The organism is Corynebacterium sp. HMSC073H12 (genome assembly GCF_001837775.1).
GTDB lineage: Bacteria > Actinomycetota > Actinomycetes > Mycobacteriales > Mycobacteriaceae > Corynebacterium > Corynebacterium amycolatum.
This window is the reverse complement of the sequence record NZ_KV834035.1, coordinates 204130-261440: the sequence shown is the minus strand read 5'-3', so window position 1 is coordinate 261440 and position 57311 is coordinate 204130. Positions and strand designations below refer to the sequence as shown.

Below are 57311 nucleotides of genomic sequence, written 5' to 3'. Positions count from 1 at the left end.
GAGTGGTCACACCGGAGGACTCAATGTAGTCCGTAAACGGTGGTGAGTACTTGCCCAGCAGGAGCAGCGGCACAATCCACCACATGCTGACCGCTGCACACGTAGCCAGCCAACCGCCGAGCATCGCCCACGCACGCCCGCGACGAGGCCCCGTAAAAGCGAAGAAGAGCAGCATCAGACCTGCGGGGATGCAAGCCGCCGCTGTACTGACCGCATTGACCGCGCCAGTGCACAGTACCGCTAGACCGGACAGCAATACGGCACGGGCAGCCGCACGCCAGGGCAGTTCCTCGCGCCGGGCTGCGACCCGCAGGAGCGGAAGCAGGATCCACGGTGCCAGCGCGACGGGCCAGGTCTCGGACGAAATCGCGCCCAACGTCGTAATCACACGCGGCGACAACGCGTACAACAATGCCGCCAATACGCGGGAGGTATGCGTGCCGACGTTTATAGCTTCGGCCACGCGATATGCGCCGGTAAAAGCCACGCAGAGAGTAAGGCTCCACCACAGCGCCTGAATCAGCCAGCCGGGCGCTAGGGCATCGGGCAGCAAACTAAACAGCGCGAAGAATGCGCCCTGTGGAAAGAGATAGCCATATGCCTGGTTTTGGAGCTGTCCCAGCGGCATGGTGTCTGACCACATGTTGAGCGAGGCGGACAAAAACCCGATGGGGTCTTCTGTCAGGTCGTGCTTTGTGTCAGCGACAGTCTTGCCGGGGGACTGGATGAATGCCAGCAGGCACAGCAAAGCCCACCAAGGTACAAGCACGCGCTTACGCGCTCGAACAAAGGTGGGCATAGCTTTAAAGGAGGGTTAGCGTTAAAAACTTAACGCTGACCGTACTCGACACCGCCAAGCAGAGCGTCATCGGTGGAAACAGCCTGTGCTTCCGGAATTCGGTCTTCGGTCAGAGCCTGGCCGATGCCGAAGATAGCGGCACCACCGAGAAGGGCGCCAATGAGCGCCGAGGCCAGGGCAGGGCCAACGCTACGACGCTGCTCGGAATCAGTTTCGTATGCCATGTTGAGGACTCCTCGTGTGCATTAAGTCAATACTGTTGATAAAACTACACTCTGTGACTTCTGTAAACCAGTGGAACAGCTGGGATTCTCTCCCCGCCTTGAATTTTGAGCGGTTTCAGCGGTCATTGAGTTTTCTTAGTTGAGAGATTAACCCATTTTCTATCAGCTAAGTAAGTTTTTAAAAATTTTCTAGAAATTATTCCTTTTCCCCCGGAACAACGAGGACCGGGCGGCCAGCATTCTTCAGCAACGCGTCAGAGGTCGAGGCGGTAAACAGACCACGCAAACCAGTCACACCACGAGTGCCGGAGATAATCACGCCCGCATCGAGGTCGTGAGCTGCATCGACGATGGCCGACCAGATAGTAGTTTCAGTCTCTACCAAGTAGGGCTCCGCGACGAAGCCAGCCTCAGCGGCAATCTGTACACCCTCACGGCAAATGCGGACGGCTTCGTCGTGAGCCGGATCGCCGTCTTCAGTCGTGGCATCCCAGTCGGGCTGCATCATGCCAGAGGCGCCAGCAGTGCGAGCTGCAGCGCGCTGCAGGGGTTCCCAGGCAGTCAGAATGTAGGCCTTCTTAACGCGCAGCAGTTTTCCGGCATAGGCCAGCGCCCGCTTGGCTTCGTCGGAGCCGTCGTAGGCAATGAGCATGGAATCAGAAATCGGTTCAACCATTTATGAGTTCAATCCTTACGTCAGAGATAGCCGAAAGACTGTCAATAGATAAAGAAAAAGAGGTGTCGTTGTAGTCCAGGATAGGACAACAGCGACATTCAGCACGCTAGTTTTTAAAGCTTCCCCGAACCAGCCGGCTTGGGGCGGCTAGAGAGTCATTAACAGGAAGCGGTAACGTCCATGATTGTTCAAGGGCTGGGCATCATCGACGGTCTGCTGATGCCGCCGCTGATTGCACGGCTCCGCACCATGTCCTACGTCGCCTTTGGTCTCGGCTGCCTTTTCTTCCTCGGGTATGCGTTGATGATTCTGGTTGACCAGCGGGGAACGACGGAAACATGGACACCGATTCTGGTCGTACTGCTTGGTACCACGGTCGTGCTTGCAGTGCTTGGGCTGGTTGTCGGTCGGCCAACGTACATTGATGACGAACTGGCCGACCGCGGTATCGGCGAAAAGAAGCCGAGACGTATTCAGCTCGACCGAATTTAGGGGAGTTAGCTCCACTGTATTTGGACACGGGCCAACTTAGCTTTGAAACTATGACAAAGAAAAAGAATTTAATCGCACTGGCCTGGAGTTTTATTCTCGGACTCCTGTTCATTCCGGGATTGATCGTCTCCGCTTTTCTTCTGCCCTGGATTCCGCTCATCGGCCGAGGTGCCGATTGGCTCTCCCGCTGGGCAGCATCGTGGTCCGGCACCCCAATCGCCAACCGCGTGACCAATCGCTGGTTCGACATCCGCAACTTCGTCAACCTGCTCGTCCAGTTGGCCATTGGCTTTGTCACCTTCACAGCGTGGGTCGGCGGCGGGTTCACTGTCGGAGTGCTCTTCGCTGCACCATTCCTGGTTGATGAAGTGCAGTTTTTCAGCTGGACTCTGACTGACCCCACACAGAAAATCGGTGTTGCCTGGGTTTTCGCCATCGTCTTTTTGGTGCTGACCATCGCCATCAACCTCGGTGCCGGCCTGCTGTCCATTTGGCTCTCCCGCGTCATCCTCGCACCATCCAGCGAGGAAGTCAGCCAGTCCCGCGATGTGCTCATCGACTCCTTCTCAGGCGAGCGCCGTCGCATTGAGCGCGAGCTTCACGACGGTCCGCAGCAACACCTGACCGCCTTGAAACTCAACATTGCCGCTGCTCGCATGGGTAAGACTGAAGAAGAAGTAGCCGAGGCACTCTCCGCCGCCGACCGCAATGCAACGCAGGCTCTTGCACAGCTGCGCTCCGTGGTGCTTGGCATTGCCCCGCCAGTGCTTTTCGAAAATGGCCTAGTCGCAGCAGTAGAGGAATTGGCAGCGCACTCTGGCATGGAGGTTTCTGTTCGTGAGGACGGGGTCTCCGACTTCGGCCCGATTGACGAAACCACAGCGTTGCTTGCTTACCACAGCGCAGCGGAGGGGCTGACCAACGCCACCAAGCATGGCCATGCCGATCGAGCAGATATCACTCTCGCGGTTCAGACTCCGAAGAGGGCGCTCGTGTCTCATCCGGGTACGCTTACGGTCACTGTGCGCGACAATGGCGAAGGCCTGGAAAAATCATCGAGTGCGGACGCTGTAGACGTCGTAAAGCATGGCACGGGAACCGGCATTGCGGGCCTGCGCGAACGGGCGGCAGCGCTCGGTGGAACCGTGGAACTCACCAACGCCGACGGTGGAGCCCAATTGCTGCTGGAACTGCCGATTCGCCAAGGAAGGATGCGATGAAAGTACTGTTGGCAGAGGACTCCGTACTCCTGCGCGAGGGGCTGACCGGCCTGCTGCGGGCACTGGGGCACGAGGTCGTCGCCGTCGGCGATGCGGATCAGCTGCTCGCCACCGCCGAAGGGCAGGTGTTCGATGTCATCGTCACCGATGTCCGAATGCCGCCGAACATGCGTGACGACGGACTGCTCGCGGTCTCCACACTGCGCCAGGACAACCCCGACCAGCCGGTTGTGGTGCTCAGTCAATACGTAGCGGCCAGTTATCTGGATCGCCTGCTGCAGCATGGTGGCTTTGGGTACCTGCTTAAGGAACGCGTCTCAGATGTCGAGCACTTCGTTGCGGCGCTGGAAGAGGTCCGCGGCGGCGGTACCGTGGTTGACCCTGAAGTGGTCGCAACGCTGCTGACCGCAAAGCAGGACGGCATCGCCGCGCTGACCCCGCGCGAGCGCGAAGTGCTCGACCTGATGGCGCAGGGGCTCAGTAATAAGGAAATGGAAAAACGCCTGGTGCTAACCGCTGGTGCAGTGAGTAAGCATGTGGCGAATGTGTTTTTAAAGCTCGGCTTCCAGCCGGAGGATAGCAACCGTCGTGTTAAAGCAGTGTTGCGGTGGCTGAGATACACTGCGCCGTCGCCATCCTCGTAAACCGCGACCACGTAAAAGCCCCACGCCAACTCCTCCGAAACGGGAGTCGGCGTGGGGATTATGGGTAATTGGTGCTACTCGGATATAAGAAAGGCGAGGGTGGAAGCCTCGTCATCGACGAGACGCAGGCTCCGACCGTGCGGTTGATCTACCAGCTGTTCCTTGATGGGATAGCGATCAGTGAGATTAAAACCGAGCTCGCTGCCCGCAAGATTCTCACCCCGCGCGGGAAAGAAGTGTGGTCAACCTCGACAGTGTGCTCCATCCTGTCCAACGAAAAATACAAGGACGACGCCCTGCTGCAAAAGACGTTCACCACCGATTTCCTTACTAAGAAGATGAAGGTCAACGAAGGCGAAGTACCCCAATACTATGTATCAGGTAATCATGAGCCGATTACCGAACCGCGTATCTGGGATCAGATGCAATACGAACTCGCCACCAGGCATGGCAACATATAGTCAGCGAAAGTCGGGTTGTTCTCCACCCGGCTGGAATGTGCTCGGTGTGGGGCGTGGTATGGGCGTAAAACGTGGGCGTCGAACACGAAATGCAAAGACGCAGTTTGGCAATGCAACCATAAATACACAGACGAACATCCCTGCAGCAGCGCGACGGTGAAAGACGAGCAGATCGAAGCGCTGATTGCGGAAAACCAGCGGTGTGCGCTCGACCAGGACGCCTGCCAATCCGCGTACGCCGAACTCGATACTACCTACCGTAAGACGCTCGCACGTAGAACAAGCCTGGAAAAAGATATCGCAGCGAACACCGCCAAGCACGCCGCCATCACCACAACCCTGAATGATCTGACAGGGGAACCTGTGAGCGAGTTTCACCCCGCACAATGGAGCGCACTTATCGACCACGCCATTGTCACCGAGGACGCGATCCGGTTCGTGTTCCGCACCGGTGAACAGGTGAGGATTGCCCTGAAAGGGTGATGTTCGTATCAGTTGACGTGCACAGTAGACACACCTCCCAGAAATATAGTAAGGTTAGGCATGCCTAAGAAGGATGGTGCTTACGTGAACGAAAGTGCAACGGATCAGGTTGTTGAAGGCGAGTATGGGTCGGCGAAGGAAAAATCAGTCGCTGGCCAGAACGCGATCCGTCAGCTATCGCAGCCGGTGAAAGGCAAACTGTTTATCGCGCAGGCCTTAACGTTCGCCTCTGGGGTGTTGGCTATCGCACCCTATGTGGCTTTGGTGGAGCTGGGAGCTGCGCTGATGCAAGACCGGGTGGACCCGGCGCGGGTGAACTGGATCGTGATGCTCCTTGTTTCTGCTTACATGGCGCGGTTGACTTTGTATTTTGTTGCGTTGGGCGTGACGCATTTTATTGACCTGTCGTTGCGTAATCAGATGCGTCGGCAAATTGCCGCCCGAATGTCGACTGCTCCGCTGTCGTGGTTTACCCGCGAGGGCGAAGGGAAGATCCGCAAGACCATTCAGGATGATACGGCCACGGTGCACACAGTGATCGCACACGGGCCGATCGAGAAACTGAACGCAATCGTCTCCCCGCTCGCCTTGTTGGCCTATGCGTTCGTGGTGGATTGGCGGCTCGCTCTGCTGTCGATTGCAACGATTCCGGTTTATGTGGGCATGTATGGCATGTCGATGCGAGGGATGAATGAGAAGACCGCGGAAATGGACACCAAGCTCGCTCAGGTTTCGGCAACGATGGCCGAGTTCGTTGCCGGTATCTCAGTGGTGAAAGCGTTCGGCAAGGTCGGCCAAGCACATAAAGCCTATTTAGATGCAGCTAACGAGTTTTCTAAGTTCTACCGGGCGTGGTGTATGCCGCTGGTGTCGATGTCGGTCGCCTCATTTTCGTGGGTGTCGATCCCGGTGCTGTTGATCGTGAACCTTGGCGGTGGCGCGTTGATGATGAACGCCGGTTGGGTGAGCATCTACGAGGTGATAACGACGACGTTGATCGCCTTGGTGCTGCCGGGAGCGTTGATGGCAGTCGCAACCATCGCCTGGTCATATCAGCTCGCAGGTTCAGCGGCAGTACGGCTGGTGAATGTCATGGAGCTACCGGTGTTGAGTCAGCCCGATGCGCCACAGACACCACACGGTCATGATATCGAGATTCGGGGTGTGTCGTATGCCTATGACGACACCCAGGCATTAGACGAGGTGAGCCTGAGCATTCCGGCAGGCACGGTGACCGCGCTGGTTGGCCCGTCGGGTGCGGGGAAGTCGACGTTGGCGAGTTTAATTGCCCGCTTCGATGACCCGGACGCTGGCACGATCACCATCGGCGGGGTTGATCTAAAGAGCATTTCCCAGGATGTGTTGTATTCGACGGTCGCATTCGTCCTGCAAGATGCACAGCTTATTCGCGACACCATCCACAACAACATTGCCCTGGGCGCGCGAGACGCAACCTTGGAGCAGGTGCGGCAGGCAGCGAGAGCAGCGCAGATCGACGAGTTCATCATGAGCCTGCCCGATGGTTACGACACTGTGTTGGGGGAGGACACCCACGTTTCGGGCGGGCAGGCAGCCCGTATCGCGATCGCCCGGGCGCTCATGGTTGATGCCCCAGTGTTGGTGCTGGACGAGGCGACGGCGATGGCGGACCCGGAATCGGAATCGAAAATCCAACAAGCTCTCTCGACTCTTGCCAAAGGCAGAACCGTGATTGTGATCGCCCACCGACTGGCCTCGATCAGAGGGGCAGACCAAATTGTCGTCATGGAACGCGGGGGCATTGCTGTGGTCGGTAAACACGACGAGCTGTTGGGTAATGCGCACTATCAGGCACTTCTTGCCCAAGGTGCATGCGAGGAGATGAAACGATGAATCAACTATTGCTGCCACGCTTTAAGCGTTTGATGGAACCCACCTCGTGGCGAGACCTCTCGGTCGGTCAAGCGTGGGGTGCGGTCTCAGGACTGTGTCACGGCTTTGCCCTGCTCGCGCTACTCCCTGCAGCAAGCGCCTTGGCGACCGGAATGCCGGTGTGGGGGCTGTCGTTTTGGGGCTGGCTCATCGCCTTGGCGGTGTTCGCGGTGCTGGGCGTGGGCACGGAGTTTTATGGCATGCGCACCGGCTATATCGGCGCGCTTGGATTCATTCACGACGTCCACCAGGCAGTAGGTAACAAAGTAGCCCGCCTACCACTGGGAGTGTTCGATTCGGGTAGCTCTGGCCGACTGTCGCGCATGGTCACCAAGGAAATGATGGACTTGGGCGAGTCGGCGGCACATTTCATTTTCTCCCTCGTCCAAAAACTCTCAGCCGTGCTCGTAGTCACTGTGGGAACCTGGTTCTGGGATTGGCGGCTGGGACTGACCTTGACGATCGCGTTCCCGATCATGCTTGCCTTCCTCCATATCTCCCGTGTGCTTCTCGATAAGGGCAAGAAGGTTTCCGAACCAGCCGAGTCAGAGTTGGCGGCTCGCATGGTCGAATTCGCCACCTGCCAAGGTGCATTGCGTTCCTGTCACGTCGCCGACGACTACCCGGCCCTTGATCAGGCTTTCGACCAGGCTGACCGCAAGGGCCGCAAAGCATTGTGGTTCGAAACACTAGCGAACCTGATTAATGGGATGTTCGTCCAAGCGCTCATTGTGGTGATGATCTGGCTCACCGCCCAACTCACCCTCGGCGGGCAGATGAATGCGCTGAACGCCTTGGTGACAATCGGCATGTGCCTGCGGTTCACCACCATGCTCCAAGACATTGGCGGAAATATATCTGGGCTGGAAGAACGCCGCCAGCAGATGAACCACGTCGACAAGGTCATGGACGCTCCCGAACTGTCCGAACCTGTCACCTCCACACCGGTGAGCGCTCCTGGTGATGTTCGCTTCGATGATGTGACCTTCGGCTACGATCCGGACACCCCGGTTCTCCGTGATTTTTCCTTCCATGTCCCGCAAGGCGGCATGTGTGCCCTGGTTGGTCCATCTGGGTGCGGGAAGACGACGATCGCCCGGTTGGTTGCACGTTTCTGGGATGTGCAGTCCGGCAGCGTGCGCGTTGGCGGGGTTGATGTGCGTGAGCAGACCACCGAAGATTTGATGCGCCAGATATCCCTGGTCTTCCAAGACGTCTACTTATTCAATGACACGCTTGAGGCCAACATTCGCCTTGGCAACCCAGAAGCTACCGATGAAGAAATCAGGTGGGCCGCTGACCTGTCGGGCGTGACGGAAATCGTCAACCGCCTCCCAGATGGCTGGAATTCATTGGCGGGCGCTGGCGGGCGTGCACTGTCAGGTGGGGAACGCCAACGAGTGTCCATCGCTCGCGCCTTGGTGAAGAAGGCCCCGATCGTGCTGTTCGATGAGGCCACCAGCGCATTGGACGCGGAAAATGAAGCCAACATTGTTGCGGCGATGAACGAGCTACGCAAGCACTCCACGCTGATCGTGATCGCCCACAAACTGGAAACCATTCGCCAAGCTGACCAAATTATTGTGCTCTCCCACGGTGGGCGTATCGCCCAGCGCGGGCCTCACGACGAGCTGGTCAACCAGCCGGGTCAATACCGCGATTTCTGGCAAGAGCGCATCAACGCAGGCGGATGGCAACTCGTCTAAACACAGCGCATATCAGCACATAAAAGGAAAAACTATGTCCACACGCACATCCTCGCGCCTCAACACGCGCGACTTCATCAACATCGGCGTCTTCACTGCCTTGATGTTCGTCATCGTGTTTGCATTCGGAATGCTCGGGTTCATCCCCGTCGCCATGTATGCCGGCTTCTTGCTTTCTATCCTCGTTAACGGCATCGTCTTTGCGCTGTTCACAGCACGCACTCCGAAGATGGGGGCATTGACCATCATGCTGATCCTCATCGAAATCCTCTTCTTCGTGACCGGCCACTGGGTGGGCGGCATCGCGATCGCCGCTGTATTCGGCCTGCTCGCCGACCTAGTCATCACCAAGGGGCCGAAGAGCGTGAAGGTTCGCGTTCCGCTGGCATACGCACTGTTTATTCTGCCGATCTACGTGTCACCGTGGATGCCGCTATTTATGAACCAAGAGGCATATATGTCGCAGATCGCCGAACAAATGGGCGCCGAGTATGCCGCGAAGATGGCCCAGGTTGTCACTATCCCGATTCTGTTGGGCTTCTTCGTCGTGATGCTCATCGTTGGCTGGCTTGCTGGTCTGTTGGGAACCAGGGTCGCGCGCAAACACTTTGAACGGGCCGGTCTTGTCTAAACTTCCCGACCCGCGCACGATTATCGTAGCGCTCGTCATCGTCTCCACCACGATCTACAGTTCCTACTCGCCGTGGTTCGTGTGTGCTCTGGGCGGATTCGCTGCCGTGATGCTGGCGAGCGCCTCGATCAACCCCAACACGCTCGTGCGCCCGAGCTGGGTGGCCGTCTACCTGGCCACGTTTGCGGTCCTCGGTGGGCTCGTTTATGTGATACCCCTGGTCTGGAAATCAACAGCCAGCGCATTCCTCGTGCTGTTTCTGCAGTGGATGTGGCGATTCAGCGTCAGCGCAGGCATGGGCGCATACGCGATCGGTGTAATCCGACCTGCCACCTTGCAAAAAGCACTAGCCAGCTCACGAATCCCGACTTGTTTGACGATCCCTATCTCAGTCGCGTTACGGGTGCTGCCCGTGATCGGCCACGAGGTTAAAGCGATCTCAGATGCGATGAAGCTTCGCGGGATGTCCGCGCTTTCCCTGCGCGCGGCCCAGTACTTCACGATCCCGCTGCTATCGACCGTGGTGCGAAGCGGGGACGAACTGGCATCTGCTGCCCTTGTACGCGGACTGGGCGGAACCGCAAAGCCTACCTCAGTCACGGTCGTGAAATTCCGGGTGGTCGACGCGGTCATTCTGCTCATCGTTATCGGCTTCGCGATATGGAGAATCACCCTATGACAACAGCCCAAGCCACCGGCGTCACCTTCACCTATCGGGGAGCAGACCACCCCTCAATCACAGACGCAACCATCACCATCACACCTGGAACCGTCACCTTGCTGTGCGGCGCGTCTGGGTCAGGGAAAACTACCGCGCTACGGCTGTTTAACGGGCTGATCCCGCACTTCCACGACGGCGACCTTACCGGAAGCGTCACAGTCGACGACATTGACGTGGCACGAGTAGATCTATCAGAGCTTGCCCACCACTGTTCGACAGTGTTTCAAAACCCGCGCACCCAGTTCTACACCACTCACGTGCGCCAAGAACTCGCCTTCGGCCCAGAAAATCTCGGCCGCGACCCGCAGGAGATTAGTGCCCGCATTGACGAGGTTGCCGCCGAGTTAGGTATCGCCGACCAGTTGGAATCCCGCGTCACACAACTGTCGGGTGGGCAGATGCAACGCGTGGCCTGCGCCATCGCCATGTGCAACAACACGTCGCTGATCGTCTTTGACGAGCCGACCGCGAACTTGTCCGCTGACGTTATCGACCAACTCGCCACGCTCATCGCCCGGCTCAAAAAAGACGGGCACACCATCATCATCGCTGAACACCGGCTGAGTTTCCTCGCCGGGATTGTCGACCGCGTCTACTGCTTCGACAAAGGCAATATCGCCCTCACCGCAACCGGCGAAGAGTTCTACGCTACCTCGGATGAGGAGCGCAAACAGCTTGGACTGCGATCCCTTGTGCCCGTGCCCATGCCGCAGCTACCGCAACCGGCAGGAGATGGGCTCACGATTGACAACCTCACCTTCGCCTACCGCCACGGAAACACAGTCCTCAACATCGACCATGTGCTCTTCCCGGAAGGGAAAATCACTGCACTGTTGGGCCCGTGCGGGTCGGGCAAATCAACACTGGCACGGATCGTCTGCGGACTTGAAAAGGCCAAGCATACATCCATCACACTCAATGGACAGAAATTCACCAGCCGTGACTCCTACCTTGTGATGCAAGACCCTACCCGACAGTTGTTCTCGGACACAGTCATTGACGAAGTCACGCTCGGCACGACCAAAGCCGAAAAGCAACGCATCGATGCCCACGCGATCCTTGAAGAACTCGACCTTGCCGACCACGAGGCTGATCATCCCCAAGCACTCTCTGGCGGGCAACGCCAACGCCTGGTTATTGCTACAGCGCTTGCTGCGAACAAGAAAGTTTACATCTTCGACGAGCCCACGTCCGGTGTTGGCTACAAGCACCTTGTCGCGATTTCCCGGGTAATGCGTAAACTCGCTGACACTGGTGCCGTCGTCATTGTCATCACCCACGACGCTGAACTCGTTACCGAGGTCGCCGACCATAGCGTCCGCCTCGACCAAATCAACGCCTGCTAACGCAAACGCCTACTTATCATTTTCGACGTCATAGTGGAGCCGATGACGGGAATCGAACCCGCGCCGCCTGCTTGGGAAGCAGGAGTTCTACCATTGAACTACATCGGCACACAGTAGGCGGAATGATTAAAAGCACGCCACGAGATTGGCACAGTAGATGTGACATGCAGGCAATCAGTCGCCCTCTGTAACTTCAATGTAGCACTCTCGATTCGCGTCGAAAAAATTGGTTGGCAGCCGTTCCACTGAATTTAGTGGGGTTTATCCTGCAACCGACACACGCTGTGCATTACAGAGCGGTTAAGCTGGTCTATGTGTTGCTCTCAGATCGTGATATTCGTGCCGCTATCGATGCCGAAGGCTCCGACCACCTCGGCATTGATCCTTTCGACCCGAAGATGATTCAGCCTTCGTCTATCGACGTGCGTCTGGATAAGTTTTTCCGAGTTTTTAATAACTCGCAGTACACGCATATCGATCCGAAGTTGCCGCAGGAAGAGCTGACATCCCCGCACGAGGTTCCGGAAGGGCAGCCCTTCATTCTTCACCCGGGTGAGTTCGTCCTGGCATCGACTTTGGAATACTTCACTATTCCGCCAAACTTGGCAGGCCGCCTGGAAGGTAAGTCTTCGCTGGGGCGTCTGGGCCTGGCAACGCACTCGACCGCCGGCTTTATTGACCCAGGCTTTTCAGGCCACATCACGCTGGAGCTATCCAATGTGGCGAATTTGCCCATCGCATTGTGGCCGAATATGAAGGTCGGTCAGCTGGCACTGTTCAAGATGTCCTCGCCGGCAGAGGTGCCTTACGGTTCTGGCAAGCTCGGTTCGAAGTATCAAGGGCAGCGAGGCCCGACGCCTTCGCGTGCATACCTCAACTTCCGCGATGAGGAATAAGGCATTGGGAACTCGGGGCATAAATGAATTGTGAATAGCCTCGAGTGAATTCTCGGTGAAGAAACGTAAACAAGTGTTCAATAAAGAGTTTCTGCAGGTCAAAGCTTTAAATATGGGCCTTTAGTTTACACCATTTAAGGGTTAAATCGGCTTGAAGGCCTTTTATCTTTCGATAAATAATAGCCCTTATGCGTATTACGGTTATTGGTACGGGCTACCTTGGTGCCACTCATGCTGCGGCGATGGCGGAGTTGGGTCACGAGGTTCTCGGCGTAGATGTTGATCCCGCCAAGATTGAGGCATTGTCCGCAGGTCAAGTTCCTTTCTTTGAACCCGGCTTGCCCGAACTGCTAAAGAAGCACGTTGAGTCGGGGCGGCTACGTTTCACCACTAACTATGACGAGGCCGTTGAATTTGCGAATGTCCATTTCGTAGGAGTTGGAACTCCGCAGGTTAAGGGCTCTTACGCCGCTGACGTTCGCTATGTGGACGCCGCTATTACCGAATTGGCTAAGCGCGTCGTCGGCAAGCATTTAGTGTTTGGTAAGTCCACTGTGCCCGTCGGTACTGCACCGCGTCTGCAGGCGCTGACTGCGAAGATGATTGGTGAGCGCGCCGCATCTGGTGATGAGCAGTTGAAGGATACCAGCCTCGAGATTGCCTGGAACCCGGAGTTCCTGCGCGAGGGCTTCGCGGTAAAGGACACTCTCGAGCCGGACCGTGTGGTGCTGGGCACCCAGAAGCCGGGCATGATCCTCAATGGTGCAGGTCAGGAAGTCGAATCGATCGCTGAGGAAAGTCTGCGCGAGTGCTTCGGCCCTATCTTTGAGCGTGAGACGCCGTTTATCGTCGCGGACACCGCCACCGCAGAGCTGGTGAAGGTGTCGGCGAACGCATTCCTCGCCACCAAGATTTCCTTCATCAACGCGGTCTCTGAAATCTGTGAGGTCACAGGTGCGGATATCACCACGCTTGCCGACGCCATCGGTATGGACGCTCGAATTGGCCGCCGCTTCCTCAATGCGGGGCTGGGCTTCGGCGGCGGTTGCCTGCCGAAGGATATCCGCGCATTCATGGCCCGCGCTGGTGAGCTGGGCGTTGACCAGGCGCTGACCTTCCTGCGCGAGGTCGATGCAATCAACATGCGTCGCCGTGAAAAGACCGTTGACCTGGTACGCGGCAGCTTCGGTGGCTCGTTGCTCGGTCATACCGTGACCGTGCTGGGTGCGGCTTTCAAGCCGAACTCTGACGATGTGCGTGACTCCCCGGCGCTGTCGATTGCCGGTTCGCTGTCGTTGGCAGGCGCTTCGGTAAGCGTTTACGACCCACAGGCCATGGAGAACGCCAAGAAGAATTTCCCGACCTTGGAGTACGCACCGAGCATCGAAGCAGCTCTGGAAGGCTCGGAGATGGTTGTAGTTGCCACCGAGTGGCAGCAGTTCCGCGACATCGACCCGGTGGCTGCGAAGAAACTGGTCAAGCGCGCAGCGGTGCTCGACGGCCGCAACTGCCTGCCAACCGATCAGTGGCGTGCCGCAGGCTGGGATGTCACCTGCCTCGGCCGCGGCTAAATGCTAGCTGCCCTCGAGCGCTTCGGAAACTTCATACCCTCCGGGGCCACGGTATAGGCGGCGATGAGGGTGGTAATCGGCACCGCGAGTACCAAAGCGACCGCACCGATGGTGGAACGCAGCAGCTCTGTGGCCACTACATCGGAGGTCAACGACTGCATCAGCGGCCGGTCGGAGACGCTTAACAAAATCGACAGCGGCAATGCGGTGCCGAGATACGCCAGTACCAGCGTGTAGACCATCGACGCGATGTGGTCGCGACCAACGCGCATTGCCGAGCGGAAGACCTCCATAGGCCGCGACCGCGGAGCTGCTTCGTAGAGCTCCTGGACGGTAGAGGCCTGGGCGATGGTGACGTCGTTAAGCACACCCAACGCGCCGATGATGAATCCCGCCAGAAGCAGACCTGTGACGGAGACGTCAGGCAGGTAAAGCTGAATAAGTAGGTTGTTCTCGTTGCCGAGACCACGTAGCTGCGACGTGGAGATTGCGAGGTTGGCCAGGCCCGCCGCCAGCACCATCGTGGTGAGTGTTCCCGCCAGTGCGGAAGCTGACTTCCAGTTGATGCCGTGAACGAGGAAGAGCACTGGGAAGAGAATCGCCGCGCCCGCCGTGATGGCCAAGGCCACAGGATCGCCGCCGCGTAGCAGTGCCGGAACCAGAAATCCCATCACTGCGGCCAGCGTGATGCCAAGACCAATGAGGCTCAAGACCCCGCGAGTCATGCCGACGAGGATGATGAGAAGTACTGCCGCGCCGAGCCACAACCAGATCGTCGTGGTGCGATCCATGTCCAGGAAGGTGTAGGTGTTCCCGATGCTAGCGGTGTCGACAACCTGATGAGGTGCGAGGTCGACGACGTTAGCGTCGGCGGCAGGAGCCGCGGGGGCAGGTGGTGCGGGGGCAGGTGGTGCGGGTGGAGCAGGAGCAGCAGGAGCTTCTGCGCCGGATTCCGGTGCTGGTTCCTGCTCCGGGGCCGGAGCTGGTGCCGGGGCCTCTGCATCAGGAGCAGGCTCACCCTCTATGCCCTCAGGGGCAGGCGCGGGAACAACGCCGGGAGCCGTTGTCATCAACCCCGAATCTGGCACGGCACCATTGTCGACAGCTCCGGTACCGGCCGCGTTCGGACGGTGAATTGCCAGGACGACCTTGTTGCCCTCGGCCAGCTCAATCTCGCCGGGCAGACCGGATGCTTCCAGCAGAGTCTTCTTGCCCTCGTCTGGGCCCGAAGTCAGTTCAATGACCGAGAGCTGGCACTTCGGCGCCGCGGGGTCGTTGAGGGAAGCCGTCAGTCCTGGCCGCGGCTGGTCATCGAAGACGCGTCCGTTGTCAGGCGAATTGCACGCGCCGACGCTGTGCTTTACGACGGTTCCCTTGACCGTCTCTGCAGCTGATGTCTGTGACTGCAGGAATCCCGGCCCCGGACTTGGAGCTTCACCCGATGGCCAGAGCCCAATCACCGCGAGGAAAGTGGCAATGCCAGCAACTGTAAGAACTGTGGCCAGCAAGCGACGTGCTCTTGTGGGGTTGTGCCGCGGTTTTGTCGGTTTTGGTTTGGCTTGTGCAGGTTCGGTTTGCCGCGCCGGTGCTGGTTTTGAATGTGCAACAGGTTCTGCATGTCGTGCTGGGGCAGCCGAGGTTTCAGAGTTGGGTTGATTCGCGGCGTTGACAGCCCGGAACCGGCCGGTAGGGGAGCTGCTGTTCGAGTTTTTCAGTACGTCGAGATGCGCCCCTATGTCGGAACCCGGAGCAACGCGAAAAGGTTGCTGGTTGTCAGAGTTCATTGAATCTTTTGAATGCCTGCCCACCCTTAATAACCTAATCGCTGCACCAGCACCGGAAGGCGTACCGCCATTCCGGCGCGCCGAGCCGTGGTCATCAACACTGTGCCCACTTTTCGATGCAATACTCACTTATCGATGCGCTCCAGCGTGTCTATAAGTGAATAGCGCATCGATATGTGAGAGGGGTAGAACCCGCAGCAACGCGAAAAGCCTGCTGATTCCCGGAATCCACTGAACTTTTTGAGCGCCTGCCCACCGTTAACAGCCCAATCCCTGCTACTGCTTGTAGCTGGCCAGGAAGTTGCCCAGGCGCTCGATGGCTTCCTTCAGGTCGCGCGCCCACGGCAGGGTGACAATTCGGAAGTGATCCGGCGTCGGGTAGTTGAAGCCAGAGCCGCCGACCATCAGGATCTTCTCTTCACGCAAAATGTCGAGCATCAGCTTTTCGTCATCGTGAATTTCGTAGACGTTCGGATCCAGCTTCGGGAATGCGTACATTGCTCCCATCGGCTTCACGCAGCTCACGCCCGGAATTGAGGTCAGTCCCTCGTAGGTGACATTGCGCTGCTCCAGGAGGCGACCGCCTGGCAAGATCAGGTCCTCGATGGACTGGTAACCGCCAAGTGCCACCTGAATGCCGTGTTGAGCAGGGACATTCGGGCACAGGCGGGTGCTGGCCAGCAGGTTGATGCCCTCGATAAAGCCCTCTGCGTGGCGCTTCGGGCCAGTCAGCACCATCCAGCCCGCGCGGTAGCCGGCCACACGGTAGGTCTTAGACAGGCCGTTGAAGGTGATACAGAGCAAATCCGGGGCCAAGGAGGCAGTGGAAATGTGCTCTGCATCGTCGTAGAGGATGCGGTCGTAGATTTCGTCGGAAAGCAGCAGGAGTGAGTGCTCACGAGCGATATCGACGATGGCTTCGAGTGTCTGGCGTGTGTAGACCGCGCCGGTCGGGTTGTTCGGGTTGATGATGACAATCGCCTTCGTGCGATCCGTCACCTTCGAGCGAATGTCTTCGACATCCGGAGCCCAGTTATTTTCCTCATCACACGTGTAGTGGACGGCCTTGCCGCCGGCGAGGGTGGTTGCTGCCGTCCAGAGCGGGTAATCCGGAGCTGGAATGAGGACCTCATCGCCCTCGTTGAGCAGCGCCTGCGTGGTAATGGAAATTAGCTCGGAGACGCCATTGCCCAGCCAGACGTCGTTGACGTCGAAACGGGGAAAACCCGGGTCCATCTCATAGCGCGTGACGACGGCACGGCGTGCGGAGTAAATACCCTTGGACTCGGAGTAGCCCTGTGCGTGGGGGAGGGCCCGGACCATGTCCTGCACGATGGTGTCAGGTGCATCAAAGCCGAACTTTGCCGGATTGCCGGTGTTGAGCATCATGATGCGGTGGCCGTCGGCTTCCATCTGCTCGGCGAGAGTAGTCACCGGACCGCGAATGTCATAGAGGACGTTCTGCAGCTTGGAGGATTGGTCCAGTGTCTTCAGCGGAGTGCGGCGAGGTGCCCTGATGTTTCCACGGCGGGCGGCAACTCTGGCGGCACGGGACTGCTCGGCCTGAGCGGCCTGTGCAGTCTGAGCGTCCTGCGTTGTCTCGTTGGTGGTTTCGGTGCCCTGGGAAGTGTCTTTACTGGAACTCACCTGTCTAAGCATGCCACTTTTTTGCTCCCGCACCATGCTTTTCACATAGTGGGGGCAGATTAATTGCACATTGATTGCGCAAAAGCGTCCTGCATGAGGATGCAGGACGCGAGTCTTAATAGGAGCGTTGTAATCGATGCCGAAATCGGTGCGGGCCTGCGTGAAGAGTTCGAGTGCCGCCGTCCGGCGCACGTGCCTTCCGACCCGCCGACGCATGCCTCGCTGGCTGCCGAGGGTGCAGATTCCCCGCATCTTCTCGTCCGCCCGGCTGAAAGGAATCAGCAGTGAAAAACCTCGTCGTCGTAAGCGCTGGTGTTTCCGCCCCATCAACCACGCCCATCCTTGCTGACCGTATCGCGGAGGCTGTCGAGGCGCAGGTCTCCAAGCGCGGCGAGGGACTCCATATTGGGTACGTCGAGCTGCGCGAACTCGCTGTCAGCCTCGGCGCTGCGATGTCCACAGGGCTTTACGACGAAAAATTGCGCGCCGCCCTCGATACTGTCAGCAGTGCTGATGGATTGATTGCCGCGACCCCGGTGTTCGCAGCGTCCTACTCGGGGCTGTTCAAGATGTTTTTCGACGCCCTGGGTACGGATGCGTTGACCTCCATACCGGTCATCGTTGCTGCGACTGCTGGCACGGCGCGGAATTCTTTGGTGCTGGGTATGCGATGCGTCCGCTCTTTAGCGGCACCACGGAAGGTTGTAGTAGTCGCAAGAGAAGGTATCGGAAAGAGCGTATTCCTTGACCTGTAGTTCATCGCTGCTGGTCGCGGTTGCCGGCGCAGCGGTAGCGGTGGCAGCCGGGGCGCCGGTCAGCGCGCTCAGGGAAAGGGCTGCGGATGTAATGGTGGTAGCAAGAACAGAAGTGCGTCCAAACATTAGGTGGTACTCCGAAAGATTTCTGCCTCGGCAAAGTGTCAGGGCTTTGTTGACTGTTGAGGCTCGTCGGTAATTGATAAAGAAATCATAACTATTCAGTCAAGGGTGTGAAGTGCGGAGGCCCTCCCCCGTGCCCGCTCCTAGGGGTGGCCAAACGGCTACCTGATGGTGTCTTTATGTAGGTGGGTCAGTGGCCGAAATGTTGATTGCCCAATACCAAGTGGCTGACAGAGGAATTTTTGAATTGGTTCAAAAGGCGTAGTTCTAATGCGATTAAATTAATCGCTGAAATCTTATTGTGGCGCTCATAATCACTGGTCACACGCTGTTATATATCGTATTTTCGCAAGGCAGAAATCGGTGGGATTCCATTTTTACTATGTGGATAATCGCTGTGGCCGTCGTAAAGCGAGTCGAAAATTTTCCATTACAAAAGGCTGAATTTCGACTTACCTTAGCAGGTGTTAGTTCAAGTATTTCCTTACGAGTTGCTCGTCACGCCCTGAAAGGATTTCGCCGTGAAGAAGACCCTGCTCTCCGGCTCCATTGCAGCCCTGGTTACCATGTCCTCGCTGGCTGTCGCCCCGATGGCCGAAGCTGCCCCAGCCCCCACCCCGGGCACCGTCGGTGGCACCTGCTCCGTTGAAGGCCAGTCCGGCCAGTCCCTGAAGATCACCGGCTCGAAGTTCGAGGTCGAAGGTACCGCCACCGTCGCTAACTACGGCGATACCGACCTGCCGCTGACCCAGACCCTCAAGGAGGGCAAGACCAAGTCCTGGAACGTCGGCGGTTCGGTCGACTTCGACCTGCTCAAGCTCTTCCACGTCACCTTCAGCGCCGGCTACCAGTCCACTCAGACCTGGGAAGTTGGCCAGACCCTCGGCCCGTACCCGGTCAAGCCTGGCTACACCGGTGTTCTGGAGTATGGCTTCCTGAACCAGTCCTTCGAAGGTACTCACCTGACCTGCAAGGGCGGAAAGTGGATTGACGCAGGTCGTCCGTACTGGGGCACCATCCCGAAGGAGCGTCACATTCGCGTTTCCATGCGCGCCAACGAAGCTGATCGCTCCGTGGACGGTGCTGCTCCGCAGGTCAAGGAGTACGCCGTCTAAGACGGGCTGAGCCTCTTTAAGACCTCGAAGCAGAAGGAAGTTTCTCCATGTTGAGCCTGAAAAAGAAGGCCCTGGCCTGCGCGGTGATGGGTGCAAGTCTTCTTGCACCAGGCATCGTCGGACAGGTCGCGGCGACTCCGCTGACTCAGACCCCTGACCAAGATGAGCACCACACCGGTTTCACCAATACGGATAAATGTGACCCGGTCAAGGATGCCAAGCGTCACCCCTGGGAACAGTGGATTACCGACGAATGGGACCGCTACAACGGCACTAACTCATTCACCAACCGCACTGACCGCCCGATTCAGTACACCCTCGAGGTGACAGAGGGGGTCAACGAGTCCGTGAAGGCCATGAGCTCCGGAAATATGTGGGACGTGTTCCTCCACGGGGTGAAGAACAAGTACGGCATCGTCGAGGTCAGTCAGTGGTCTGTTGGCGACAAGCTGGGTCCGGTGACCGTCAACCCTGGTGAGACCGTTCGCGCAGACTACGGCGTGCACATGAAGTCCTTCATTGGCCGTGTTCGCACCTGTGACCAGAAGACCGGCCTGTGGCGCGGTGAGCCCTACTTCGGTGAGTACAACGGCAAGGGGCCGTCGACTCGCTTCGTGGTCTGGCACAAGACCACCAAGGAGGGTGAGCACCGTCAGCAGTGGGCGCCTGTCAGTGGTAACTCCGGTGACGGCGGCCCGGCATCCGCCACGATTAACGACTAGGAGCAGTTATGAAAAAGCGTGTTGTCGCCATGTGCTTGACGACGGTCTTTGCGCTCGGACTCGGCGCTCCGACAGCAGTGGCCGCCCCGAATCCAGGAGCCGGTGAACCGTTCGCGCCGGAGGAGTGGGTGCCAGTGCCCAAGCCAGCGGCAGTTGACCGCGGTCCGGCACCGGGAACCACTTGTGAAGCTCCGGGTTCGGTGGCTGAGTTCGTGGAAATCACCGGCTCTCGCTACGACGTTGAGGGCGTTGTTTCTACGAAGAATGACATCGGTGATGAGCCGATTCCGCTGACGCAGACCATTAAGGAGTCCAAGACCAAGAAGTGGTGGACCAATATCTCTGTCAGCGTGAAGGTCAGCAAGGAGCTCAACCGCAAGTACTCCTGGGAATACTCCCGAGAGATGGTTTGGAGCCTCGGGCAGAAGATTGGACCATACGAAGTACGCAAGGGTGAAACTGGTCGTCTGAGCTGGGGGTTCCTGGTTGACGAGTTCGCCGGACAGACAGTCCGCTGCAACGCCAACTCGAAGACGTGGCAGCCTATTGGGCGCAGCTACTTCGGCGTGGCTCCGCGTGAGCGACATGTCGAGGTGACCATTCAGTAGTTACACAGTTCTCTCTCCACACTCAGCACGGGTAAAAGGGGCCTATTCACGAAAGTGAATAGGCCCCTTTTGCTACTCCGGTGTTTTGCTATTCCGCTGTTGCTACTCTGCGGTAGCGGATGCCGGAGGCTGGAAGCCTGCGTCTATTGCTTTCAGAGCCAAGTCCAGGCGTGAGGTAGCCCCGAACTTATTGAACATGCTGGAGAGGTGCTTCTTGATAGTGCCCGGTGACTTGCCGAGTTCCTTGGCGATGTCGTGGTTCGACTTACCGCGACAGATCAGGCCGAGAACCTCTCGCTCGGCATGAGTGATCTTGTACGAGGAAATGTTGCGGGACGGCAGCGTTTTAATCAGCCGAGTCGCAGAAATCGGGGAGATGACGGTGCCGCCCTGGAAGACATCTTCAACGGTGCCAATGACGGATTCCGGGCGGGCGGTTTTGAGAATGTAACCGTTTCCGCCGAGACTCAGGATTTTCAGCATTGTTTCATCGGTATCGAATGAGGTGATAGCGATGAATTTCGGTGGATTCTCCACCTTCTTAATCCGCTCGAGCAGTTCAACGCCGTCCATGTTGGGCATGTGAATATCGGTCAAAACTACGTCAATGCCACCGCGGGCAATGATGTTGAGAGCCTCGTGTCCGTCGCTGGCTTCATCGACCACGGTGATATGCGGTGCCTTCTTGAAATAGGTTCGCAGCGTCGAGAGTACGAGTGGGTCGTCGTCGACAATGAGAACCTTAATGTCAGACATCCGCGAACCTTTCATAGAAGTTATAAAAACCGAACAATATCTGTCATCGTGTGATATTACTACGCTAACCAGGACTTTTCGAGAGATATCTTCGTCACAGGCGGCTACTACGCCAATCTTACGCTAGCGTAACCTACTGGTTGGTAGGTGGCATGTGGAGTTTGGTATTCCACACATTTCCTTCTCGTTCCGACGTGATGGAACCGTCCCACGGTCGCACTCGCCGATGCAGTGAGGAAAGCCCCAAACCGCTCGAGAGCATCGCCCGCGGCAGAAAATGCGGTAGCGCCTTCGATATCTGATTGCTGATGTCGAGCGTGAAGCCATCCTCCTCATTGCCCAGCGCCAGAATGTGGACGTTCGTTTGCGGCTCGCCGTACTTCTGAATATTCGTGCAGAACTCCGACAGCGCCGGCGAGATAACTTCTGAAATCTGCGTCAAAGAGGGCTCGGTCTCAATCCTCGTGGCCAGCGAAACGTTAAACCCAGCCTCCTGCAGTTCATCCTTGGCCTGTTGGAGCACCCTGTTCATGCTAGGAACTCGCTCATCTTGGCCAATGGCCGAGGTCAAAGAGCTTTCTTCGTCAGCGGATTTCAGTAGTGAAAGCAACTGGCGAAGCTGTAGTAGACCTTCTCGGGAGGTTTCTGCGATGTCCTCCAGGGATTCTTCAAGCTTTTCATCTGTCCCTTCTCGCTCGATGGCGAGCGCCTGCGCCAGCATGGTTACGCGAGTAAAGGACTTGGCGGTGGAGTCGTGCAGTACGGTCGCTAACTCAAGGCGTTGTTCTTCCAGGGCACGGTTAGATTCAATCGTTGCCTGCCGGCGTTGCTCTTTGTAGCGACTGCGCATCATGCCGATGGCGTAGGCAATTACAAAAAGCAGCGTTGTCACAAAGGTCGCGACGTGGTCGCGCGCGAAAGTACTTGTGTTTACGTCGTAGTTTGAAATCACCAACAAGAGCAACGCAGTGATTCTCGCCGGCATCTTGTTGTTGTTAGCACGCATCACTTCCACGATGAGAAGCGCGCAGAAAATCTGCATTGGAGCCTGCTCTGTAGGAAGGAAAGTCAACGCCAAGAAATTCGCTGGGACAACCACCATGGCAAAGAGCGGCAAATACGTCGCCACTGCAACAAGAATGACCTGAAGGCCACCGATAATGGTTGGCAACAATAGATCAGAGTTGCTCTCGCGGAAAATTAGCGCATCGAGAGCAGTGAGGATCAGCGCAATGACCATCTCCACTGACCCCGGAGTCCTCAGAAAGTCTCTTATCTGTGACAGCGATTTCTTAATCACTACGCCAAGACCTCTTTCCACACCACAACGCGGTCATCTCTAACGGGATGCAGTAATAAATATATTGTCAGTGCGGTTGAGAGTGCCATCTGCATGATTAATGCCGTGGCGCACGGGCGTCGTAAAGCACAAAAAATCCGCCCGGGATGAATAACCTCTCGGGCGGATTCTGGCTTACTTAGCGAGCGTTACTTACGTCGCGCCGATCCTGGCAGCGGAACTCCGTGCTGGTTGCGCGGAAGGTTCTTAGCGCTTGCCGACGGTGCCTGCGTCTCCTCGGCAGGGGTCTCAGCGGCCTGCTCGGTGGAAGTAGCATCTTCCGCCGACTGCTGTTCGGTAACCTCTGGCTGAGCAGAAGCCTCCTCTGCCTCTGGCTGCGCCGGAGCCTCCTGAGCTTCGGTTTCCTCGACTGCCGGGGCAGGGGCGCTAGCGACTGGCTTGGCCTTGCGTGCGCCACCCGGAATCGGAGCGCCCTTGCGTGCGCCGCCCGGAACCGGAGCACCGGATGCGGTCTTCGGCTGCTCAGCTGCTGGCTGCTCGGACTTGGTGGCCGTAACCTCAGCAGCGGTGTCCTCAGAAGGAGCGGTTTCCTCGGCCTTCGGCTTGGCGGCTGGAGCTGCCTTCTTAGCGCCACCTGGGACAGGGGCGCCCTTGCGTGCGCCACCCGGAATCGGTGCGCCCTTGGTTGCCTTCGGGGTCTCAGCCGGAGCTTCGGTTTCCGCAGCTGCTGGCTCTGCCTGCGCGGCCGGCTTAGCAGCCTTGGCGCCACCCGGAACTGGAGCGCCCTTCTTGGCACCACCTGGAACCGGTGCGCCGGCCTTAGCGCCGCCAGGCTTCGGTGCGCCACCTGGAGCTGGAGCGCCCTTCTTGGCGCCACCTGGGGTCGGTGCGCCGGCCTTAGCGCCGCCAGGCTTTGGAGCGCCACCTGGGGTCGGAGCGCCGCCCTTGGCACCACCCGGAGTCGGTGCGCCACCTGGAGCTGGAGCACCCTTCTTGGCGCCACCCGGAGTCGGTGCGCCGCTCTTAGCGCCGCCAGGCTTTGGAGCGCCACCTGGAGCTGGAGCACCCTTCTTGGCACCACCCGGGGTCGGAGCGCCGCCCTTGGCGGCAGCGCCTGCAGCAGCACCAGCAGCTGCGGCACCAGCGCCGGCAGCAGCAGCCTTTTCTGCCTTCTTCTTCTCGGCAGCCTCGGCCTTCTTGCGCTTAGCTTCCTCTGCCTCGAGGCGCTGACGCTCTTCCTCTTCAGCCTTCTTCGGATCGACCCAGCCACGCTCTGGCTGCTCAATCCACTCCGGCTCACGTGCCTGTGGCAGCTCGCCGTCGACCTTCACAGAGTCGCGGAGCATCTGGGCGATGTCCAGGACTTCCGGCTTCTTCTCGTCGTCCTCGATGACGTTGTTGACACCGTCATTCATCATCGTCTTACAGAACGGGCAGCCGATGGCAATTGCCTCAGCGCCAGTGCCGACAGCCTCTTCGGTGCGGTTGACGTTGATGCGCTGACCGATGGTTTCTTCCATCCACATACGCGCGCCACCAGCACCACAGCAGAAGCCGGTGTTCTTGTTGCGCGGCATTTCGACGAGGTTAGCGCCGGACGCACCAATCAGCTCACGCGGAGCCTCGAAGACCTTGTTGTGGCGGCCCAGGAAGCATGGGTCGTGGTAGGTGACCTGGCGGCCCTGGCCGGAAGCAACCGGCTGCAGGCGGTTAGCGCGGACCAGCTTGTTCAGCAGCTGGGTGTGGTGGACAACTTCGTACTGTCCGCCCAGCTCTGGGTACTCGTTCTTGAAGGTGTTGAAGCAGTGCGCACAGGTGACGACAATCTTGCGCTGCTTCGGCGGGACACCGTCGAAGACCTCATCGAGCTGTTCGATGTTCTGCTCTGCCAGCATCTGGAACAGGAACTCGTTGCCAGCACGGCGAGCGGAGTCACCAGTACAACCCTCAGCCTGGGAGAGCACAGCGAACTTCACACCAGCGGTGTAGAGCATCTCTGCAACAGCCTTGGTGGTCTTCTTCGCATTGTCGTCGTAAGCACCGGCGCAACCGACCCAGAACAGGTATTCGGTGTCGTCGAAGCTCTCGACATCTTCGCCCCAAATCGGGACGACGACGCCTTCCTTGCGGACCTCGTTAATCCAGTCGGCACGAGTGGAAGCGTTCTGACCCCACGGGTTGCCCTTGGTCTCGAGGTTCTTGAACAGGCCAGCCAATTCGGTCGGGAAGTCCGACTCGACCAGAACCTGGTAGCGGCGCATATCGACGATGTGGTCGATGTGCTCAATATCAACCGGGCACTGCTCGACACAGGCACCACAGTTGGTGCAAGACCACAGGACATCCTGATCGATGACGCCTTCGTCACCGTCGCCAACCAGCGGCTTGGTCAGGAGTGCTGCGCCAGCGCCTTCGCCCTCGCGAGCGGTTTCGATGGTCTCGCCAGCCAGCAGGTACGGGGCAGAAGCGTAAGCGTGGTCACGCAGCTGGTTAACCAGCAGCTTCGGGGACAGTGGCTTGGAAGTGTTCCATGCCGGGCACTGCTCCTGGCAGCGACCACACTCAGTACAAGAGGTGAAGTCCAGCAGAGCCTTCCAGGAGTGGTCGGTGACCACACCGGTACCCATGGAGTCAACTTCTGGGTCAGCCTCTTCCAGATTCAAAATCTCGCCGTTAGAGGTCATCGGCTTAGCACTAGCGAGGGCGTTGTAGCCATCAGCGTTGCGCTTGAGCAGGATGTTGGCGAATGCCAGGAAGCGGTGCCATGCGACACCCCAAGTCAGGTTGCGGCCAACAACGAAGAGCCAGACCATACCGGACAGCAGCTTAATCAGCGCGAAGATGGACACCATGACTTCGGAGGCCGGCAGAATCTGTGCGATACCGCCGGTGACGAAGTTCGCCCAGTTCCAGACCTCGGCGTGATGGGAGTCGCCGTAGGTAGCCAGCTTGGCAGCCTTGACGAACATCATGCCCAGGCCCTCGATGAGGACGACAGCCTCGACGAAGTAGGCTGCACCAGCGTTGGAGCCGTAGAAGCGGCTCAGGCGTTCCTTGCCCAGGTTGGTCTGGCGGACGAGAATCAGTGCCAGGATACCCAGGGTGGTGCCCAGGCCGAGCAGTTCGTCGATGAAGTGCCAGGCTGTCAGATTCCTGAGGATTGGCCAACCACCGGCTGGCCAAAAGGTCTGAATGTAAGCCTCGAACCACACCAGGGAGCCGAGGAGGAAGCCCACCATGACGAACCAGTGAGCCACAGCAACGCCGGGCTTCTTGGCCATCTTGGTGTGACCGACGATCTCTCGGATCATGGTCCAAATACGGGTTCCCCATTCACCGGTGTGACCGTATGTCTTTTGGCCCACCATGATGGTCTTCACCATATGGGTGAATCCCTTGATAAAGATGAACCAGCAGGGCAGGGACAACAGGACGCCAATAACGCCGACTGCGACGGTGAATCCGGTAGATTCCGGAATCGCCGTGTCAGCCGTCGCTGCGGCGAGGTTGAGCACGCTCATAATGTTCCTTCTAGGCTGGCTCAGCCAGGGTGATGGCTGAGTGAAAATAGTTCTCTTGTGAGTTCTATCACGAGCCGCGGACGCTTACCTAACTAATGTGCAAAATAGTGCTGAATTCATCGATACATGGTGTAACCAGCGGTTATTTGGTGAATTACGCAAAAAAATCGTTGTTTTATTCGGGAAGGATTCGAGGGGCAACGTCTTCGCTTGACGACGGCGCGAGGCACTTTCGTCGTCACGCTTTTATGGGCGGAAGTGGTAGCGGTGTTGCGTGTGGGCAGTTGTCGAGTGTTGTCGATTCGATGTTTTGCGGACACATTGTGGGGGTAGCGCCGGAGCGCAGGGGCGGGGCTGTGTTTCGAGGCGGAGAGGGGGGCCGGTGGCGTGTTGGTCTTTGAAAATAGATTGAAGCAGACATGTATTCACGTGCGTTACATTCTTAACATAAATAACAATAGTTACTTCTGAACCTGTGTTTTGGTAGATAGTTCGCTATTGGGGCCCAGGATTTGCTGGCAGTTAACGAAAAAGTCATTAAATGTAACCGACTTTTATGAATCCCAAGTGGATTTAAAAGCCTCTATGTCCGCAATTGGCCTGGTAGGAAGCGTGCTAATTTGGTGGCGAGGAGAGTTCCTGGCCACCCCCGGCGTAACTCTTATGTAGGCGCCATTTTGTGTAGTACCTAGTATTAGTAGCGTGATATTGCGGATTTATCCGCCTGATTTTAAATGGCATGTGGGGTATGGATTTCTCCGTGCCACTTTTCCTTGAGAGGGACTTTAATGGTGCGATCTTTCCGTGCAATCGCTATGGCTGGAGCAGGCCTTATTCTTACTGCGAGTGCGGTCTTTGGTTCGGGCGCAGTGGCAAACGCCAATCCGGTCAGTGCGGTCGCAGTCAAGGCGTTCAATAGCTCGCTTGTGACTCCAGTGGTGGTTTCCCCGGTCGGACGTGCAGCTGCGGAGACTGCGCTACTTGACCCTCAGGTGCCGATTATTGTGCTCGGAGCCCGTCTCAATCCCGACTGCAGTGCTCCTGCTGTATTGACGTCCCGATTGGAAACTGCACGTTCGCTGGCGCTGCGTCATCCGCTTAACCCGGTCGTCGTCACGGGTGGTCGTACTCAGCCGGATTGTCAGACTGAGGCTGAGTACATGCGTGATGCGCTTGCGTCCATGGGGGTATGGAAGCGGCGAATCACGATGGAAACAAACTCAGACTCCACTGTTGAAAATGCGGCTGGCACTGCATACCTTGCGGAATCGGGAACCAGCGGCGTTCGTGCCGCTGTCATTGTGACTTCTCCAACGCACACACCACGCGCACGCGACACCTATTCTGCTGCCGACGACTCTGCTCTGTGGCTGGCTGTCCCGTCGACTGTGAACTAGCAGTTTCTAGGAATTGGTGAAGTTTGCCTCACGCTTTTCGGTGAAAGCGGCCATGCCTTCCTTCTGGTCATTGGAGGAGAACAGGGAGTGGAAGGTGCGACGCTCAAAGAGCAGTCCCTGCGACAGCGTCATTTCGTAGGCCTGGTTGATTTGTTCCTTAATCTGGGTAGTGGCAACCAGCGACTTCGACGCAATGGTGTCGGCGACTTTCAAGGCCTCGTCGAGAAGCGCCTCCGGCTCGACGACGCGGGCGACCAGACCTGCACACTCAGCTTCTTCGGCGCCCATCATACGGCCGGTGAGGCACATCTCCATTGCCTTAGCCTTGCCAATTGCGCGGGTGAGACGCTGCGAGCCGCCCATACCCGGAGAGATGCCGAGGTTAACCTCAGGCTGGCCGAACTTGGCTTTAGCGCCAGCGATGATGAAGTCCGCCATCATGGCGACCTCGCAGCCACCGCCCAGTGCGTAGCCGTTGACGGCGGCGATAACTGGAGTGCGGACGGAAGTCAGGACATCCCAACGTGCGAACCAGTCAGAGACGTACATCTCGGTGCCGGACTTGTCCGCCATCTCCTTAATGTCCGCACCTGCAGCAAACGCCTTCTCCGAGCCGGTGATGATAATCGCGCCAATGCCTGCATCGTTGTCGAAAGCGGTGGCTGCTGCGCCGATCTCTTCCATAGTCTTGTGGTTCAGGGCGTTCAGCGCCTTCGGACGGTTCAGGGTAATAATACCGACGCGACCTCGGGTTTCGGTGAGGATGTTTTCGTAATCGGACATATTCGTGTCTCCAAAGCGGTAATAGAAATCAGGTTGTAAGCGAGGTTACCCGTGAGACCAGATTCGGGTGGAGCTTTACGGCGATTACATCGGTGTTTTCCTGGATGGGACAGCGGCGGCAGGATAGGTCAGCGTGGTCGGGAATCTTTTTGTGGCGTCTTATGGGCGGAGCTGGAGTAACGACGTTATAAGAGAGTGCTGAAAACTTATTTACCTTTTGATGCCAAATGGAAGGTTTCTTCTTATACTTACGACGAAGCTAACAGTCCAATCGCGACAAAAGCTCATCAGATGACCGAAAACCTACGCAAAAGTTTGCATCCGCGGGCATATGTGGGGTCCATCGAGTGAAATGACTAAGCGCCACAGGAGTATTGATATGAATCCGGAAATGGAGACACGCTCGCTTACATCATCGAGTGTCGGTTTGGTTACCGAGGGAAACGGTAAGAGGGTCAAGTCATTCAAGCAACGAGTTTGGGCTTCAACAATTGCGGCTTTGCTGGCAGTGGGGCTGACTGCATGTGATGCAGATTCTTTGAAAAACGCTTTGGGGGGCGGAGAAAGCTCTTCAACATCAACTTCGCAGGAAGAAAGTGCAGGGCAATCTCAGGGTGATGACAGCCAATCTTCGACTAGTGCGCCCAGTTCGGGGATGGAAAAACCCGATGATAGTTCCGATAAATCGGACACCGGTTCAGCGGAATCGGGCACCGATGTTGAGGGGATGGGTGATGGTTCGACCAAGCTGAAGCCTAGTAATCCAGAGAATGAGAAAATCTACCGCAATAGTCAAGGATGGGAGTTCCTCGAAAACTCAGCGCTTATTGCGCCGGGAGCTCGTTTTCTTGTGAAGGGTGCTGATGATTCGACTTCATCTTGTTCCTTTGCGTGGTGGGTATACAACAAGGATGAACCTCGGCGGCACTACATTACAAGTGCTGGGCACTGCGGGAACAAGGGAGACAACGTATACGTAGAGGATGAAAAAGGGAAGTTCTATAAAGTCGGACAATTTGTCTGGAGGTCGTATGACCCGGAGGCTAAGAACAACCGGACAGATCATGCATTGATTGAGTTGACTGTTAACCCTAAGAATGTTTACGGCACTCCCATGCTCAAGGGGGCGGAGTTAGCTGGCTGGGCAAGTCCTCAATGGCTCGAGCAAGAACAACCTCGTATTTGCCGTCTTGGGTACCGTAGTGGGCTTTCATGCGGCCCCTACAAAGAGACTGTGGGGAGTTACATGTTCGGCTTCGGAAATATTTCGGACCATGGCGATTCTGGCGGGGCAGTTTGGGCTGTGGATCCAGAAAACCCAAACCGGATTTATGCAGTGGGGATGACAAGTTACGGCTTCTCTCATGACGCAATTTCAAATGGTGCTGCAGCTCTATCTCCGTTGATTAAGCAGTTTAATTTGACCATTCTCCAGTGACTCGCCCGCTAGGTTGAGCTGCTCCTCATGGGTTGGACCGGAGAGCCGGCAGCTTTCTAGCGGAGGGTGTTTGGTCGCCGAATGACGAAAGGGCCTGGTTCCAATTAACTATCGGAAACCAGGTCCTTGAATCCTTATTGGCTTAGAAAACCGTTTCAAAACTTCAATGGTTCGTCCGTGCCGGGTGAAGGCGGGAAAACTGTTCAAGAAATGTCAAAGCGATTTAAACTCGCTTGCGCAGTGAAATTACCAATGCAGCAATGCCAGTCAGCGCGCCCACTAGGCCGAATCCCAGGCCCCAGCTGCCAAGCGTGCTGCTCGAATCCTCGCTGGTAGCAGCTGCGGAATGTTCGATGTCACCCGAGTGGTTATCGCTGTGCTCTGTCTCGCTGGTGCCGTGATTATTGCCGTGGTCATGACTGTGACTGTGGTCGTGACCGTGGCTATGTTCATCGTCTTCCGACTTCTCAATCAGCTCCACGGTTGGGACCGGGTAATCGCTATCGTGGTCCTTTTCAGCCCAGTTCATCGACCCTTTTTCACAGGTCTGCAGTGTCGGCACCTCAACCGTCGACGGTTTTGCGTCATTAGTCACTTTCACGCTGAGTGTCAGCGAATCCTTCAGGTCGGACGGCAGTGGCGTCTTTGCGGTGTAGATGACCTTCTGCACCTTTTCATTTTCACCGGAACCAGTCGACTCCTTCGTGATATCCCAGTTCGCGTTCACGTTCGGCGTAACCTTTTCGAACTCCTCCGGGACGGTGAACTCTATCTTCGTCGTTGGCGAACCGTCGCAGCCATGGCCGACCCCGAAAGCTAGATCCACGTAGCCGCCAATCGGGGCAGACGATGGGGTTGCATGCACATGTGCGGATGCAATGGCAGGGAAGGCGACGGTTAGTGCGGCGCTTGCCGACGCTACTGCGAGCCCACGGAAAAAGGGGAAATGGTGTCGTTGTGCATTCTGAGGCACGAAAAACTCCTTGTATACGAAAAATATGGAACGAGTACGTGGCTCGACCTGCCTAAGGCATGTCGGAAATGCATTTTCGGAGTTTCCAAAAGCTGATTGACGCTGGCTCAGAGCAACGACGAAACTAATTAATTACGGTAAATGCGGGTTAGTCGTTGCAGGGGCTGGCATGGATGAGCTGGTAACCGCGGAAGCACTCACAAATTTAGCTTGTTACCTCTGCTTGGTTTTCAATTCTCTGCTTTAACCTTTTGGCTACCCCAGGGGAGAAAATTTCAAATTTTTGAACCTTTTGGCCTCCTGCGGACTCTAAGTCAGTGAAATGCAAAGCGCCCATGCGGAATGCAAAGCGCCTACTGAGCAGCAGGAGATAAAAATGGCTAAGCGTCTGTCTGGTAATTTCACCGAATCTGAAAATTTCGGTACCTCCTTTGACACGGCTGATCGAAACAGCGGCAATAAATCTCGTAGCAACGGCAATGCTCGCCGAAAGCTGCGCGCTAGTGTGTTGGCTGCTGTAGGTGCTGCGTTGGTGTCGCTGACCGCGTGTGGTGAGGTAGTTGATTCAGCGCAGGATGTCGCTAGCGCGGCTGACCACTCAACCCACTCAACGGGGGCTGCTGAAATGGGCGAGAGTGGCATCGCAACGCAGGCACCGTCGTCAAACGTGGCCGACGCATTGGATGCCTCAGCTATCGGCGGCAATCGTGATGCTCAGCGCAGTGTCGCGTCCAACCCTCTCAATCAGAATGACAACTCTCAGCGCCAGATTATGCACAGCAGTGAAGGCTGGGAGTTCCTGGAAAATGTGGGCAGCATCATGCCCGGCGGAAAGTACTCCGTTCTTCATGGAGATGGCACTGCCTCGGAGTGTTCCTTTGGCTGGTGGGTGTTCAACGAAGCTGAACCAAATCGGCATTATATGGCCACTGCAGGGCACTGCGGTGACGAAGGGGATTTGGTGTACATCGAAGATTCCGAGGGCGAGACGTACCAGGTCGGAGAATTTGTCTGGAGTCAGTTTGACAATGTTGTAGCAGGTGTTGATCACGCGTTAATCGAACTGACCGTTAACCCCGAATTTGTCACCGGTACTCCGCCGATTGAAGGGGTGCAAGTGGTTGGATCGGCTGACCTCGACTGGCTTACTGCGACGCAGCCGATGATTTGTCGACTTGGTTACCGCACCGGTATTTCCTGCGGTCAATTCCGTTCGGTGGAAAGTGGTGTGGCCTTTTCCTATGACGGCATCGTTGATCATGGTGATTCCGGTGGTGCAATCTGGGCCGTGGATCCATCGGATTCAACCAAGATTTATGCGGTGGGGATTACCGCGTACATGTTTACGGAAGATGCCACGAACTCGGGAGCGACTGCGTTGCAGCCGCTGTTGGCTCAGTTTGGTCTCACGGTGGTGGGCTAAAGGAGAGCCTGAAAACGGGAAGAGCTACCTATGTGTGGCGGGGAAGACTGGCAAAAGGGTGCCGTCGTTAAGCAAATTGAAAAATCTTTTATTGCGTTGACCTGCGTTGATGGTAAATCTTCTAGAAAAGTTGAGTCGGGTGGGAATAACTTTGCTGTACAGTCCGTTGCACAGCATGACAAACATTGAGTCGGACACACTCAAGTTTGCTTGACAGATTTTCTACGGCAATGCAGACTTGAGCGCGTAAGACTTAAGGGCAATTCTTTTACTCTTCTAGAAAGGTGTTCATCATGGGACGCGCTGTTGGTATTGACTTGGGTACGACGAACTCCTGTGTCTCCGTCCTCGAGGGCGGCGAGGCTCAGGTGATTGCGAACGCTGAGGGTTCGCGCACCACTCCGTCGGTGGTTGCATTTGCAAAGAATGGTGAGGTTCTGGTTGGCCAGTCCGCTAAGAACCAGGCTGTCACCAACGTTGATCGCACTATTCGTTCGGTCAAGCGCCACATGGGTACTGACTGGAGCATCGAGATCGATGACAAGAAGTACACCCCGCAGGAGATTTCCGCTCGTACGCTGATGAAGCTGAAGCGCGACGCTGAGTCTTACCTGGGCGACGACGTCACTGATGCGGTTATTACCGTTCCGGCTTACTTCAACGACGCCGAGCGTCAGGCAACCAAGGAAGCAGGTCAGATTGCTGGCCTGAACGTTCTGCGCATTGTTAATGAGCCGACTGCTGCTGCACTTGCTTACGGCCTGGAGAAGTCCGACAAGGAGCAGACCATTCTGGTCTTCGACCTCGGTGGCGGTACCTTCGATGTCTCCCTGCTGGAGATTGGCGATGGTGTTGTTGAGGTTCGCGCAACCGCTGGTGACAACAAGCTCGGTGGCGATGACTGGGATCAGCGCATCGTTGACTGGTTGGTTGAGAAGTTCCAGTCCAGCAACGGAATTGACCTGACCAAGGACAAGATGGCTCTGCAGCGTCTGCGTGAGGCTGCTGAGAAGGCCAAGATTGAGCTGTCCTCCTCGCAGCAGGCATCTATCAACCTGCCGTACATCACCGTTGATGCTGACAAGAACCCGCTGTTCCTGGACGAGACCCTGTCTCGTACTGAGTTCCAGCGCATCACCTCCGATCTGCTTGACCGCACTCGTAAGCCTTTCCAGCAGGTTATTTCTGACGCTGATGTTCCGGTTTCCGACATTGACCACGTCGTGCTGGTCGGTGGTTCCACCCGTATGCCGGCAGTCTCTGAGCTGGTCAAGGAACTGACCGGTGGTCGTGAGCCGAACAAGGGCGTTAACCCGGATGAGGTTGTCGCAGTTGGTGCTGCTCTGCAGGCCGGCGTTCTGCGCGGTGAGGTCAAGGACGTGCTGCTGCTCGACGTCACCCCGCTGTCGCTGGGTATTGAGACCAAGGGCGGTGTCATGACCAAGCTGATTGAGCGCAACACCACTATCCCGACCAAGCGTTCGGAGACCTTCACCACTGCTGAAGACAACCAGCCGAGCGTTCAGATTCAGGTCTTCCAGGGTGAGCGTGAGATGGCTGCTGCCAACAAGCTGCTGGGCTCCTTCGAGCTGGGCGGAATCGCTCCGGCACCGCGTGGTGTCCCGCAGATTGAGGTCACCTTCGACATCGACGCCAACGGCATTGTCCACGTCACCGCTAAGGACAAGGGCACTGGTAAGGAAAACACGATCACCATCCAGGACGGCTCCGGCCTCTCCAAGGAGGAGATCGACCAGATGATTAAGGATGCTGAGAAGCACGCTGACGAGGACAAGAAGCGCCGCGAGGAGCAGGAAGTCCGCAACTCGGCTGAGTCCATGGCTTACCAGACCCGCAAGTTCGCATCGGAGAACGAGGACAAGGTCTCCCAGGACATCCGCGACCGCGTTGAAGAGGCTGCCAAGGAAGTCGACGAGGCTCTGAAGGGCTCCGACATCGAGGCCATCAAGTCCGCCGTCGAGAAGCTGTCTACCGAGAGCCAGGAGATGGGTAAGGCTATCTACGAGGCTCAGGCAGCTGAGGGTGCAACCGCAGCCGAGGGTGCTGAGGCCGCTGACGCTGACGACAACGTCGTTGACGCTGAGGTCGTCGACGAGGATGAGAAGGACAAGTAAGAATGACTGACCAGGATCAGGGAAACCAGCCCACCCCGGAGGAGCCGGCCAACCTGGCCGATCAGGTCAACGAGGTCTTCGAGCAGGCCAAGCTTGACGACGACGTGGAGCCGGCGACCGAAAATGCCGCCGGCGACACCGCCGCGGAGGAAGCTGCAGACCCAGTTGCAGCCATCCAGCGTGAGTTGGATGAGCGTACGGACGACCTGCAGCGCCTGTCGGCGGAGTTCGCAAACTACCGTCGTCGAGTTGACCGAGACCGTGAGGCCGAGCGTGTACAGGCAAAGGCAAAGCTGGCCGGAGAACTGCTGGTTTTGGCTGATGACCTCGACCGGGCTGAAGAGCACGGTGACTTGGCAGACGGCACCCCGCTGAAGGCTTTCGCGGATAAGTTCCGCGGTGTGCTGACCGCACAGGGTGTTGAGGAGTTTGGTGCTGCAGGAGAGGAATTCGACCCGGACATCCACGAGGCTGTCCAGGATCTCTCCGAAGGGGATGACAAGGTTCTAGCCAATGTGCTGCGCAAGGGCTACCGCATTAATGACCGTGTCATCCGTACGGCGATGGTAATCATCGGCGATCCGCAGTAGCGGAGACACAAGTGACGCAGATTTCTTTGAATTAGTTTTTTGAAAGGAGGAGATGCACCATGACGCAACGGGAATGGGCAGATAAGGACTATTACGCTGACTTGGGCGTCTCTAAGTCTGCGTCACTCGACGAGATTAAAAAGGCCTACCGCAAGTTAGCCCGGGAGAACCACCCGGATAAGAACCCGGGCAACAAGGCTGCTGAAGATAAGTTCAAGCGAATCTCCGAGGCTTACTCGGTGGTCGGTGACGAGGACAAGCGCCGCGAATACGATGAGCTGCGTGCAGCGCTCGCAGGTGGTTTCCGATTCCCCGGTGCCGCAGGTGCCGGCGGAGCCGGTGCTGCCGGTGGACGTGGATTCGACTTCGACGTGTCGGATCTCTTCGGCGGAGGTGCCGGATTCGGTGGCAATGCTGGTGGTGCAGGTGGCCTAGGTGATTTCCTGGGCGGCTTCGTAAACCGCAATGGTGGTGCTGGTGCTGCCGGGCGGCAGAAGGCCCGCCGTGGTGCGGATGTGGAGACAGAGATTACGCTCGATTTCCGCGAGGCTGCCCAAGGTGTCACCATCCCGCTGCAGCTCACCAACCCGTCGCCATGCACGAACTGCAATGGTTCGGGTGCAGCGCCGGGAACCTCACCGGTGACGTGTACCACCTGTCACGGTTCGGGGTATGTCAAGGAGCAAAAGGGGGCCTTCGGCTTCTCCAGCCCGTGTGCGGACTGTGGTGGCCAGGGAACTCGCATTGAGAATCCCTGCTCGCAGTGTAACGGCACCGGTGTGACCACCCGCCGTCGTACCATCACCGTTCGTGTCCCCGCAGGTGTGGTGGACGGCCAGAAGGTTCGTCTTGCTGGGCAAGGTGAAGCGGGACTGCGGGGGCGTCCGGCCGGTGACCTCTTTGTCACCGTTCATGTTCGCCCGGATGAAGTCTTCACCCGCAGCGGCAATGACCTTGAGGTCACGGTGCCGGTGAGCTTCGGCGAACTCGCACTCGGCGGCACCATTACTGTGCCGACGTTGGGTGACAAGATTCGCGTGCGTGTGCCGGCTGGCACAGCCGATGGCCGAACATTGCGTGTGCGCGGTCGGGGTATCCCAAAGCGCAATGGCACTCCGGGTGATCTGCTAGTGACCGTGCGCGTGAAGGTACCGACCAATTTGGATGACAATGCCACTTCGGCATTGCGCTCCTACGTCGAAGCGGAGCGTGCTAGCGGGTTCAATCCTCGTGAGGGTTGGGCAGGTGCGAAGTAATGTCCGACAACACTGAGGTCTATGTCATATCCGTAGCCGCGAATCTCGCCGGCATGCATGCGCAGACGCTACGTAATTATGACCGACTCGGGTTGGTAACTCCGCAGCGCACCTCCGGCGGAGGTCGGCGCTACACCAAACGCGATGTGGCGCTGCTGCGTGAGATTCAGCGTCTGAGTCAGGAAGACGGCGTCAACCTGGCCGGTATTAAGGCCATCATCGACCTGACTGAGCGGGTGGATTCGCTCGAGCAGGAAAATGCAGAACTGCGAGAGCAGCTCTACCAGGCAAAGGCACAGGCTCGCCGCTCGCGTGGCGAACTGGTTCATGTTCCGCGCTCTACGGCCGTAGTGATGTGGGAGCCACGCACGCGGCGCAGGCACAGAGATGACCGTAGAGGGGAAGGATAACCCACACGGCTGATTGAACGGACTAAGCAGCGTTGGCTGGTTAGTCCGTTTTCTCTTGGACTATTAATTTGGGCCGTGGATTCGTGCTCGTTGAGCTGGGTCAACCGGTCAGCTATCAGTTAGCCACCGGTTGGTCTCGCGGGTGAAAACTTCATCGTCAAAGTAGTGTTCGATGTGTGGGTTGCCCTGGACGTGCCGATACTTTTGAGGAATATCCTGCACGGGGGTGACCATGAATTCAGTCAAGTCCCGCATGGACAGGCCACGCTCACTCAGGTTGAGTGTGTACGCGCCGAAGTCTTTATCCGCCGGGTTTTTCCCATGAATCCCCAGTTCGGCAGGAATACGAATGGGGTCCATCGGGGACGTCGCCACCGCCACACGGTGGCTATTTTCATATTCGGGTCGGGCTGTACCGTCCGGCCTGAGCAGTTTCATGTCGTTTGCACGCTCCAGTCCAGGGCCAACACCTGGCGGAGCTATGAGCAGCACCCTATCCGCGTAGAGGCCACTACCAAGGGAAGCCTGCGAGACCACCGTCGCCCCATAGCTATAGCCGGCGACAATATGCCGCTGAGTAGGAGGCTGGGTTTGGGAATGGGTAGCGGCTTGAGCAGCGGCGTTGCTTGGATTACCGGAGACCTCCTGATTCGAAGTCGTGCCGTGGCTAGTAACACCGCCGGCAATCGCAGTGTCGCCACTATCGACACCACCGGAACGCTCAATCAAACCGGCCTGCAAGTGCTGCAGCCGCTCTGCGGCAAAATTGTGATACTCGGTGCGCATGGCCTTATGGAGGTCGGGTGGTGCGTCGTAGGAAAACAACACCACTGCCACGTCTTCCGGATCTTCACCGGTGGCGTGGATGATCGCAGCTACGCGCTCGAACTGTCTGTTAGCGTCCTCCGCGCTAGAACTGGTGCCAGGGACGAGGGTAATCACAGTCGATGCTCGCTCAACGTCACCGAACGCAATCGCAGAATGTCCAGGCGAGGACTCCAATAGTTGTCCGGGAGGCAGCCCCAAAGCCCGGGCGCGAGCGGACATGGCGGCATCTACCTCAGATAGCGGGCTACTCGAATACGCCCCAGCCAAATCGCTCTCAAATTCCAAGTCCCAACGACTGTCAATCCCTTTGTCGCTAGTGATGCCAGTACCACTGCCAGCTTGCGATGGCTGCAATCTACCCGAGCCGTTAGCTCCGCTTGCCACCATTGGTGAAAGAGCTGAGATTGCGCCCGCCGCCTTCTCATCGAGTCGGTTGAGCTCAGCCAAGGCCGACTGAATCCGAAGCTGCGAGGTTGCACGCCATTCGGCCATGGTGAAAGGCCCGGAAGGAATTTTGGGATGAACGAGGCTGCGCGCAATCGTAGACAGCATGCCCTCCGGCGGAGTCACCGCACCAGAAACCAGATTCACCTGAAACCCCAGGTTGGTTGCCTGGTTTACCGCGTCGGTAAGTTCGCGGATGACGTCGCTAAGCATGGCGGCGGTATCGCTGCAGCAGGCGGCGAGACGTTCGAGCGCGACGCTGCTCCGGCGCAGACGCGTGGAGCTGTCGGTGACGGAAGCCTCGGCGGCGCTGCGGTTGTCGCCGGCGAAGTCATCCTCTGAAAGTACCTCGAGTGCGCCCTGGGAACTGTCGGCGGAATCGGCGAGGGCGCGCGCCCCGGAACGCAGCACCCGGGCGAGAATCTCCAGCGAATCCACACGCCACAGCAGCGCTTCGCCTACCGTGACCATGACGGCTTTTCCAAGGCGGCGGACTGGTCATGCTCATGCGCGAGAGCGCTGACCGCGAGGGCATCGGCAGCCTGCGCAATAACGTCGACGCTTGTGCACGCGGCAAGTAATGATTCTGACCACTTCCCACAAGTAGTGGAGGCAGCGGGGACGATCCGTGAGCCGGGCAGGGCAGAGGTGAGGTCGGCACTTCCCGGGGCAGCTGCGACGATGGTGGAAAGACCATCAATACGAGTGGAAATCTGCTGGTAGGAGCGGCTTAAGGCGGATAGTTGAGCTGGGTTGACTGTGATGTGTTCGGCCATGTTTTTGATTCTGCTGGGTGGCGAAAGGCAGCGGAAGAGCATCTTCAGCGAACTGTGGATAACTCTGAGCGATAGCAACGCAGGACGCCGCGCTGTGGATAACTTCAGGGCGGTCAATCCGGGGTAGTCGGTAGCATTTAGGCATGCGTATTGCATTGGCTCAGTTGGAATTGTCAGCATCGGTTGAAGAGAATCTGGACGCGGTGAAGGTGACTATCGCGCGAGCAGCGCAGGACAACGCCGATTTGGTGGTCTTCCCCGAGGCCACGATGAAGGCGTTCAATTCCGGTCGTCTGGATATCGTGGCGGAGTCCAGCAGCGATAAGTTTGTAGCAGAGGTCTCACAGGCCGCTCACGATGCCGGAATCAGCGTGGTAGTCGGCATGTTCCGCCCGGCAGATGAAGTGGAGCGCGACGGTAAGACGATGCACCGCGTCTTCAATTCGCTGCTCCTGGCTTGGCGTGATGAGGACGGCCCCGGTGTCGAGTTCTACGACAAGCTCCACCTCTTCGACGCTTTCGGGTTTCGCGAATCCGATACCGTCGCGCCGGGCAACGCGCACGTGGTGTGTGATGTCCCGCTTGCCGACGGATCGTCGGTCGCCCTCGGCCTTGCGACATGCTTTGACATCAGGTTTCCGGAGCAATTCATTCAACTGGCCAACCTGGGCGCGGAGGTCATCGCGCTGCCTGCATCGTGGAATGATGGTCCGGGCAAGGTGACGCAGTGGCAGACTCTGGTCTCGGCGCGTGCGCTGGATAGCACTTGTGCGATTGCGGCAGTTGATGCGGCCCGGCCTGGCGGGGCTAAGGCAGCGGGGAAGGATGAGGGGCCAACTGGCGCGGGGCACTCCATGCTGGTCAATGCGGACGGCGGGGTTATTGCCTCGGCGGGCTACAGCCCGCAGTTGCTTGTCGCCGATGTTGATATAGCGGAGGTGGAGCGGATTCGCCGCTCGATTCCGGTGCTGGAGATTCGCGATCAGGGCTAGCTGGGAAGCAATGAAGAGGGCCGAGCCGAGGGGGCGAAGATTGCGGGATATTAGCCTATAGTTCTACCGATTCGGGCGAAGTCCTTTATATTTCTTATCATGCTGCTCCACATCCTCTGGGTCATTGGAATTACGGCCGAAGGCGTCACCGGCGCACTAGCGGCCGGTCGAATGCGCATGGATCTCTTTGGAGTTTCAACAATTGCGTGCATGACTGCTATCGGCGGCGGTACCCTGCGCGATGTCATTCTCGGCCACTATCCGTTGGTGTGGGTTGCAAGCCCGCAATATTTGCTGGTTATCGTCGGTGCAGCACTGATCACGGTGCTGTTGGCCGACTTCCTGATGAAGCACTTCCGAGTCGTGTTCTTGGTCGCTGACGCGATCGGTTTGTCGGCGTTTTCCATCATTGGCGCCCGCGTGGCCATGGAGATGGGGCACGGCGTCATCATCGCTATTGTCGGCGCCGTTCTTACCGGTGCGTTTGGAGGTGTGCTCCGCGACCTGATGTGTGACCGCGTCCCGCTGGTGTTCCAAAAGGAGCTCTATGCCTCCATCGCAGTCGTCGCGGCGACGCTTTACTACGTGCTCGACATGGTTGGCCTGCACGAGAGCATCAACATTATCTGCGCTGTGCTGTCGGCGCTGTTCATTCGACTAGCGGCGCTGTGGCGTGGCTGGTCGCTGCCGGTATTTGACTACCAGGGGCGCGATTAAAAAACTCCCGCACCAAGAAAACCTGGTGCGGGAGTTTTTAGTTGCGCTAGCGGCTACCTAGAGACACCCACAAGCGCAGATGCACAGCGAAGTGCAGATGCACAGCGGACGATTAGGAAATCGAAGCCTCGTAGATGCCCTTGACGGACTCAGCCATGGTTGCGTTGAACTCTTCATCGGACTGCTGAGCGGACAGGCCCTCAGACAGTGCACGGGAGAAGGAAGCAATCATGCCGTGGTTGCGGGACAGGCGCTCGTTGGCGTCCTCGCGCTCGTAGCCACCGGACAGTGCGACAACGCGCATGACCTTCGGGTGCTCAATCAGCGGCTTGTACAGGTCGTCCTTGGTCGGGATGGAAACCTTAATCATGACCTTCTGATCATCCGCCAGGTCATCCAGGCCGGCGAGCAGTTCGCGCAGGACGATGTCCTCAGCCTCTGCCTTGTCAGCGGCGTTGATGTCGACCTCCGGCTCCAGGATCGGAACCAGACCGTGGGACAGAACCTGCTTGCCGAACTCGAACTGCTGAGCAATGTTGGCCTTGATGCCCTCTTCGTTTGCCTCAGCAATGAAGGAACGCATCTTGGTACCGAAGATGCCCTTAGCGACACCGCGCTCCAGCAGCTCATCCAGACCCGGGCACGGCTTCATAAGCTGAACGCCGTTTTCCTTGTCTGCCAGGCCCTTGTCAGTCTTCAGGAACGGGACGATGCCCTTCTTTTCCCACAGGTACTGAGCGGTCGGGATTCCCTCAATGTCGCGATCCATGGTCTGCTCGAAGAGGATGGCGCCAATAATCTGGTCCGAGCTGAAAGACGGGGAGGTGATGATACGAGTACGCATCTGGTGAACCAGGTCGAACATTTCATCTTCGTTCGAGTACTGATCCTCGTTGATGCCGTACAGGCGCAGAGCCTTCGGGGTGGATCCACCGGACTGGTCGAGAGCGGCGATGAAGCCCTTGCCCTCAGTCATCTGACGTGCCTGCTCGATGTTCATTCGAGTCCTTTCGTGAGAATGAAGGAATGTCACCTACTAGGGTAACCAAAACAGTATGAGTGCGCTGCCCGCCCATCACTCACATGGGGGAAGTCGAATCAGGCGGGAGTGTGCTGGTGAGGGCGTCGGGCGGTGTGTTGGAGTGCCTCCGCGCGTGGTTTCTGGAGTTCTCCAACGTTTTCTAGTGCTTTCCGGTGCGCTACTACGCTTAACGACGCTGCCGAGCTCAATCCTTTTTGCTATGGATGTGGTGTGAATCACAGTACGAAATTGTAAAATTTGAAGTTGAGTGGAACAGACTCAAGGCTGAATGCGTTATGGGTAGTGAATGACAAAGTTGAGTCAAAGGGGCGCAAGTTATGAGTTTTACACCAACAACTAAGACTGGAGAAGTTCTCCAGGAAGCTATGAAGGCCGCGACCAGCGCGGGTAACCCAGATATTCGGCCTGGGCACATTCTGGTAGCACTGCTGGAGCAAAAGGAGGGTATTGCGGCTCCGCTGCTTGAGGCAGCGGGCGTTAATCCTTCTGGGGTTTTGACCCGCGCTAAGGAGCTGGTCGCGGGGTACCCGTCGGCAAGCGGGGCGAATATGGCGAACCCGCAGTTTAATAGGGACGCTGTTAATGCGCTGAACGCTGCGGAGGAGCTGGCGGGTGAGCTGGGAGACGAGTATGTCTCCACAGAAATTCTGCTTATCGGTGTAGCAACTGGCCAGTCGGAGGCGGCAAATGTACTGCAATCGGCGGGCGCTACTGCCGAGGCGTTAAAGGGTGCGCTGACTAGCGTGCGTGGATCGAGGAAGGTAACAACGGAGAATCCGGAAGAGCAGTATCAGGCTCTGGAAAAATATGCGACGGATTTAACCGCGCGGGCACGTGAGGGCAAGATTGACCCAGTTATTGGCCGCGATGCAGAGATTCGTCGCGTGGTACAGGTCTTGAGTCGTCGTACCAAGAACAATCCTGTGCTCATTGGTGAGCCGGGCGTTGGTAAGACGGCCATTGTCGAGGGGCTGGCACGACGCATTGTTGCAGGTGATGTGCCGGAATCTCTGAAGGGCAAGACGCTGATGAGCCTGGATCTAGGCTCCATGGTCGCCGGTGCGAAGTACCGCGGTGAGTTCGAGGAGCGCCTGAAGGCGGTTCTGGACGAGATTAAGGAATCCGACGGTCAGATTATTACCTTCATCGATGAGATTCACACCATCGTTGGCGCTGGCGCCACGGGTGATGGCTCGATGGATGCGGGCAACATGATTAAGCCGATGCTGGCTCGTGGTGAGCTCCGCCTGGTCGGTGCGACGACCTTGGATGAGTACCGCAAGTACATCGAGAAGGATGCTGCGCTGGAGCGTCGTTTCCAGCAGGTCTTTGTCGGTGAGCCGAGCGTAGAGGACGCCATTGGTATTCTGCGTGGCCTGAAGGAACGCTATGAGGTCCACCACGGTGTTCGTATCCAGGACTCCGCGCTGGTGGCGGCGGCAACGCTGTCGGATCGCTACATCACATCCCGCTTCCTGCCGGATAAGGCTATCGACCTGGTGGATGAGGCCGCATCGCGTTTGCGTATGGAGATTGACTCCTCGCCGGAGGAAATCGACTCCGCGGAACGTATTGTGCGCCGCCTCGAAATCGAGGAGATGGCCCTGGAGAAGGAAACTGACATCGCGTCGAAGGAGCGTCTGGACAAGCTCCGTGAGGAACTTGCAGATGAGCGCGAGAAGCTCAACGCTCTGAAGACTCGCTGGCAGAACGAGAAGTCCTCGATTGATGATGTTCGCTCCGTTCGCGAAGAACTCGATGCCCTGCGCACTGAGTCCGAAAAGGCCGAGCGCGAAGGTGACTACGGGCGCGTCGCAGAGCTGCGTTACGGGCGTATTCCTGAGTTGGAGAAGAAGCTGGAGGCCGCCGAGGAATCGGTCGCTGACGCAGAGGAAAACTCCATGCTCAAGGAGGAGGTCACGCCTCAGGAAGTCGCTGAGGTTGTCTCCGCCTGGACAGGTATCCCGGCTGGCAAGATGATGCAGGGCGAAACCGAGAAGCTACTGGAAATGGAGCTCAACCTCGGCCGTCGTGTCGTTGGTCAGAATGCCGCTGTGGAGGCTGTCTCCGATGCCGTTCGCCGTTCGCGTGCGGGTGTTGCCGATCCGAACCGTCCGACTGGTTCCTTCCTGTTCCTCGGTCCAACTGGCGTTGGTAAGACGGAGCTGGCTAAGGCGCTGGCGGAGTTCCTCTTCGACGATGAGCGTGCGATGGTTCGCATCGATATGTCCGAGTACGGCGAGAAGCACTCTGTCGCTCGTCTGATTGGTGCCCCTCCCGGATACGTCGGCTACGACGCTGGCGGTCAGCTCACCGAGGCTGTTCGTCGCCGTCCGTACACCGTCGTACTTTTCGACGAGGTTGAGAAGGCTCACCCGGACGTGTTCGATGTGCTCCTGCAGGTGCTCGATGAGGGGCGCCTGACTGATGGTCAGGGTCGAACCGTGGACTTCCGAAACACGATTCTGATTCTGACTTCCAACCTCGGTGCTGGTGGTACGCATGAACAGATCATGGATGCGGTCAAGATGGCCTTCAAGCCGGAGTTCATCAACCGTCTCGACGATGTAGTGATCTTCGATCCGCTGACCTCCGAGCAGCTGCGCGGCATTGTGGACATTCAGGTTCGCAACCTGGCGGAGCGTTTGGCTGCACGTCGTCTGGTGCTGGATGTCTCCGATGGGGCACTGGATTGGCTGGCGGAGCGCGGCTACGATCCGGCCTATGGTGCCCGTCCGCTGCGTCGCCTGGTGCAGAAGGCAATCGGCGATGAGCTGGCACGTCGACTGCTCGCCGGTGACGTTCGCGATGGTGACCGAGTAGAGGTTACGGTTGCTGACGATGGCGAGTCGCTGAAGGTTGTCGGCTATGACGAGGATGGCGCCGCTCGGGTCTAGGGTGCCCAATCTACAGGGCGATACCTGCTCGGCAGGCTGTCTGTTTGTTGGGGCGGTTTGGGAGAGTTTTCTCCTGAACTGTCCCTTTTTTGTGCTTTTGTTGTCCGGGCTTATGTTCCTTGCGACCGATCGTGTGGGCTTGTTGCATTCCGGTCGGTCTGGAGTGCGCCGGTATAGTGCGCAAATATGACTAACTTTCAGTGGCGACCAGCGACAGACTCCGACCGCCCCTTCATTGCCTGGATGGACGAACTAACGGAAACGTTCGGAGATGAAAGTCAGCCACTGCCGGAAGATTATGTAGTGACGAGGCGTAAATACGTCGACCAGTGGGACGCGAGTCAGGGCGGGGTTATCCTTTTCGCCACTTCGCTTGACGACGCTGACGTCGAGTTGCTCAGTGGCGACATGACCCGCACTGACCCTTTTGAACCGAGAGTTTCTCGCGAGGTTACTTACAGTGCAGCCGCCATTAAGGCGGAACGGTTGGAGTGTGGGGATTCGTCGTCAAGCGAAGAGCACGAGGGCTATGAAGTGCCGGTGGGGGCGGCCTGGCTGCGTACGTTTACGAAGGACGATCCGGGGTACGGTTTCGTGGAAAATGGGATTCCTGAGGTAGCGATTGCGCTGCGTCCGGGTGTGGTCGGACGCAGGCTGTCGCAGCCGATGATTGCGGGGCTTCTTGAGTACGCGCGTGAGCTGGGGTACCCGGGGGTTAGTCTGGCTGTCCATGATGCCAACCCGCGGGCGGCGAAAGCTTATGTGAAGGCGGGGTTTGAGCTAGTGGGGCGCTCGAGCTTCCCGGACCACGATGTGATGGTGGTGCGGTTTTAGGCTTTCGGCGTGCAGTTTTTGGTGGGGGACTGCGCGGGTCGGTGGGGTGTTCAGGGCGGATGGTGGGGTATTCAAGGACTGGAAGCGTGGCAGTATTTCGGAAAAAGATTCGAAAAAGTTGGCTGAGGGGTTGTGGTGTGTCGAATGGGTGTGCGATAATGTAGGGGAGGGAAATTAGTTAGTCCATTTGGGGATTCGGATTGCTAGCGTTTTAAAAGGGGGTGGGGAGAAATGTCTACACCATCGGCGCCAAACGGCAGTGGACCGCTTTCGACATCGCAGGTTTTAGATGCGGTTGCACAGTTTGAAGCTCTGTCGACAGTCATCGTGGAGAGCTTCGAAGTACTTGCGCCGGACCATGCGCACGATGCATATAAGTCGATTGAGAAAGCGCGAAAACGACTCGCAGTAATTGATGCGACTTATGTGGAGACCATGAAGGGGCGGATGCCCAGCGCGGAGCATCGAAAGATTGCGTGGCTAGCGCAGGAGATGCGAATCGCGCGAGCAGAAGCGAGGCAGCGTATCAACGTCGTCGGGCGTCTGAGTAGGAATGTTGATCCGTTTGCTCCGGCGAATGAGGATGTGCGAATGCCGAACCTTCGTCAGAAAGTTGAGGAAGGTGTTGTCGGTGCGGATGCTGTTTCAAAGATTGACAAAGCCGTTCGTGAGCTGCCGGCAACGGAGCATGCACAGCTGTCTAAGCTGCTGGACAAGCACATTGCAGATTTAGTGGACAAAATCCGTGTTGATGATCTCAATAAATTGCCGAACCGCCTGCGGGCGATGTTGGGGGTTGATGACCCGTATACGGATGAGGACCGCGCTCGGAAACGAAGCTTAAAAATCGGTGCTCAGGGGCCGGACGGCATGAGCCGGTTGAGCGGTGTGGTTACGCCTTCGTTCGCAGCGGTGCTCAAAAGGCTGCAGGCAGATCATGCGCGCCCTGGCGGGTTGCTCGAGGAAGGTGCTGATGACGAGCGGAATCCGGAGCAGCGTTTCCATGATGCAGTGGAAGCTGCAGTAAACGGGGGTTTTCAACCAGGCGGTGAGCTTCAGCCGGCACGGGGTACGACATCGGTGGTCACCGTCGCGCATATCGCAGATGTGGCAGCGCTAGCTGGAGTCTCCTTGCCTGATGGGAAAGATTTTGTACTTCCTGGATCGGGCAAAGCGGTCTCTGATGCGGGAGTGCGAATTTCCATTAGTCAGGCCGTGCAACAGATGGTTGATAGAAATTCGTTCCTCCAAGTCTTGGGGAATGAGGGGCAGACCTTGTACTTTGGTCGGTCGCGCAGGCTGGGGACTTTGCCGCAGTATCTGGCCCTTCTTGGAGAGGAAGGGTGTTCCTCCGCGCCGGGCATGGGCACACCAGGAGCCATGTGCGATGTTCACCATGTGCAGTCATGGGCATCCGGTGGTGGCACTGACCTGGATAATCTCACGTTGGTGGATCCGGGTACACATCGAAAGATCGATGATGCTCGATGTGATGAAAATGCTTGGTGGACGCTCCGGCCAGATGAGGTGCCGGGGATTCTAGGAACTGACGAAGGAGGCGGGGTTAGCGGGGAGTGCGAGCTGGCCTCTACTGATCGTGTGGTCTGGGTGCCCCCGAAAGACAAAGAAGGGAACCGGAAAGCGGAATCCAATGAGGACCCCGATGCATTCGATAACCCGGGGCGCTGGTTACGTCGTAAAGCGCGAGAGAAACGGGCGGGAGACACAGCGGATGGCAACGGCGAAACGGGGCAGGATCCCGGTGGATAGCCGGATGGGAGGGTGGGGCGCCCTGGCTTAGAGGCCGATTTTCCGCTTCGTAGTCAGCTTTGCGTTAATGAAGCGGTTGAGGAAAGGAGTACCGATACTGGCGGCATAGTACAGCAGTTTCGTCTGCAGGCCGACAGGGAAGTGAACCTTAGTAATCTTGCCCTGTTTGTGGCCGATGCAGTCGACGATTGCGTTGGCGACATCATCTGGTGTGATGCGAATGCCCATGCGCTTGGTGCCGTCAGTGCTGACATTTTTGAGCATAGGGGTGTTGACGTAAAGCGGCCAGACTGCCTTGACATCGATGCCATGGGGTTCCCACTCGACCTCGAGTGCCTCCGTGATGCCGCGAACGGCGAACTTGGTGGCGGAGTAGGTGGCCATGTCTGGGGTGCCGTAGATTGCTGACGCCGAGCAGAGATTGATTACCTGCCCGCGTGAGCCCTTGAGATAAGGGAGAGCTGCGCGGCAGCCGAAGTGGACGCCCTTCACGTTGACATCAATTAGCGCGTTGTCTTGCTCGTAGGATCCCTCCTCGAATGGAGTGCCGTAGAGGATACCGGCGTTGTTGATTAACACATCCAGGCGTCCTGCCCTATCCACGAACTGCTTCAGCGCGTCCTCCCACTGCTGCGGATTGGTGACATCGAGAGTGCCAACGACCGCGTTCTGGTGGTCCGCTGCCCATTCCTGGTCACCAGAGATGTCAAAGACGCCTACGGTGTAGCCACGGGAAAGCAGTTTTTCTGCGGTGGCACGGCCGATTCCACGTCCTGCGCCAGAGATGAAAACGGTCAGTTGTGCAGCAGTTTCAGACATATTCTCAGTTTAGCCGGGCTTGACTGTGCATTATTGTCGGTTTGCAGAACCCGAGCCCCCAAGAGTGTGAGGAATAATCTGAGACCTTCCCAAGCTCCTAGTTTTAATAACGTACATATCGCGCTACCAAGTCAACCGATTTAGAATCCGGGATTATGACAACATCCATCTCGGTACAAGAGCTTCGTGACAAGATTGCCGGCGGCGGTCGCATCGTCGTCGTTGACGCACGCTGGTCGCGCGCTAAAAAACCATATGACTCCTACGCTACGGCTCACATCCCTCTGGCCGTGTTTTGTGATCCCGAGTTGGACCTAGCGGGTGTTCCCAGCCGAGAAGCTGGTCGCAACCCGCTGCCGGATATCGAGCGTGTGCGCGATGCCGTCCGTCGTTGGGGAGTCCGCTCGGAGCATCTGGTGATCGTTTACGACGCGGGCGATGGGCTGTTCGCGTCACGTGCTTGGTGGATTCTGCGCTGGGCGGGTCTGGAGAATGTGCGTGTCCTCACAGGCGGGTTAGCTGCTTGGGAAGCAGATGGAAATGAGACTGCCTTCGGTCCTGGCAATCTGCCGCAGCCTGGAACGATTGCGGTGAGCGAGGGCAATATGCCTGTTGCCAGCCTCGACGACGTACGCACCTGGTCTGAACGCGGAGTTTTGGTGGATGCGCGTGAGCTCAGCCGCTTTGAAGGCCGCAGTGAGCGCGTCGATCTGCAGGCAGGTCACATCCCGGGGGCCGTGAACCTGGCGGCTCGCAGTCTGCAAAATGCCGACGGCTCCTTCCTGCCTGTTGAGCAGCTCCGTGAGCGCTTTGCCTCCGTCGGTATCGAAGCTGGTCGTAATGTAGCGGTCTACTCCGGTTCCGGTCTTCATTCCTCACTGTTCATTCAGGCCATGGAAGAAGCAGGCATTACTGGCGCCTCGCTGTATGTCGGAGGCTGGTCCCAGTGGGCTGGCGATCCGAGCCTGCCTATCGTCCGTTTCTAAGCGGTGCCGGACTCGCATGTGTCCGGGGCGGGGCGACCGCCCCAGGGAACCCCTGATGTGTCGTCCATGTGGCTATTTCCCCTCGCCCTTACGGTCCTAGAGAGTCCTGTACGCTCTCGCCTCGGGCATTGACATTGCGCCAGACGGGGGACGGCATCTTGTCGCTGACCAAATAGAACGGCTTCTGGCTTAAGCTAGGAGATTAATGATTCCCCTAGTATTCACCCTCGCAGCGATCCTCATCATCGCCGCAGTCGCGCTGTTCGTTGTCGACCGCCGCCGTCGCAGCACAAGTGAGACTGCTGTGGCGTCTCCTTCGTCGCCATCGCTTTACGACGAGCCCTCGGACTCCACCGGCGAAGTAACCGGTGTGGCGGCAGAAGATGTTGTGTCCGAACAACCGGATTCTTCAGGGCAAGGCAGCTCTGAGACAGCTTCTGTGGTGAGACCGAATGTCGCAACTGGCGCTGACTCTGAGGTTGTCGCTGAGACTGATGGTGCCGCTGAAGTTGACTCTGAAACTGAGTTTTCGACGACAGAACTGGGGGCTTCAGCTGGGCAAATGACGCCGGCGGAGCCTGAATCTGTCTCGGGGATCGAACCGGCGGCCGCTGCTGAAATGTCCGAAGCAACAGAAAACGCGGGAGCTTCCGAAACATCGGGAACAGCAGCTGACCTGAATGCGGGAACGGACGGGACTCTCCGAAGTGACGCGGAGTCCGGCGCGGAGTTTGGCACAGGGTCTGGCGCGGAGCCAGCCGAGTCAGTGACTGCTGAAGATACTGATACCGTGGATGAGCCCGAGACAGGTTTAGTGGGCGACACCAGTGCCACAGAGGCCAACAGCACCAGCGCTGCTGACGCTCGCACTGGAACTGTTGACGGTACAGAATTCCAGGCTGCGTCGGTCGAAAATACCGAGACCGGCGAAGTGCCGCAATCATCCGATTTTGCGGCGCACGCCCAGGCCGCTCAGGCCACCCAGCCCGCCCAGCCCACAGAGCCCACCCAGCTCGTGCAACCGCAGCGCGCCCAGCAGAAGTCAGTGGCTCCTGTCCGTCGACGTATCAGCGGTCGCCGGGTGCGTCACTTGCGGAAGGCCTGGGCGCAGGAACGTAATTCTGTCTACAACCGTGTGGACCATGAGCTGCCGTCGTACTGGCAGCGCACGCCGGACGGCGATGCCAAAGCCGTGGTCTCCGGATTCGCCTTTGGCCGGGAAATGCACCTCGCCGATGTTGGTGGCATCACCACCATCGCCATCCGCCGCTCTGTATCCAGCGATGAGGTTTTCGAGCTGCGCCGCAGCGGCGGCACGACGCTGCCTCACGTAGCCACCGAAGCCGGCCTGGTAGTCGCAGCTACCGACCCAGAGCTCATTCATCGCATCTTCGACGACCGTGCAACCCGTATGCTTGCCGACGTGCACCCGGCCATTACCCGCATGTGGTCCGAAAACTCCTGGTCCTTGGCTCAGCTGATTGATAATTCAGTGCCAGAGGACTGGGACGGTGCACTGGCATCGCTGTCGGACTTCTCCGACATTGCGCGCAGGTTGCCACCTGCGCAGGGCGAAACTGTCGCTCCGGACACAAATCAGTGGGATCCCACTCGTCTTCAGCTCACCGAGCAGTCCGTCGACTCTGGTTCTTTAATTTCTGATGGAACCGGGCGTGGGCACTTGCAGGCGGTACCAGACCAGCGTCGCAATGGTTCTGCTACCCACGAATCGCAGGATCACACCGCACAGAACGGGCATGCCCAGAGTCACAGCGCTCAGAATAGCAAGGGCGAAGAGCCGCTGGACGTTGAGGAAATTGTTTACGCAGATTCTCCTTCGTCCTCGTCCGCTGCAACCGTGGATGCCACCACGGATGATTCGCAGCGGTCGTCGCAAAGCAATGCACAACCCACGGTGGTGCAGGCGATTGACGGCTCGTCGTGGCGCCCTACGCGGGATATACCGCTTGATCCGACGGCGCTGCCTTCGCGGTCAACGGCACGAAAGATGGGTGCAAACGTTGGTGAGTCGGAGGACTTTGGGGATTCTGGCCAGCAGATTCCTGCGCTTGGCGAGGATCCCGAACATAGCCGGATGCGCTCGAGCCGGGGACGTGTAGTGCGATCAAATGTGAAGCCCGCCAGTATTTTTACCGACGCCGCCCCAGACCTCGACAGCAGCGACGACCCCACCGAATCTGTATCCGGGGACAAAGGCGCAACCCCTGATTCCGCGGACGAGTAGAACCAGACATATCCTTGAGCACACAGTCGTTTATTTAGGAGACAACCTCAGATGAGCACCCACACGAGCAATGTCAATCAGGAGAAGCTGCAGCGTTTGGCCGAGCTGGTCAAGGAGCTGGCGGTTGTCCATGGCAAGGTCACGCTGTCGTCTGGACGTGAGGCTGACTACTACGTTGACCTGCGCCGCGCCACTCTACATCATGAGGCCTCGCGCCTGATTGGTTCCCTGCTACGGGAGCTCACTGCCGACTGGGACTACGCGCACGTCGGTGGTCTGACGCTTGGCGCGGACCCGGTGGCCGCCTCTGTCATGCATGCCGAAGGACGTCCGATTGATGCCTTCGTAGTACGCAAGGAAGCCAAGAAGCACGGCATGCAGCGCCGCATTGAGGGGCCGGACATTGTGGGCAAGAAGGTTCTGGTTGTTGAGGACACCACCACGACGGGCAACTCGCCGCTGACCGCCGTAGCTGCCCTACGCGAGGCCGGTGCCGAGGTTGTCGGTGTAGCCACTGTGGTTGACCGCGCGACGGGTGCCGACGAGGTCATCAAGGCTGAAGGCCTGGAATACCGTTACCTGCTCGGTTTGGATGACTTGGGTCTGGCCTAAGAATCTGAGCGCTAGAGCTTTTACCGAGCCTCACCCAGCTCACCCGCCCCAACGCAGCTCCACGAAAGAGGAACATCCCCATGACCACCAAGCGCGCAGGACTCTTGTCCAAGCTCACTACGACGAAACGTCCCGGTACCAAGGAAACCGTCGCTGACATGTTTGTGCGTCGCACGGGCGAGGGCCTCGGCGCACTCGTCGGTATCGCCAGCGCGAGCGCCGACACCCGCCGTGCCCCAGAACGTGCCGGCTACATCGCCGCCAGTGCGGTCAACGTTGTCTCCAGCGCCTTCGGTTGGGAGACTCCCCGTCGAGTTTCCAAGACTGTCCTCATGCCACTGTTGGCGGCCAATGTTTGGCGCCGTCGCCATGAGACGTCTCGCTTTACGACGACCACCCTGCTCATCGGCCTCGCCGGCGGTTGGTTGGGCGACTTGATTCTCATGCCGAACAAGCCGAACCTGAACCGCGGTTCTGTGCCGTTCGCAGTTAACCAGGTTGCCTACCACGTGCTGCTGTGGCGTGCCGGAGCTCGCATTAGCGCGCTGCGTGCTGCCATTCGCTTCCCACTGTGGGCTGGTTCGGTACCGCTGGTCGGTGCTGTAAAGCCAGAGGCGCTACCCGCTGCTGTTGGCTACGGTCCGCTGCTGGCCGTGACTTCTACACTGGCCGATGACCCGGTACTGCTGGAGGGGGCCGGTGCTGTCGGAACTGATGGGCAGACCGGCCTGCCGATTGCCGATGCCACCTACGGCCTAGGTCACGGTGGCAACCTGTTCCTCATCTCCGACACTCTACTGATGGCTCGAAAGATGTTTGCGGAGGAGGGCGTCGTCGGCAAGCTTCTGAATGCGGCAGTGATGGACACCTACACCGTGGCGCAGTTGTTCCTGGTCGAGGGGCTGTTGGCTCTTGACCGCGCCTGAGCCCGGGAAGGGGCCGACGGAGTGGTTTGAGGCTCGTGTCGGGGTGGGGCCGTGGGAGCAGGAGCACCCGAACGAACCCCGGCCGACCGGCCCAGAATACGATGAGCAGCTTCTGGATGAGGGCGACCGACGCAATGTCGTCGATGCCTACCGCTACTGGACGATGGAGGCTATCGTCGCGGAGCTGGATAAGCGTCGTCATCCGTTGCACATCGCCATCGAGAATTTTGAGAATGACTCCAACATCGGCACCGTGGTACGCACCGCAAATGCCTTCCTGGTAGAGGCCGTGCACATCGTGGGGCGCAAGCGTTGGAATCGTCGCGGCGCGATGGTGACTGACCGCTACCAGCACTTGCTGCACCACGAGACGGTGTCGGAGGTCATTAGCTGGGCGCGCGAGCATGATCTGGCTGTGGTGGCCGTGGACAACGTGCCGGGCTCCGTACCCATCGAAACCGTTGAGTTGCCCGAGCGTTGTCTTTTGCTCTTCGGCCAGGAGGGGCCGGGAGTGACTGAAGAAGCACAGCAGGCGGCGGATTTGACGGTGTCGATTGCCCAATTTGGATCGACGCGTTCGATAAATGCGGGGGTAGCGGCGGGTATTGCCATGCACTCTTGGATTCGTACTCATGCAGATATCACCGCGGCCTGGTAATTGTCTGCTTAGGTGTTTTATTTCGAAAGGCTGTTTTAGAGCTGTTTCGCAGCCGTTTTAAGGAGAGCCAGTGGTTCTAAAAATGTCGCGTCCGGAGGCCGAAACGTGGGCCTATCGCGCGGACGTGGCTGAGCAGGCGATTCGCAACCGTCATGCGGCGAAGCTGTGGGGTCTTCCGGGCACGAATCTGGCAATGGCTTCCTGGCCCGCGCCGCTGCGACATAAGGTCTTCCTCAACTGGCATTACTGGTGGCAGGCGCAGTATCTCGACTGCCTGGTAGACGCAGCCAAGCGCGTGCCCTCTAAGGAGAAGTACCGCGCTATCCGCCAGACCACTCGGGGTATCCGCATTCGCAACCTCACGCTGCTGACCAAGAACAAGTACTACGACGATCGCGCGTGGATGGCACTGGCGCTCGGGCGTGCCGACGCTGTCCTCGGCGCATCGGTGCCCAAGAAGACGACAGCGCGGCTGATTTCATGCTTGGGCGATGGTCGGCAGGAGTCTACGGGTGTGCTGCCGTGGCGTGAGCAGGACCTCTTTTTCAACGTCCCCTCGAACGGTCCTGCAGCCATCGCTCTGGCCCGGGCTGGTCGTATCAAGGAGGCAGAGGAACTTATCGACTGGGTTTACGCCAACCTTTTGGCGGACTCAGGTCTGCTCTACGACGGCATTCGCTTGTCCATGGCAGGTGCCGTGGTGCAGAAGGGCATGTTTACGTACAACCAGGGTGTCATGATTGGCGCTTGCCTCGAAGTGGGGCTTGCGCTTCGGGCGCACGGCCAACGTGAACAGGCGACGAAGTATTTCACGCGCGTGCAAAACCTCATCCACGCGGTGGCAAAGGATTTGGCGACCACCGACAATGTCATCACCGGTGCCGGTGGCGGCGATGGCGGTCTGTTCAACGGCATCCTCGTGCGATATCTCGCCGATGCGGCGGTGCGTTTGCCTGGAGACAATCGCATGAATCGCGCGGCGGCCCGCATTGCTCGCCGACTGGTTCTGGCGTCGGGGGAGAAGTGCTGGTACCACCGCCTCGAGGTCGATGGCCTGCCGCTTTTCCCCGCAGATTGGAACGACAATGCTCAGTTCCCACAGGGCGGTTCGGTTGCGCAATCAGTCGGTGGCGCGGTTCGCGGTTCGGCGATCAAGGAGCGTGACCTCTCTGTCCAGCTGTCGGGTTGGATGCTGATGGAAGCGTGTGCCCGAGTGGCCGATTTTGTTGCGACCAAGCTAGAAAACGGTCAGTCGCTGGACTCGCCAAAACCGAGCTGCCCTGAGTAGCCGCGAGGCCGTAGTTGGTCGCCATCTGGCGCTTGCCGACGCCCGCGCCACCGAGCTGTGGCCAGTCTCGCCAACAGAGAGTCGCATGCCTAGATTCTGCCATCGGCACGTGATGCCTGGCACAATAGGACGCATGAAACTCAATGACATGATGGCTCCTGCGCCCGTGAAGCTCCCCGTTCTTGACGAGGCCGTTGCTGCCCGCAACGGTGGCGCAAGCCCGGAGGCTGTGGTTCGCGCATGCCCGCGCGATTCCCAGGCTTGGGCAGACTTGGCTGAAAGTGCCTTGTCCGAAGGTCAGGAGATTCAGGCCTATGCCTTCGCCCGCACTGGTTACCACCGTGGTCTGGACCTGCTGCGCGGAAACGGCTGGAAGGGGTTCGGAGCGATTCCATGGGAGCACGAGCCTAATCGTGGTGTGCTCCGCGCCTTCGCGGCGTTGGCTAAGGCTGCTAAGGCTATCGGTGAGGATGATGAATTCGATCGCATGATGGCGTTGCTGTGTGACAGTGATGAATCCGCGCTGCCAGAGTTGGGTCTTTAATCGCGCACAGAGATTCAGCGATCACAGAAAAGTGCACAACAGCACACCGGGTACATAAAAAGCGCACAGTTTTTCACATGAGGATGGTGACTTCGGCATGGCTGGCATCGCTGGTGGGGAAGATAAGGATGCCACAGCTGCCAGGAATCTTGAGGACATTGCTCCCGCGCATGTCGGCGACCTCGTCGAAGCTAAGGAAACGCAATTCGTCGAGGATAATCCGCGTCCGGATTTCCAAGATTTTCGCAATACGTACCTACATCCGGCCTCCCGCGCAGCAAACAAGCTGCGTCAGAAAGTGAGGCCCCGCACGCGTTTCCTCCATGCCGTTGCCCGTGTGCGCTCCCGCTGGATGCTTATTGTCCAAGCCACGCTAGCCGCCGGGTTGGCCTACTGGTTCGCGCTTGAGGTACTGGGGCACCCCAACCCATTCTTCGCGCCGATGGCCGCTTTCATCAGCCTCAATGTGATGACCGCAGGTCCTCGCCTGAAGCACTCTGTTGAGTTGGTGCTCGGTGCCTCGCTGGGAGTCGGCATTGGTGATGTGATTATCTCCATCCTCGGCTCGGGTATCTGGCAGCTGACCGTCGGTGTGTTCGTCGCTATGGTCATCGGCGTGTTTGTCGGTCGAGGCCCGCTTGTGGTGAACCAAGCGGCATCTTCAGCCGTGCTCATCGCCACCATTATTCCGCCGGGCACCGCTGGTTCTTATTACCGAATGATCGATGCTCTCGTCGGTGGTGTGGTGGGCATTATTGTGCTCATGGTATTGCCGCGAAGCCCGCTGGCGGGTGCTCGCCGCAAGGTGGCCAAGGTCCTCGACATGGGGGCAGACGTACTTTATGACATCGGCATCGGCATGAAAGAGGGCGACATCGATCGCATCCGCACCGCACTGAGCGTGGTGCGCTCCATGCAGGCGCAGGTCTCGCTGATGGACCGCACCGTTGCCGACGCGGGCGAGCAGGTCCGCATCTCCCCGTTGCTCTGGCGGTCCCGGGATCGAATCCACTCGCTGTCACGCATGGTTCATCCTGTCGACAACGCCATGCGCAACATCCGTGTGCTCGCGCGTCGCGCTATCACAGCCCGCGAAGACCACATCGACTTTTCGCCCGAACTGTGTGGGCTTGTTCTCGGCGTATCTGAAGGCACGCGCCTGGTCAGTCATGTGCTTGACGACGAAGCCGCCGTGCGCCGAATCCCAGAGTGGGGCGAGTTGCCTTTCGAATCCGGCGACAGCGCTATCGCCCAGCTTTCCGAGCAATCCGGAGAGGTCAAGCTTGAAGACGCGGTTCGATACTTGCGTCGTCTAGCGGCGAAAATGCACCCGCGCGTGATCGACGACACAACGTTGTCAGAGCAGGTCGTGTTTGCGCAGTGCCGATCATTGGTGGTGGACCTGTTGCAGGTGTGTGGCCTGTCCAGGCGTTCGGCTGTGGCAACGCTGCCGCCGACGACGCCGTTCCCAGCGATGCCGCCGGAGGTATGGGACGAGTAGCCGGTGAGGAGTGGGCGAGTAGCGGCTCGCTAGGCGTCAGTCGGTTACTGCGGCATGCTCTACTGCCCCGTGCTACTGCAACATGCTCTACTGCGGTACTCGCTTGACCTCGACGCCACCGAAAGCGACAAAGCCGCGCACAATAATCTTCGGAGCCTGTCCGGCGCCAGGAGCGGGTAGGTTGCGTCCCGGCTTTCCAGTAACATCCGTGCCGCCAAAGATGGGAAGCACGTCGACATCAACCTGGTAGTGGTCGGGGACAATGACGTCGACTCCACCGAAGGCGCAGCCAATGTTGACGACAGTGGTTTCCGCGGTCAGGATGGCCTCGCGGAAATCCAAGCCAGTCCCACCGAAGGTCGCCACCGTGGTGTGCGTGGGAGCGCACGTCCAAGGGCCTCTCTTGTCGGTGCCGCCGAAGATACCGATGGAGAGCTTCGAACCAGTTGCCGCGGCGGAGCTATCAATCCGGGCTGGCTGATGATTGTTGGCTGCATTCGGTGCCACTGAATGATGCTCGTCCGGGACGCTGTGCAGGTTCGGGTACAGGTTAGGGTTTGGGTGCGCATGTGGAGTCGGCTCGGCCAGGTTCGCGGGCAGCGACAAGTCCTGTGTCAATGCGGGCAACTCATCAATGTACGTTGCCTTTTGGGCTTTCTCGGTGCGCTCCTGCAGTTCCGCAAAGTCAATCTGACCATCGCGGAATGCCCATTCCAAGCGTTCCAGCGCAGTGTGGCGGGCTTGGTCGCCAGCGCGTAGCCGTGGGGTGTTGTCAGTCATGATGCTGTCCTAACGAGGCAGTGGCGGGCAGTGGCTTTAACACCCAAATGTTATCTGTACTCGAACTATCGCGCAGGCCACTTTCATGCAGGCCACTTTCTCACAGGCAGACCGTGGCTATTGCCCCCCCCCCCC

Annotated in this window: 51 protein-coding genes, 1 tRNA gene and 1 pseudogene (1 of these 53 running past the window's edge); 37 read left to right on the top strand and 16 right to left on the bottom strand. The window is 58.1% G+C overall.

The features are described 5' to 3' along the window. The 3 genes from HMPREF2708_RS06240 to HMPREF2708_RS06230 all read right to left on the bottom strand — a co-directional run. Positions 1–799 carry the 5' portion of an alpha-(1->3)-arabinofuranosyltransferase domain-containing protein gene (locus tag HMPREF2708_RS06240; RefSeq protein WP_070833516.1) on the bottom strand. 2813 nt of this gene lie to the left of the window's left edge, so only the first 799 of its 3612 coding nucleotides appear in the window; its start codon is at positions 797–799; its stop codon lies beyond the left edge, outside the window. Between the two features lie 29 nt (positions 800–828). Further along, positions 829–1023, bottom strand: a complete 195-nt coding sequence (locus tag HMPREF2708_RS06235; protein WP_005510537.1) for a DUF2613 domain-containing protein — start codon at positions 1021–1023, stop codon at positions 829–831. A gap of 196 nt (positions 1024–1219) precedes the next feature. Continuing rightward, positions 1220–1699 carry a universal stress protein gene (locus HMPREF2708_RS06230; protein ID WP_005510532.1) on the bottom strand — a complete coding sequence of 160 codons (480 nt, stop codon included), beginning with the start codon at positions 1697–1699 and terminating at the stop codon, positions 1220–1222. A 180-nt stretch (positions 1700–1879) separates the two neighbouring features. Between HMPREF2708_RS06230 and HMPREF2708_RS06225 the strand changes: the two genes are divergently transcribed. The 10 genes from HMPREF2708_RS06225 to HMPREF2708_RS06180 all read left to right on the top strand — a co-directional run bounded on the left by HMPREF2708_RS06225 (position 1880) and on the right by HMPREF2708_RS06180 (position 11314). After that, positions 1880–2191 (top strand): hypothetical protein, encoded by a 312-nt coding sequence (locus HMPREF2708_RS06225; protein WP_070833515.1) that lies wholly within the window; start codon positions 1880–1882, stop codon positions 2189–2191. Positions 2192–2241: 50 nt separating this feature from the next. Further along, positions 2242–3411: a sensor histidine kinase gene (locus tag HMPREF2708_RS06220; protein ID WP_070833514.1), complete on the top strand. Its 1170-nt coding sequence runs from the start codon at positions 2242–2244 to the stop codon at positions 3409–3411. After that, positions 3408–4055, top strand: coding sequence for a response regulator transcription factor (locus HMPREF2708_RS06215; RefSeq protein ID WP_070833513.1), 648 nt, complete (start codon positions 3408–3410; stop codon positions 4053–4055). The genes HMPREF2708_RS06220 and HMPREF2708_RS06215 overlap by 4 nt, the downstream gene beginning before the upstream one ends. A 71-nt stretch (positions 4056–4126) precedes the next feature. After that, positions 4127–4516: a recombinase family protein gene (locus HMPREF2708_RS11275; protein WP_070429408.1), complete on the top strand. Its 390-nt coding sequence runs from the start codon at positions 4127–4129 to the stop codon at positions 4514–4516. A 15-nt stretch (positions 4517–4531) separates the two neighbouring features. Continuing rightward, on the top strand, positions 4532–4999 hold the full coding sequence (locus HMPREF2708_RS11265; RefSeq protein WP_224433374.1) for a recombinase zinc ribbon domain-containing protein: 468 nt from the start codon (positions 4532–4534) through the stop codon (positions 4997–4999). Between the two features lie 84 nt (positions 5000–5083). Further along, the gene (locus tag HMPREF2708_RS06200) at positions 5084–6871 is read left to right on the top strand and encodes an ABC transporter ATP-binding protein (protein ID WP_070833601.1); all 1788 of its coding nucleotides are present in this window, start codon (positions 5084–5086) and stop codon (positions 6869–6871) included. Continuing rightward, the gene (locus tag HMPREF2708_RS06195) at positions 6868–8616 is read left to right on the top strand and encodes an ABC transporter ATP-binding protein (RefSeq protein ID WP_016421586.1); all 1749 of its coding nucleotides are present in this window, start codon (positions 6868–6870) and stop codon (positions 8614–8616) included. Before HMPREF2708_RS06200 ends, HMPREF2708_RS06195 begins: the two co-directional genes overlap by 4 nt. 34 nt (positions 8617–8650) lie before the next feature. After that, positions 8651–9247 carry an MptD family putative ECF transporter S component gene (locus HMPREF2708_RS06190; RefSeq protein WP_016421585.1) on the top strand — a complete coding sequence of 199 codons (597 nt, stop codon included), beginning with the start codon at positions 8651–8653 and terminating at the stop codon, positions 9245–9247. Next, positions 9240–9926 (top strand): energy-coupling factor transporter transmembrane component T family protein, encoded by a 687-nt coding sequence (locus tag HMPREF2708_RS06185; RefSeq protein ID WP_070429406.1) that lies wholly within the window; start codon positions 9240–9242, stop codon positions 9924–9926. The genes HMPREF2708_RS06190 and HMPREF2708_RS06185 overlap by 8 nt, the downstream gene beginning before the upstream one ends. Beyond that, on the top strand, positions 9923–11314 hold the full coding sequence (locus tag HMPREF2708_RS06180) for an ABC transporter ATP-binding protein (protein ID WP_070833512.1): 1392 nt from the start codon (positions 9923–9925) through the stop codon (positions 11312–11314). Before HMPREF2708_RS06185 ends, HMPREF2708_RS06180 begins: the two co-directional genes overlap by 4 nt. A 34-nt stretch (positions 11315–11348) precedes the next feature. Here the strand turns inward: HMPREF2708_RS06180 and HMPREF2708_RS06175 are convergent. Beyond that, positions 11349–11422, bottom strand: a tRNA-Gly gene (locus HMPREF2708_RS06175). Positions 11423–11628: 206 nt separating this feature from the next. Here HMPREF2708_RS06175 and dcd point away from each other — a divergent pair. Together dcd and HMPREF2708_RS06165 are read left to right on the top strand one after the other, a co-directional pair. Beyond that, positions 11629–12210, top strand: a complete 582-nt coding sequence (gene dcd, locus HMPREF2708_RS06170; protein ID WP_042388964.1) for a dCTP deaminase — start codon at positions 11629–11631, stop codon at positions 12208–12210. A gap of 188 nt (positions 12211–12398) precedes the next feature. Beyond that, positions 12399–13781 (top strand): UDP-glucose dehydrogenase family protein, encoded by a 1383-nt coding sequence (locus tag HMPREF2708_RS06165; RefSeq protein ID WP_070833511.1) that lies wholly within the window; start codon positions 12399–12401, stop codon positions 13779–13781. Here the strand turns inward: HMPREF2708_RS06165 and HMPREF2708_RS06160 are convergent. Then, positions 13778–15289 (bottom strand): YibE/F family protein, encoded by a 1512-nt coding sequence (locus HMPREF2708_RS06160; protein ID WP_070833510.1) that lies wholly within the window; start codon positions 15287–15289, stop codon positions 13778–13780. The genes HMPREF2708_RS06165 and HMPREF2708_RS06160 overlap by 4 nt on opposite strands. A gap of 552 nt (positions 15290–15841) precedes the next feature. Beyond that, positions 15842–17224: a pyridoxal phosphate-dependent aminotransferase gene (locus HMPREF2708_RS06155; protein ID WP_305764133.1), complete on the bottom strand. Its 1383-nt coding sequence runs from the start codon at positions 17222–17224 to the stop codon at positions 15842–15844. Positions 17225–17368: 144 nt separating this feature from the next. On the opposite strand from HMPREF2708_RS06155, the pseudogene HMPREF2708_RS06150 reads away from it, so the two are divergent. From HMPREF2708_RS06150 to HMPREF2708_RS06130, 5 genes and pseudogenes are all read left to right on the top strand, one after another. After that, positions 17369–17500 (top strand): annotated as a pseudogene (locus HMPREF2708_RS06150) (5,10-methylene tetrahydromethanopterin reductase); the annotation flags it as partial. Then, positions 17497–17967 carry an NAD(P)H-dependent oxidoreductase gene (locus HMPREF2708_RS06145; protein WP_070833508.1) on the top strand — a complete coding sequence of 157 codons (471 nt, stop codon included), beginning with the start codon at positions 17497–17499 and terminating at the stop codon, positions 17965–17967. The pseudogene HMPREF2708_RS06150 and the gene HMPREF2708_RS06145, both read left to right, overlap by 4 nt. Positions 17968–18611: 644 nt before the next feature. Then, a complete protein-coding gene (locus HMPREF2708_RS06140) occupies positions 18612–19205 on the top strand; it encodes a hypothetical protein (RefSeq protein WP_016421574.1) in 594 nt (197 codons plus the stop codon). 47 nt (positions 19206–19252) lie between these two features. Next, positions 19253–19927 (top strand): hypothetical protein, encoded by a 675-nt coding sequence (locus HMPREF2708_RS06135; protein WP_016421573.1) that lies wholly within the window; start codon positions 19253–19255, stop codon positions 19925–19927. Positions 19928–19935: 8 nt separating this feature from the next. Further along, positions 19936–20535, top strand: coding sequence for a hypothetical protein (locus HMPREF2708_RS06130; RefSeq protein ID WP_038626812.1), 600 nt, complete (start codon positions 19936–19938; stop codon positions 20533–20535). A gap of 102 nt (positions 20536–20637) precedes the next feature. On the opposite strand, the gene HMPREF2708_RS06125 is transcribed toward HMPREF2708_RS06130, so the two are convergent. The 3 genes from HMPREF2708_RS06125 to HMPREF2708_RS06115 form a co-directional block, all read right to left on the bottom strand. Further along, positions 20638–21291, bottom strand: a complete 654-nt coding sequence (locus tag HMPREF2708_RS06125; RefSeq protein WP_070833507.1) for a response regulator transcription factor — start codon at positions 21289–21291, stop codon at positions 20638–20640. 133 nt (positions 21292–21424) lie between these two features. Continuing rightward, the gene (locus tag HMPREF2708_RS06120) at positions 21425–22531 is read right to left on the bottom strand and encodes a histidine kinase (protein WP_246840366.1); all 1107 of its coding nucleotides are present in this window, start codon (positions 22529–22531) and stop codon (positions 21425–21427) included. Positions 22532–22779: 248 nt separating this feature from the next. Continuing rightward, positions 22780–26112, bottom strand: coding sequence for a (Fe-S)-binding protein (locus HMPREF2708_RS06115; RefSeq protein WP_070833505.1), 3333 nt, complete (start codon positions 26110–26112; stop codon positions 22780–22782). Between the two features lie 788 nt (positions 26113–26900). Between HMPREF2708_RS06115 and HMPREF2708_RS06110 the strand changes: the two genes are divergently transcribed. Then, complete coding sequence (locus HMPREF2708_RS06110) at positions 26901–27509, top strand: YdcF family protein (RefSeq protein WP_070833504.1); 609 nt, start codon at positions 26901–26903, stop codon at positions 27507–27509. 6 nt (positions 27510–27515) lie between these two features. Here HMPREF2708_RS06110 and HMPREF2708_RS06105 read toward each other — a convergent pair whose 3' ends face one another. Next, positions 27516–28292 carry an enoyl-CoA hydratase gene (locus tag HMPREF2708_RS06105; RefSeq protein WP_070833503.1) on the bottom strand — a complete coding sequence of 259 codons (777 nt, stop codon included), beginning with the start codon at positions 28290–28292 and terminating at the stop codon, positions 27516–27518. Positions 28293–28671: 379 nt separating this feature from the next. On the opposite strand from HMPREF2708_RS06105, the gene HMPREF2708_RS06100 reads away from it, so the two are divergent. Further along, positions 28672–29730: a chymotrypsin family serine protease gene (locus HMPREF2708_RS06100; protein ID WP_070833502.1), complete on the top strand. Its 1059-nt coding sequence runs from the start codon at positions 28672–28674 to the stop codon at positions 29728–29730. A gap of 223 nt (positions 29731–29953) precedes the next feature. Here HMPREF2708_RS06100 and HMPREF2708_RS06095 read toward each other — a convergent pair whose 3' ends face one another. Further along, on the bottom strand, positions 29954–30703 hold the full coding sequence (locus tag HMPREF2708_RS06095; RefSeq protein WP_070833501.1) for a YcnI family protein: 750 nt from the start codon (positions 30701–30703) through the stop codon (positions 29954–29956). 376 nt (positions 30704–31079) lie between these two features. On the opposite strand from HMPREF2708_RS06095, the gene HMPREF2708_RS06090 reads away from it, so the two are divergent. The 5 genes from HMPREF2708_RS06090 (at position 31080) to HMPREF2708_RS06070 (ending at position 36517) form a co-directional block, all read left to right on the top strand. After that, complete coding sequence (locus HMPREF2708_RS06090; RefSeq protein WP_070833500.1) at positions 31080–32126, top strand: chymotrypsin family serine protease; 1047 nt, start codon at positions 31080–31082, stop codon at positions 32124–32126. A gap of 293 nt (positions 32127–32419) precedes the next feature. Then, positions 32420–34261, top strand: a complete 1842-nt coding sequence (gene dnaK, locus HMPREF2708_RS06085; protein ID WP_070833499.1) for a molecular chaperone DnaK — start codon at positions 32420–32422, stop codon at positions 34259–34261. 2 nt (positions 34262–34263) lie between these two features. Further along, complete coding sequence (gene grpE, locus HMPREF2708_RS06080) at positions 34264–34851, top strand: nucleotide exchange factor GrpE (RefSeq protein WP_070833498.1); 588 nt, start codon at positions 34264–34266, stop codon at positions 34849–34851. A gap of 59 nt (positions 34852–34910) precedes the next feature. Then, entirely contained in the window at positions 34911–36107 is a 1197-nt protein-coding gene (dnaJ, locus tag HMPREF2708_RS06075) for a molecular chaperone DnaJ (RefSeq protein WP_070652745.1), read from the top strand. Next, positions 36107–36517: a heat shock protein transcriptional repressor HspR gene (locus HMPREF2708_RS06070; protein WP_070833497.1), complete on the top strand. Its 411-nt coding sequence runs from the start codon at positions 36107–36109 to the stop codon at positions 36515–36517. Before dnaJ ends, HMPREF2708_RS06070 begins: the two co-directional genes overlap by 1 nt. A 108-nt stretch (positions 36518–36625) precedes the next feature. On the opposite strand, the gene HMPREF2708_RS06065 is transcribed toward HMPREF2708_RS06070, so the two are convergent. Then, positions 36626–38260 carry an alpha/beta hydrolase gene (locus tag HMPREF2708_RS06065; protein WP_070833496.1) on the bottom strand — a complete coding sequence of 545 codons (1635 nt, stop codon included), beginning with the start codon at positions 38258–38260 and terminating at the stop codon, positions 36626–36628. Continuing rightward, entirely contained in the window at positions 38248–38565 is a 318-nt protein-coding gene (locus tag HMPREF2708_RS10900; protein ID WP_083321884.1) for a hypothetical protein, read from the bottom strand. The genes HMPREF2708_RS06065 and HMPREF2708_RS10900 overlap by 13 nt, the downstream gene beginning before the upstream one ends. A gap of 143 nt (positions 38566–38708) precedes the next feature. Here HMPREF2708_RS10900 and HMPREF2708_RS06060 point away from each other — a divergent pair, with 143 nt between their 5' ends. Further along, on the top strand, positions 38709–39557 hold the full coding sequence (locus HMPREF2708_RS06060) for a nitrilase-related carbon-nitrogen hydrolase (RefSeq protein WP_070833495.1): 849 nt from the start codon (positions 38709–38711) through the stop codon (positions 39555–39557). Positions 39558–39656: 99 nt separating this feature from the next. Further along, positions 39657–40274 carry a trimeric intracellular cation channel family protein gene (locus HMPREF2708_RS06055; RefSeq protein WP_038626783.1) on the top strand — a complete coding sequence of 206 codons (618 nt, stop codon included), beginning with the start codon at positions 39657–39659 and terminating at the stop codon, positions 40272–40274. A 112-nt stretch (positions 40275–40386) separates the two neighbouring features. Here HMPREF2708_RS06055 and HMPREF2708_RS06050 read toward each other — a convergent pair whose 3' ends face one another. Beyond that, complete coding sequence (locus tag HMPREF2708_RS06050; protein WP_070833494.1) at positions 40387–41274, bottom strand: fructose bisphosphate aldolase; 888 nt, start codon at positions 41272–41274, stop codon at positions 40387–40389. A 359-nt stretch (positions 41275–41633) separates the two neighbouring features. Here HMPREF2708_RS06050 and clpB point away from each other — a divergent pair, with 359 nt between their 5' ends. The 3 genes from clpB (at position 41634) to HMPREF2708_RS06035 (ending at position 46817) form a co-directional block, all read left to right on the top strand. Further along, positions 41634–44213 (top strand): ATP-dependent chaperone ClpB, encoded by a 2580-nt coding sequence (gene clpB / locus HMPREF2708_RS06045; RefSeq protein ID WP_070833493.1) that lies wholly within the window; start codon positions 41634–41636, stop codon positions 44211–44213. Between the two features lie 186 nt (positions 44214–44399). Next, positions 44400–45047, top strand: a complete 648-nt coding sequence (locus tag HMPREF2708_RS06040) for a GNAT family N-acetyltransferase (protein ID WP_070833492.1) — start codon at positions 44400–44402, stop codon at positions 45045–45047. A 231-nt stretch (positions 45048–45278) separates the two neighbouring features. After that, positions 45279–46817, top strand: coding sequence for an HNH endonuclease signature motif containing protein (locus tag HMPREF2708_RS06035; protein ID WP_070833491.1), 1539 nt, complete (start codon positions 45279–45281; stop codon positions 46815–46817). 27 nt (positions 46818–46844) lie between these two features. Here the strand turns inward: HMPREF2708_RS06035 and HMPREF2708_RS06030 are convergent, their stop codons facing one another. Next, the gene (locus tag HMPREF2708_RS06030) at positions 46845–47636 is read right to left on the bottom strand and encodes an SDR family oxidoreductase (RefSeq protein ID WP_070833490.1); all 792 of its coding nucleotides are present in this window, start codon (positions 47634–47636) and stop codon (positions 46845–46847) included. 155 nt (positions 47637–47791) lie between these two features. Between HMPREF2708_RS06030 and HMPREF2708_RS06025 the strand changes: the two genes are divergently transcribed. From HMPREF2708_RS06025 to HMPREF2708_RS05990, 8 genes are all read left to right on the top strand, one after another. After that, complete coding sequence (locus HMPREF2708_RS06025) at positions 47792–48622, top strand: sulfurtransferase (RefSeq protein WP_070833489.1); 831 nt, start codon at positions 47792–47794, stop codon at positions 48620–48622. A gap of 205 nt (positions 48623–48827) precedes the next feature. Then, complete coding sequence (locus HMPREF2708_RS06020) at positions 48828–50867, top strand: hypothetical protein (protein ID WP_070833488.1); 2040 nt, start codon at positions 48828–48830, stop codon at positions 50865–50867. Between the two features lie 51 nt (positions 50868–50918). Further along, positions 50919–51479 (top strand): orotate phosphoribosyltransferase, encoded by a 561-nt coding sequence (pyrE, locus tag HMPREF2708_RS06015; RefSeq protein ID WP_070833487.1) that lies wholly within the window; start codon positions 50919–50921, stop codon positions 51477–51479. An 80-nt stretch (positions 51480–51559) separates the two neighbouring features. Further along, positions 51560–52405 carry a lysoplasmalogenase family protein gene (locus HMPREF2708_RS06010; protein WP_070833486.1) on the top strand — a complete coding sequence of 282 codons (846 nt, stop codon included), beginning with the start codon at positions 51560–51562 and terminating at the stop codon, positions 52403–52405. After that, positions 52392–53063 carry a TrmH family RNA methyltransferase gene (locus HMPREF2708_RS06005; protein WP_038626765.1) on the top strand — a complete coding sequence of 224 codons (672 nt, stop codon included), beginning with the start codon at positions 52392–52394 and terminating at the stop codon, positions 53061–53063. The genes HMPREF2708_RS06010 and HMPREF2708_RS06005 overlap by 14 nt, the downstream gene beginning before the upstream one ends. A gap of 70 nt (positions 53064–53133) precedes the next feature. After that, positions 53134–54351, top strand: coding sequence for a glycoside hydrolase family 76 protein (locus HMPREF2708_RS06000; protein WP_070833485.1), 1218 nt, complete (start codon positions 53134–53136; stop codon positions 54349–54351). A gap of 133 nt (positions 54352–54484) precedes the next feature. Next, positions 54485–54895, top strand: a complete 411-nt coding sequence (locus tag HMPREF2708_RS05995; protein WP_070833484.1) for a DUF3151 domain-containing protein — start codon at positions 54485–54487, stop codon at positions 54893–54895. A gap of 97 nt (positions 54896–54992) precedes the next feature. After that, positions 54993–56396 carry an FUSC family protein gene (locus tag HMPREF2708_RS05990; protein ID WP_070833482.1) on the top strand — a complete coding sequence of 468 codons (1404 nt, stop codon included), beginning with the start codon at positions 54993–54995 and terminating at the stop codon, positions 56394–56396. An 87-nt stretch (positions 56397–56483) separates the two neighbouring features. On the opposite strand, the gene HMPREF2708_RS05985 is transcribed toward HMPREF2708_RS05990, so the two are convergent. Next, positions 56484–57176 (bottom strand): DUF1707 SHOCT-like domain-containing protein, encoded by a 693-nt coding sequence (locus HMPREF2708_RS05985; protein WP_070833480.1) that lies wholly within the window; start codon positions 57174–57176, stop codon positions 56484–56486. Between the last annotated feature and the right edge of the window lie 135 nt (positions 57177–57311).

Excerpts from the sequence above, each read along its gene's own strand:
- HMPREF2708_RS06025 (WP_070833489.1), top strand. The coding sequence starts at position 47,792 with ATGACAACATCCATCTCGGTACAAGAGCTTCGTGACAAGATTGCCGGC.
- HMPREF2708_RS06010 (WP_070833486.1), top strand. The coding sequence starts at position 51,560 with ATGACCACCAAGCGCGCAGGACTCTTGTCCAAGCTCACTACGACGAAA.
- HMPREF2708_RS06190 (WP_016421585.1), top strand. The coding sequence starts at position 8,651 with ATGTCCACACGCACATCCTCGCGCCTCAACACGCGCGACTTCATCAAC.
- HMPREF2708_RS06055 (WP_038626783.1), top strand. The coding sequence starts at position 39,657 with ATGCTGCTCCACATCCTCTGGGTCATTGGAATTACGGCCGAAGGCGTC.
- HMPREF2708_RS06050 (WP_070833494.1), bottom strand. The coding sequence starts at position 41,274 with ATGAACATCGAGCAGGCACGTCAGATGACTGAGGGCAAGGGCTTCATC.
- pyrE (WP_070833487.1), top strand. The coding sequence starts at position 50,919 with ATGAGCACCCACACGAGCAATGTCAATCAGGAGAAGCTGCAGCGTTTG.
- HMPREF2708_RS05985 (WP_070833480.1), bottom strand. The coding sequence starts at position 57,176 with ATGACTGACAACACCCCACGGCTACGCGCTGGCGACCAAGCCCGCCAC.
- HMPREF2708_RS06220 (WP_070833514.1), top strand. The coding sequence starts at position 2,242 with ATGACAAAGAAAAAGAATTTAATCGCACTGGCCTGGAGTTTTATTCTC.
- HMPREF2708_RS06225 (WP_070833515.1), top strand. The coding sequence starts at position 1,880 with ATGATTGTTCAAGGGCTGGGCATCATCGACGGTCTGCTGATGCCGCCG.
- HMPREF2708_RS06215 (WP_070833513.1), top strand. The coding sequence starts at position 3,408 with ATGAAAGTACTGTTGGCAGAGGACTCCGTACTCCTGCGCGAGGGGCTG.
- HMPREF2708_RS06110 (WP_070833504.1), top strand. The coding sequence starts at position 26,901 with ATGGTGCGATCTTTCCGTGCAATCGCTATGGCTGGAGCAGGCCTTATT.
- HMPREF2708_RS06115 (WP_070833505.1), bottom strand. The coding sequence starts at position 26,112 with ATGAGCGTGCTCAACCTCGCCGCAGCGACGGCTGACACGGCGATTCCG.
- HMPREF2708_RS06065 (WP_070833496.1), bottom strand. The coding sequence starts at position 38,260 with ATGGTCACGGTAGGCGAAGCGCTGCTGTGGCGTGTGGATTCGCTGGAG.
- grpE (WP_070833498.1), top strand. The coding sequence starts at position 34,264 with ATGACTGACCAGGATCAGGGAAACCAGCCCACCCCGGAGGAGCCGGCC.
- HMPREF2708_RS06155 (WP_305764133.1), bottom strand. The coding sequence starts at position 17,224 with ATGCTTAGACAGGTGAGTTCCAGTAAAGACACTTCCCAGGGCACCGAA.
- HMPREF2708_RS06195 (WP_016421586.1), top strand. The coding sequence starts at position 6,868 with ATGAATCAACTATTGCTGCCACGCTTTAAGCGTTTGATGGAACCCACC.
- dnaJ (WP_070652745.1), top strand. The coding sequence starts at position 34,911 with ATGACGCAACGGGAATGGGCAGATAAGGACTATTACGCTGACTTGGGC.
- HMPREF2708_RS06100 (WP_070833502.1), top strand. The coding sequence starts at position 28,672 with ATGAATCCGGAAATGGAGACACGCTCGCTTACATCATCGAGTGTCGGT.
- HMPREF2708_RS06230 (WP_005510532.1), bottom strand. The coding sequence starts at position 1,699 with ATGGTTGAACCGATTTCTGATTCCATGCTCATTGCCTACGACGGCTCC.
- HMPREF2708_RS06120 (WP_246840366.1), bottom strand. The coding sequence starts at position 22,531 with ATGGTCATTGCGCTGATCCTCACTGCTCTCGATGCGCTAATTTTCCGC.
- HMPREF2708_RS06020 (WP_070833488.1), top strand. The coding sequence starts at position 48,828 with ATGATTCCCCTAGTATTCACCCTCGCAGCGATCCTCATCATCGCCGCA.
- HMPREF2708_RS05990 (WP_070833482.1), top strand. The coding sequence starts at position 54,993 with ATGGCTGGCATCGCTGGTGGGGAAGATAAGGATGCCACAGCTGCCAGG.
- HMPREF2708_RS06105 (WP_070833503.1), bottom strand. The coding sequence starts at position 28,292 with ATGTCCGATTACGAAAACATCCTCACCGAAACCCGAGGTCGCGTCGGT.
- HMPREF2708_RS06165 (WP_070833511.1), top strand. The coding sequence starts at position 12,399 with ATGCGTATTACGGTTATTGGTACGGGCTACCTTGGTGCCACTCATGCT.
- HMPREF2708_RS10900 (WP_083321884.1), bottom strand. The coding sequence starts at position 38,565 with ATGGCCGAACACATCACAGTCAACCCAGCTCAACTATCCGCCTTAAGC.
- HMPREF2708_RS06125 (WP_070833507.1), bottom strand. The coding sequence starts at position 21,291 with ATGTCTGACATTAAGGTTCTCATTGTCGACGACGACCCACTCGTACTC.
- dnaK (WP_070833499.1), top strand. The coding sequence starts at position 32,420 with ATGGGACGCGCTGTTGGTATTGACTTGGGTACGACGAACTCCTGTGTC.
- HMPREF2708_RS06060 (WP_070833495.1), top strand. The coding sequence starts at position 38,709 with ATGCGTATTGCATTGGCTCAGTTGGAATTGTCAGCATCGGTTGAAGAG.
- HMPREF2708_RS06040 (WP_070833492.1), top strand. The coding sequence starts at position 44,400 with ATGACTAACTTTCAGTGGCGACCAGCGACAGACTCCGACCGCCCCTTC.
- clpB (WP_070833493.1), top strand. The coding sequence starts at position 41,634 with ATGAGTTTTACACCAACAACTAAGACTGGAGAAGTTCTCCAGGAAGCT.
- HMPREF2708_RS06070 (WP_070833497.1), top strand. The coding sequence starts at position 36,107 with ATGTCCGACAACACTGAGGTCTATGTCATATCCGTAGCCGCGAATCTC.
- HMPREF2708_RS06235 (WP_005510537.1), bottom strand. The coding sequence starts at position 1,023 with ATGGCATACGAAACTGATTCCGAGCAGCGTCGTAGCGTTGGCCCTGCC.
- HMPREF2708_RS06180 (WP_070833512.1), top strand. The coding sequence starts at position 9,923 with ATGACAACAGCCCAAGCCACCGGCGTCACCTTCACCTATCGGGGAGCA.
- HMPREF2708_RS06035 (WP_070833491.1), top strand. The coding sequence starts at position 45,279 with ATGTCTACACCATCGGCGCCAAACGGCAGTGGACCGCTTTCGACATCG.
- HMPREF2708_RS06130 (WP_038626812.1), top strand. The coding sequence starts at position 19,936 with ATGAAAAAGCGTGTTGTCGCCATGTGCTTGACGACGGTCTTTGCGCTC.
- HMPREF2708_RS06030 (WP_070833490.1), bottom strand. The coding sequence starts at position 47,636 with ATGTCTGAAACTGCTGCACAACTGACCGTTTTCATCTCTGGCGCAGGA.
- HMPREF2708_RS06090 (WP_070833500.1), top strand. The coding sequence starts at position 31,080 with ATGGCTAAGCGTCTGTCTGGTAATTTCACCGAATCTGAAAATTTCGGT.
- HMPREF2708_RS06135 (WP_016421573.1), top strand. The coding sequence starts at position 19,253 with ATGTTGAGCCTGAAAAAGAAGGCCCTGGCCTGCGCGGTGATGGGTGCA.
- HMPREF2708_RS05995 (WP_070833484.1), top strand. The coding sequence starts at position 54,485 with ATGAAACTCAATGACATGATGGCTCCTGCGCCCGTGAAGCTCCCCGTT.